Genomic DNA, 56,194 nt, shown 5'->3' on the forward strand with positions numbered 1-56,194 from the left:
CGCGGTCGAAGCGCGGGGAGGCTGCCTTGCCGACATCAGCGATGGTGGCCAGCGCCCGAGGCCCCAATATATCCTTGAGCAGGGCGGGTGTCTCGGTCATCGCAATCGGGCTTCCGGTGGTTCGCTGGCACATCCCGAATGCCGCCTCCTTTCCAACAAGGCCAGCCCGATCGCGTCAGCCGCGGCCCGCCGTCGATGTTCCGACGCCGTCACGTCGCCATCCCGACTTAGTTCCGTAACGGCCATGTCATGACGAGCGCCTAGCTGCGCAGCCACCGGCACAATCGGGTCGCTGAAAGAAACCAAAGGGATATTGATGAAGCTTCTGCTCGGCAGCGCGGTGATCGCGTTGCACGTCGCCTGCGCGCCTGTCGCCTGGGCCCAGTCCGCCGATGCCGCCGCACCCGCGGCCGACTCCGCGGGCGATACCGACCAGATCGTCGTCACCGGCACGCGTGACCGTGCACGCAGCCAGTTCGCGACGCTCGCGCCGGTCGACGTGCTGTCCAAGGCKGCGGTCGAATCGAGCGTGTCGGGCGACCTGAACGATACGCTCGCCCAGCTGCTTCCGTCCTTCAACGTCCAGCGCCTTCCCGCCGCCGACGGCCAGGCCTTTGTCCGCCCGGCGACGCTGCGCGGCCTTTCCGCCGACCAGACGCTCGTGCTGGTCAACGGCAAGCGGTATCACCGTTCGGCGCTGCTCGGCACGCGCGGCGCCCAGGCGCCCGACCTCGCCAGCATCCCGAGCGCCGGCATCGGCCGGATCGAGGTGCTGCGCGACGGCGCCTCGGCGCAATATGGATCGGACGCCATTGCGGGCGTGATCAACATCATCCTCGACGATGCACCGGGCATGGACGCTTACGGCCAGGTTTCGCGCTATTATGCCGGGGACGGAGAAGAATATCAGTGGGGCATGCATGCCGGGGTCAAGCTCGGCGATCGCGGCGCCATCGCCTTTACCGGCCAGTTCGATCGCCAGGAGCCGACCTCCCGCACGCGCCAGCGCCCCGATGCCATCACCTTCCAGGCAGCCAATCCGCAGCTCGCCGTGCCCAACCCGGTGCAGCGCTGGGGCCAGGCGCAGCAGGAGCGGATCAGCGGCGCGGTCAACGGCCATTACGACCTTGCCGATGCGGCGACCTTCTATGTCTTCGGCACCGTCCAGCAGGGCGAGGGGCTGACCGATTTCAACTGGCGCAACCCGGCCGGTACGGCCAGCGTCTATGGCGCGAGCTCGGCCTTTCCGGGTTTCTCGTTCAGCAAGCTCTATCCGACCGGCTTCACCCCGCGTCTCGGCACCGATTATAGCGATTACCAGTCGGTCGCCGGCCTGCGCGGCGACGTGAGCGACCGTTTCCACTACGATCTCAGCACCTCGCTCGGCCGCAGCCGTATCGAATACACGCTCAACGAGACGCTGAACGCCTCGCTCGGACCGAACAGCCCGACCGGCTTCTATCTCGGGCGCCTCCAGCAGCGCGAATTCAACGTCAACGCCGATTTCGTCTACCGCCTGCCGGTCGGGACCGAAGATCCGGTGAACATCGCCTTTGGCGGCGAGCGTCGGGTGGAAACCTATCAGGTCTCGCCGGGCGACCCCGCATCCTATGCCGTGGGTCCCGGCGCCGCGACCGGCCTTGCCCCCAATTCCAACGGCTTTCCCGGCTTCAGCCCGACCCAGTCGGGCAAGTGGAGCCAGCGCAGCTATGCCAGCTATCTCGATCTGGAATGGAAGCCGGTCGAGATGGTCACGCTGGGCGCCGCCGGCCGCTACGAGGATTTCTCGGAGTTCGGCGACACCTTCACCTACAAGCTCGCCGGCCGGATCGAGCCGGTGCACGGCATTGCCGCGCGACTCACCTATTCGACCGGCTTCCGCGCGCCGACCCCGGCACAGCTCAACACGCGCCAGGTGACGCAGGGCCTCGACACCAGGACGCTGCAGGTCTTCAACCAGGGTCGCCTTTCGCCTAATGATCCGATCGCCGTCGCGCTCGGGGCAAAGCCGCTGACGCCCGAAAAGTCGCGCACGGTCACCGCTGGCCTGACCGCGCAGACCGGCGGCCTCAGCGCCAGTGTCGATCTCTACCAGATCGACCTGGACGATCGGTTCGGCCAGTCGGCGACCTTCGCCGTGCCGGTCGCCTTTCCGAACCCGGACCGCTTCACTTCGGTCAGCTATTTCACCAATGATTTCGACACGCGCACCCGCGGCGTCGACGTCGTGCTCGGTTATGCGCGCCAGGTCGGGCCCGGCCGGGCGAACCTGACGCTCGCCTATAACTACAACCAGACCCGCGTACGCGGCGGCACCAGCGCGTCGATCTCCAACGAGACGCAGCGTCGCATCTTCCAGGAACGGCTGCCGCAGCACAATGCCACCGGTACGGCCAACTACACCATCGGTCCGGTCGGCCTGATGGTGCGCGGCCGCTATTATGGCGCCTGGACCGATGTGACGGGCAATGCGACGGGCGAGTTGTTCCAGCGTTTCGGTTCGATCGCGTTGTTCGACGCGGCGATCTCGTTCAAGATGACCTCCAACGTGTCGCTGCGCGTAGGGGCCGAGAACATCTTCAACACCTATCCCGACGAAGCCACCAACCAGGCCGTTCGCGGCCTGATCTATTCGCGCAACGCCCCGTATGACACCGACGGAGGGCAATATTATGCGCGGATCGGATTGCGTTTCTGATGCGGGGGATCGATCGCCGTTCCCTGCTCGCTGGCGGCCTTGCGCTGCCAGCGATCGTCGCCGCTGCCGCCGGCCACGCCACCATGGCTGACGGCAGCGACGACGCGGCATTCTGGCGATCGGTCGCCGCCGACTATGATCCGCCCAGGGACGTGATCCAGCTCGAGAACGGCAATTGGGGCATGATGGCCCGGCCGGTGCTCCAGGCCTATCAGGAGACGGTCGCGCGGGTGAACCGCGACACGAGCTATTATGCCCGTCGCGGCATGACGCGCGACCTGATGGCCGCACGGGATCAGGCCGCCGCCGCGATGGGGGTGAAGCCGCAGGAGCTGGTCTTCACCCGCAACGCGACCGAGGCGCTGGAGACGCTGATCCTCGGCTACAACCGGATCGAGCCGGGCGACGCGGTGCTGTATGCCGATCTCGACTATGACAGCATGCAGAATTGCATGGAGAGCCTCCGTGCCCGGCGGGGCGCCGAGGTGGTGCGCATCGCTCTGCCGGAACCGGCGACCCGCGAGGCGCTGATCCAGGCCTATGTGCAGGCAATGGAAGCGCATCCGCGGCTCAGGCTGATCCTGCTGACGCATCTGAGCCACCGGACCGGCCTCGTCCTGCCCGTCAGGGAGATTGCGGCGCTCGCCAAGGCCCGAGGCGTGGATGTGATCGTCGATGCGGCGCATAGCTGGGGTCAGCTCGATTTCCGGCTGGCCGATCTCGATTGCGATTTTGTCGGCATCAACGGTCATAAATGGCTCGGCGCGCCGCTCGGCGTCGCTTTCCTCCATGTCCGCGAGGCCGGGCTGGGCCGGATCGACCGCCATCCGGCGAACCCGGCGGAGGGGCGCGACGATCTGTTCAGTCGCATCCATCTCGGCACTTATGATTTCGCGGCGAGCCTTACCGTCCCGGCGGCGCTCGCCTTTCAGGAGAGGATCGGCACGAAGCGTCGCGCCGATCGCCTGCGCGCCCTGCGGGATCGCTGGGTCGCGCGTGCCCGCACCATTGCGGGCATCGAGATACTCACCCCGGACGATGCGACGCTGCACGGCGCGATCACCTCCTTCCGCGTGACGGGCGTGACCGATGTGGCAGGCAACGCCCGAATCGCGCAACGGCTGCTCGAACGGCATCGCATCTTCACCGTCCATCGCGACGGCGTTGCGAGCGGCGCCTGCGTGCGGGTCACGCCGGCGCTGTTCACCAGCATGGAGGATGTCGACCGCTTCGCGGCGGCGCTCCCCGATGTGATTGCGGGCACCAGGGGCGGCTGACCGATCGGATAGCCGGCCGCCCCCTGGCGGTTCACGACAGGAAGTCGCCGATTGCCGCCGCGATCTCGTCCGCATGGGTTTCCAGCGCGAAATGGCCCGTGTCGAAGAAGATCACCTTCGCTTCCGGAATATCGCGGCGATAGGCTTCCGCCCCCGGCGGCAGGAAGAAGGGATCGTGCCGGCCCCAGACCGCGAGCAGGGGCGGCTGATGGGTGCGGAAATAGTCCTGGAAGGCCGGGTAGAGCGCGACATTGCTCTTATAGTCGCCGAACAGGTCGAGTTGCACGTCGGCGCCGCCGGGCCGGCCGAGATAATGATCGTCGAGCGTATAACCGTCGGGCGAGACCGAGGACGCGTCGCGCACGCCGTGCGTATATTGCCAGTAAGTGGTCTCGGGCGTCAGCATCATGCGCAGCGCGTCCCGATTCTTGGCGGAGGCATCTTCCCAATAGGCGCGGATCGGGTTCCAGCCGTCGCTCAGTCCCTCGACATAGGCATTGCCGTTCTGGGAGATGATCCCGGTAATCCGCTCCGGATGGCGGATCGCCAGACGGAAACCGGTCGGGGCGCCATAATCGAAGACATAGACGGCGAACCGGTCGAACCCGACGATCTCGGTGAAGCGCTCGACCGTGTCGGCAATCGAATCGAAGCTGTTGGCCTTGGGATCGTCCGAGCGGCCGAAGCCGGGCAGATCGGGCGCGATGATGTGGAAGCGACCGGCGAGCAGCGGGATGAGATCGCGGAACATGTGGCTCGAGGTCGGGAAGCCGTGGAGCAGCAGGAGCTTGGGGGCGCCCGGCGTTCCGGCCTCGCGGTAGAAGACGCTGATCCCGTCGGTGTCGACGCTTTTATAGGCAATGCTGTTCATCGGGTTTCTCCGTTGGTCGTGTAACCATTCAAGCTGGACTGAGCAGGTTAGGTGTCACGTATTCCCGTTTAATGTAACCTGTCAATAGCGATTTAAACGGTTATGATTGACTACGTGACCGGGCTGGCCGAGGGCGCCTCGGGTAGACATAGGCCATCGCGGCGCAGATCAGCACGGACGCGCACCAGGGCAGGGCGATCGCGACGGCGAACATCAAGACGGTGACGAACGTCGGCCTGCCGCCTGCGCAACAGATCCTTCAAATGGAGTTGAAACCTCTCAGGTTGTTAATGGGGGGTTACATTTCACAAATGTAACTTGTCAACGCGGCGCTGTACGGTTACGCGCCACGTAGCGGATCATTAACGGACACCAGGCCATGCCCTCGAACAGCAACGCCATCTTCATCGCCGATGCGGCGGGGATCGATTTCCTCAACTCGGTGGCCACGCCCGCCGGTGAACCGGTCGACTGGATCGGCGATGGCGCGGGGCTGGTCGATTGGCTGCGAAAGGCGGGGCTTGTGCCGGGGGACCGGCTCGACAGCATCGCCGGCCGGGCGATGCCGGGCGAGCTCGACCGGGTCGCCGATCAGGCACGCGATCTGCGGGAATGGTTCAGGCATTTCGTGAAGATCCGCATGGGCCGCCCGCTGGATGCCGGCACGCTCGACGATCTCGCGCCCCTCAACCGGCTATTGGAGCGCGACGAAGCCTATGGCCGGATCGTGTCGAATGGAGATGGCGGTCTCAGCCTCGAAACCGACCGGCGCTGGCGCTCGCCCGAATCGCTGCTGATCCCTATCGGCAAGGCGCTGGCACGCGTCGTCGTCGGGGAGGATTTCGCCCAGGTAAAGGCGTGCGAGGGGCATGGCTGCACCCTGATGTTCGCCGATCATACGCGGCGGCACAGCCGGCGGTGGTGCAGCATGAGCGTGTGCGGCAACCGCGCCAAGGTCTCGGCTCATCGCAGCCGGCGCAAGGAAGCGGTTTCCTAGTGGTGAAAATCACATGCTCAGGACCCGCTCGGGTATGGCATGAATCGACCAACGCGGGCCATCTCTAGGTTGTGGCACGAACGTCTGCTTCTGACGAATCCGGCCGTTTGCGGGTCAAGAAGCGGAAGATTGCCGACGCGCATAATCTTGGTCATCTCTCTCGCGCGGCTAGTTTCCTGAAGCTACCGATGGACCGGTGATCAGCGCGAACTTACTTCCGGTTGATTGCGAACTTAGCAACTGCGCGATCGCGCTGTTGTCGGGTCGCGTCGATCGTGTCCCGCGTGCACTGGATCGCGGCGTTCACGCTCTGCAGATCGAGCGTCGACTCCGGGCGACACACCGTCGCCGCGGCTCTCGCAATCCTGTGATCGAGCCGCAGAATATCGCGTGTGCGGCCGAGATCAAGACCGTCGAGCTTGAGCGCGAGGCTGACGGGCTGCACCTGCGCGGCCAATGGTACGACGAGGCAATTCGCGGCGAGCGCCGCGATCATGAGGTTCCGTAACATGGCGATCTTCCGGTTATAGCGTGGCGCTGTCGTGGCGACGCGGCGGGTGATGACGCTTCTCAATATGTAGACGGATGATGCCCCTGCATCAGGTCTGCGCGGCCCAGTCGGCAAGGCCAGCGCGGGTCAGCAGGGCCTCCCTGAAAGCCTCGAACTCCATGCTCTTGTAGGCGGGGATAAAGGCGCGAGCATCCGCGCCGGCCGCATAACGGAACTTGGGCGCGACCGTTGTCGCAGCCTCGAACACGAGGTCGGCGACCTCCTGGGGGTCGGATTTGCTCCCGTCCATCGATGGCCGCATCGCGCCGCGATAGCGTTCAGCGTTAGCCCAATGCGGCGAGCCCTCGTTGAAGTCGGGCGCCGTCACGACATTGCTGTGAAAGCTCGTCGGGAAAACGCCTGGCTCCACCACCACTACGCGGATGCCGAACGGCGCCAACTCGAACCACAGCCCTTCGGACAGCGCCTCCACCGCGTGCTTGGTGGCGGCATAGGCGGCGCCATAGGGCACCGTCAGCCAGCCCACGATAGAAGAGAGGTTCACGATCGTGCCCTGCTTTCGCTCACGCATCTCTGGCGCGACAGCACGGATCATCCGGACAACCCCGAAGACGTTGGTGTCGAACTGCCGCTGCAGCACATCGTCCGAGAGAGAGTCGACCGGACACGAGACTTCGAAACCAGCGTTATTGACAAGAACATCGATAGGGCCGGCCTTTCGGGCCTCCGCAATCGCGCCGTTGATCAGGCTCTGGTCGGTGACGTCAAGCCGGACGGGGTGAACCGAAGGCAGTTCGAGCGCCAGGGCGTGGAGATCGCCGGCACGGCTTTCAGAACGGAAGCCCGCATGAACCGTGTGACCGGCCTCAGCAAACTTGCGGGCGGCGAGAAGGCCAAAGCCGCTATTGGCGCCGGTGATGAGAACGTTCGACATATCTTGACCCTCGTCATTAGGACAAGGTCTTTTTGACACTTTGTACTGTATGTGTCAAATTGTCATTTACACGTCCAGGTGACTAGCCGATGAACCCGCGCGTCGAACCTTGCCTTTGGGACGTAGGTATCGTCCGCTCGCATCAGGCCTTTGGCCGCGGCGATCAGGGTATCCGCAACGGCGTTCGCTTCTTCTGCTCGTCCATGGCGTTCAAAAGCCTTCACGACGAGGTCGTGAAAAGACTCATCGGCGGCGCGGATCGCTGGCCCGGTGAGACGGTGGCCTGCATCGACGAGTTCGACGCCGTGCGGGCTTCCGGCCATCAGATCGAGGGTGCGTCCGAACTTCACGTCGATGAGGCCGGTCAACGCCGAATCCAGCGCCTCGCTGTTTTCCAATACTTCGGCCGCTGCGTTCAAGTTGCGCGCGTGAAGCTCATCGACGACAGCCTGGAGGACGTCCTCCTTGCCCGGAAAATAGTGGTAGAGCGCAGTTCGCGAGACGCCCGCTCCAGCGGCGATGTCCGCCATGCTCGAACGCTCGTACCCATAGCGTAGAAAGGCCGCGCGCGCACCGTCCAGGATGCGGCTTCGGCGATCGACAATATCATCGCTGTCGTTGCGTGCTATCTTGCTCATACTGTTTCTATAATCCGAAACTCTGAAGTGCGCGACGTAAACGACAGAGCACAAGCGCGGATCGACAGTGGCCAGGAATGGTTGGGCTTTGGTCGATCAAAGGGCGTTTACAGCGTTACGCTGCCCTAGTCGGGAGGCGCTCTCTGTCTGCTCCTGAGGGAAGTGGTCGTTCGCCGAGATCGCTGTGAACGGCAGGAAAGTCCCCACCTTTGGTTATTTGGCGCAGCACGTAATCGGGTGCCAAGCGTCAGGCGAGAACCACTAGCCCTCGGCCAGCCCGTCATCCTTGTACTTGATCTCCAGGAACCGCCCGCGCGTCGCCAGCAGATTCAGGTCGCCCTCGGCGAGTTGCGCCGACATCTGGCCGATCTCCTGCTCGATCACCTTCAGCCCCTCGGCAAGCTGCGCATCGGGCGTCTTGCCGTTGCGCTCGACGCCGCGCAGTGGCTGCGGCACCTTGGCGTAATCGCGGATCAGCTCGGGCAGCTGCTCGCCGACCAGCTTGCGGATCTCGGCCGCAGCCGGTTCGCGCTCGTCAAGCGTGGCGAGCTGCGGTGCGAGCGTATCGAGCCGGACGCCGATGCCGTCGACCAGGGTCTGCGCTGGCGCGGGCAGGGCGGGGCGCTGGGTCTCCAGCCATTGCTCGGTCTTCTGCGGCAGCGCCTTCAGCGGCACCTCCGCCAGCTTTTCGGCCGCCACCGGCGCCTCCAGCGACACGAAGGCGATCAGCAGGGTCACCAGCACCAGGGCGGCAAAGACCAGCAGCGCCCCGCCCATGCCGATCGGCGTGAACCAGCCGAAAATGATCGTCGCGATGATGATCGCGAGATCGGCCGTCACGATCAGTCCGGCGCGCTTGGCCAGGCCAGTGCCGCGCCGCCGGCGCTTGCGCTGCAACAGCGCCTGTTCCCGCCGGGCGTCGAGGAACTGGGTGCTTCTCGCGATCTGGCGATCGACATCGGTCATTTACACGGATTCCAGCTTGAAGGTTTCGCCCCCGCTACCCGAATTCTGCGCAGCGCCTTCGGCCCGGGAGATATAGCCCTTCGATTTCTCGACCTCATTACCCAGCACGGTGACGGTGGTCTTCATCGAATCGAGCGCCTTCAGCTTGAAGGTGTCGATCGCGTCCATCGTGTCATAGATGTTCTGGAAGGCGCGCTGCAGCGTCTCGATCGGGATGGTCGAGCTTGCCGCCTGCTCATGAATCGTCGCGGTCTGGCTCTTCAGCAGCTTGCCGGTCGAATCGATGATATTGGCGGTGGTGGTGTTCAGCGCGGTGATCTGTTCGAGCACCAGCTTCTGGTTGGTCAGCGCCTGGGCCACCGTCACCGCAGTGCGCAGCGCGGAAACCGTCGTGGTGGAGGCGCGGTCGACGCCCTTCACCAGTTCGACATTGTTCTTCTTGACCAGGTCGAGCGCCAGATAGCCCTGCACCGTCACCGCCATCTGGGTCAGCAGGTCCTGGGTGCGCTGGCGGACATAGAAGAGCGCGGTCTCGCGGATCGCCTTCGCCTTGGCCGGATCGGTGTGATCCAGCTCGTTGGCCTTTTCCTCGAGCCGCGTGTCCATCGTCTGCGACAGGATGATCATCTGCTCCAGCCGGCCCATCGCGGTCCACAAATTGGAGCGTTCGACGTCGATCGCCGCATTGTCCATCAGCAGCTCGTCCTTGCCGCTGCCCAGGCTCTTCAGGATCGACGCGATATGGGTCTGCGAGCTTTTATAGCCGTCGAAATAATTGCGCATCGAATTGCCGAAAGGGATGATCCCGAACAGCTTCTTCGGCGCGAAGCCGCCCTGCCGGCCCGGATCGAGATCCTCGATCGTGCGGCGCAGCTCGGCCAGGTCGGCGCCGACGCCCGATTCCTGGTTCATCGCTTTCACTGGCCGGTCGAGGAATCGGTTCGACTGCCCGGCGGCGTCGCGGATCTCCTTCTGGCCCATCGCGCTGATCGCATCGACGCGCTTGCCGAATTCGGGGGAATTCACATCCTGCGCGACCAGGTCGTCGATGAACGTCTCGACCCGCTCCTGCAGCTGGGTGCGCTTCGCCTCGTCGACCGGCACCAGGCCGACGGCCTTTTCCGGTGCCACCGCGGGCACGGGGTCGGGCGGGGTCAGCACCAGATCGGTCGTCGCGGTTTCAGTCTGGGTCGCCATCACTCTCTCCACGCAATCTCCGCCCTAGATGACGGCGATTCGAACGCGCTTCAAGTGTATCACTCAACTATAACACTTGTCACGCATCGGCAGGATAGCGGAAAAATGTTGCACCGGCGATGGCGTGCCGGACATCAGGGGCAGGCGCGCCACCGGCGCAGTCCCCACGTCACGCGGTTTTCCGATGCCGAATTGGCCCCCGCCGGAGTCAGTAAGGCGGCGGAACCTTGTAGACCATCGTCACGCGTTCAAGCTGGCCGCCAGCGCCAAGCACGACCTCCACGTCCCAATAGGACTTGCCGGGGCCGTTTGGCGCGTAGGTGAGCCTGAACGGCCGCCATAGGGGATTATTGCTATCAACTCGCTCGATTCTCCAGACCTGGTTCAAGGGAAGTCCCAGAAATGCCTCCCGGGGAGAGATCTCTGTTTCCTTGAATGAGGCATATGATCCAGCGAGAAGCTCGAATGTCTGGAACTTCCCGGCTTTCAAGGCGCGTTGCGCTTCCTCTAGCTTGGCAAGGACAGCTGTCCCTTCTTCGCGGCTGAGCCCAATAAGGTGTCGCTCGCTTGGGGCGGGTAGGCTCTTCGTGGTTTGGGCGAATGCCGCAGTGCATTGCACGGCCAGCATGAAGGGGACGACCATCTGTCTTGCGCGCATGGTCACGCTATCGCCGACCCGTTTGACACCCGCAACTGGACTCATATCCAAAAGGGAGGCTTCAGGAGCGCGCTAACTCGCCTGGCTGTTGTCGGCAATGCGGTCGCGCTGCCAGACGGTGAAGCGTGCATTGCGCTTCGATCGCATCGCCCGCTTTATCGCCGCCCGGTCGAAGCCGCGCGTATCGCCGATCCGGCTGAGCAACTCGTCGCCGCGCGCCGCGCCGATCGGGAGGACGAACAGGATGCGGCCCTCGGCATCGACCAGCAGCCAGCACGGATCGGCCTGATGTGTATCCATCCGCCTGGTCTCGACCATGATCTTGGCGACCTTGCCCAGCATCCGCCATCCCGACCGGTCGTCGAGCGGCCGCGGGCGCACCGAGCCCCTGGCTCTTGCCCGCGCGTCCAGCAGCTGATGGAACAAGCCCTCTAGCGTCATCATGCCCCCGCACGCGATGAGGGAGACGATAAGAGAGTGGAAGTCGCCCGGAAAGCCGGAAACTGCGGCGATTGTCTCGAATTTGCGCGTTCCGGACACCATATCAGGCCATCTGCCTGTTTCTCCATGTTACATCCGCCCTTTCCGCGACGCAGCAATTGCGCTATCGGCCCCCGCAACCTTTTCCCTGCAAAATATCGAGTGACCTAATGAGCCTCCGCAACGTGGCGATCATCGCCCATGTCGATCACGGCAAAACCACCCTGGTCGACCAGCTCTTCCGCCAGTCCGGCACCTTCCGCGACAACCAGCGCATCGAAGAACGCGCGATGGATTCGAACGACCTCGAAAAGGAGCGCGGCATCACCATCCTGGCGAAGCCGACCTCGATCGAATGGATCGACGGCGCCGGCGTCGCCACCCGCATCAACATCGTCGACACCCCCGGCCACGCCGATTTCGGCGGCGAGGTGGAGCGCATCCTGTCGATGGTCGATGGCGTGATCCTGCTGGTCGATTCGGCCGAAGGCGCGATGCCGCAGACCAAGTTCGTCACCGGCAAGGCGCTGGCGCTGGGTCTGCGTCCGATCGTCGTGGTCAACAAGGTCGATCGCAGCGACGCGCGCATCCAGGAAGTGCTGGACGAAGTGTTCGACCTGTTCGTCTCGCTCGAGGCGACGGACGAGCAGCTCGATTTCCCGGTGCTCTACGCCTCGGGCCGCAACGGCTACGCCTCGACCGACGAGAATGCGCGCGAAGGCACGCTGACCCCGATGTTCGAGACGATCGTCAGCCATATCCCGGCGCCTAAGGTCGATGTCGATGCGCCCTTCACCTTCCTGGTGACGCTGCTCGATCGCGACAATTTCCTCGGCCGCATCCTCACCGGGCGCGTCAATTCCGGCACGGTGCGCCTCAATCAGCCGATCCATGCGATGAACAATGACGGCAAGATCGTCGAGGCCGGTCGCGCCTCGAAGATCATGACCTTCCGCGGGCTCGAGCGTGTCCCGGCCGACGAGGCCAAGGCGGGCGACATCATCTCGCTCGCCGGCCTGACGGTCGCGACCGTGTCCGATACCATCGCCGACATCACCGTCAGCGAGCCGCTGCACGCCCAGCCGATCGATCCGCCGACCCTGTCGATGCGGTTCGCGGTGAACGATTCGCCGATGGCGGGTCGTGAGGGCAGCAAAGTGACGTCGCGCATGATCCGCGATCGCCTGTTCCGCGAGGCCGAATCCAACGTTGCGGTCAAGGTGACCGAAGCAGCCGACCGCGACAGCTACGAAGTCGCTGGCCGCGGCGAGCTCCAGCTTGGCGTGCTGATCGAGACGATGCGCCGCGAGGGCTTCGAGCTCGGCATCAGCCGTCCGCGCGTGCTGTTCGGCGAGGATGAGGACGGCAAGAAGACCGAGCCGTACGAAACCGTCATCATCGACGTGGACGAGGAATATTCGGGCACGGTCGTCGAGAAGATGAACCTGCGCAAGGGTGAGATGACCGACATGCGTCCGTCGGGCGGCGGCAAGACCCGCATCACCTTCTCCGCGCCCTCGCGCGGCATGATCGGCTATCACGGCGAGTTCCTGTCGGACACGCGCGGCACCGGCATCATGAACCGGCTGTTCGAGAAATATGGTCCCCACAAGGGCCAGATCGAAGGCCGCAAGAACGGCGTGCTGATCTCGAACGGATCGGGCGAAGCCAATAGCTATGCGCTCGGCCCGCTCGAAGAGCGCGGCATCCTGTTCGTCGGCCACGGCGAGGCGCTGTACGAAGGCATGATCGTCGGCGAGAACGCCAAGACGGATGACCTCGAAGTCAATCCGATGAAGGCGAAGCAGCTCACCAACTTCCGCGCGTCGGGCGGCAAGGACGATGCGATCCGCCTGACCCCGCCGAAGAAGATGACGCTTGAACAGGCCATCGCCTACATCGACGACGACGAGATGGTCGAAGTGACGCCAAAGTCGATCCGCCTGCGCAAGCGCTACCTCGATCCGCACGAGCGGAAAAAAGCCTCGCGCGCCAAGCAGGCCGCCTGACCTTTCCTCTCCCCCGCTCCGGCGGGGGAGATTCGTTTAGGGCCTGACGAACCGCTCAGGCCGGCCGGTATTGCGTGCGGACCTGGTTGGCAGCGCTATGCAAAAAGTCTTCCGGCGCGGTCCCGAAGACGCCGAAGCCAAGGCCGTTGTCGGCCCAGGTCCAGCCGCGCACATCGCCCTGTTCGCGCCGGGTCATGCGGTCGGTCCCATCCACCTCCATCGTGCGGACATAGAGCGCCACCCGCCCGCCCGAGGCGTCCCGATAGAGATACAGGCCGGCCGGCCCGTGCTCGGTCGCGACCAGTCGCCCACCGATCAGGCGCAGGCCGGCGCGTTCGAGATCGGGCGCAGCGATGGGGCGCGAGAGGCGTTCCGAGAACCAGTCGTCCAGCGTGCGGCGCTGGTCCGCCGCAAGTTCGACCGGCCGGGCAGTGTCATTCGCATAGACGGTGTAGCTTGCAGCCGCCTCGCGGGCGAGCGCTGCGGTGCCGGTCGTGGGCGGCGCTGACCATCCGCGCAGTGCCCAGCCGCCCGCAGCGCCCAGCAGAAGCAGTCCTGCTCCGCCTGCGGCGAGCGCAGCCCGGCGCACCTCTGACCAGCGCGCACCCGTCCGCTCTCGCAGCCTCAGGTCGAGCTCCGGTGGCAGGGGTTCTTCAATCACGGGATCGAGCGCGGCACGAAGCGCATCACGCTGCGACCGGTAGGAAAAGAGCCGCGCAGCCTCGTCGGGCCGTTCCGCGAGCCATGCCTCGACGTCCGCCGCGCGTTCGGGCGAGAGCTGCCCGTCGACATGTGCCTGGAGGTCGGCTTCGGTTACCGGTGCGCTGTTCATGGTACGATCCTCAACGCCGGTCGCGGCACGCCGATTTCCCCTTCCTCCATGATCCGCCGCAACCTTTCGCGGGCGCGCGACAGGCGTGACATCACCGTCCCCTGCGGTATGTCCAGCACCGCCGCCGTTTCGGCGTAGGTCAGTTCCTCGACGCCGATCAGCAGAAGCACGCTGCGCTGGTCCTCGGGCAATCGCGCGATCTGCGAGAGAATGTCGCGATGCTCGATCCCCGCCTCCTGCCGGGCAGCTATGGCAAGCTGTGCCTCCGGCGCCGCCTCGATCGGGTCGATGCCGCGCCGCGCCCGCTGGCGCAGACGATCCATCGCGAGATTATGCAGGATGGTGAACAGCCAGGCCCGTACGCTCGCGCCAGGCTGGCGCTGATGCCAGCGGAGCAGCGCACGTTCGAGCACGTCCTGCACCAGGTCGTCGGCATCCTCCCGCGTGCGCAGCAGCGCGCGGGCATAGCGGCGCAGCGCCGGAATCAGCGGCTGGACCTGCGCGATCATCTCGGCGCTCGGCTGCATGGCACGGGGCATATCGGATAAGACGTTCGCGCGCGCCGCTTATTCCCGCCCGGATCCTTTGGGCGAAATTTTTTTCGACCCGGTGGAATAGACAGCGTAGCATCATCGTCCTGCCGTCATTGCCAACGACGATCGGACTCGCCCATGCCACCCAGAAATGCTCCTGTCGGGTCCATCGCGCTGATCGGCGCGATTGCAGTGCTGCTCGTGAGTGCCTTTGCCTGGGCGGCCGGCTGGATCGGCCCGTCGCGGATCAGCGGCGGCGACGTGACCAGGGCGCTTGACGACAATGGCGGCAGGCACCCCGGCTATCGCCGTGCGCATGCCAAGGGGCTGTGCTTCAGCGGCGCCTTCGAGGCGAACGGCGCCGGCACCGCGCTGTCGTCCGCCCGGACGTTCCAGAGCGGCAGCTATCCGGTGATCGGCCGCTTCTCGCTTGGGGGCGGCAACCCGCTAGCAACCGACGGGCGGAATGTGTTCCACTCCATGGCGTTGCTGTTGAAGGCACCGAACGGGGAGGAATGGCGCATGGCGATGGATCACACGCCGATCTTCCCGGTCGCCGATGTCACCTCCTTCGTCGGCCTCCAGCGCGCGACCACGCCCGACCCGAAGACCGGGAAGCCTGACCCGGCGCTTACCGGCCCGTTCCTGGCGCAGCACCCGGAGGTGAAGGCGTTCCAGGATTATATGGCCAAGGCGATCCTGCCGAACAGCTTCGCCAACGCCACCTATTACAGCATCAACGCATTCCGCTTCACCGATCCGGCGGGGGCGGTGCGGGCGGTCAGATGGCAGTTCGAGCCTGAGGCGCCACTGGCCGGGCTCGACAAGGCGCATCTCGATCAGTTGCCGCGCGACTATCTGTTCAGGGAAATGATTGCGCGGACGGCGAAGGGGCCGTCGCGCTGGCACCTGAAGCTGGTGGTGGCGAATCCGGGGGATCCGACCGACAAGGCGACGGTCGCCTGGGCCGGGCCGCATCGCACGATCGACGCCGGCGTCCTGGTGCTGACCGGCGTTCAGCCGGAAGAGACCGGCGCCTGCCGCGATCTCAATTTCGATCCGACCATCCTGCCGCCGGGCATAGGGATCTCGGACGACCCACTGCTCGCCGCGCGGTCCAAGGCCTATTCCTCCTCTTTCACCCGCCGCGCGACCGAAGGCGCGGGACCGAGCGCGGTCGGTGAGACCCTGGGCGGGGAGAAGGCACGATGAACCGTCTCGACTTCAATCCGGTCCTGCGTGTCGTCCATTGGCTGATGGCGGCGATGGTGCTGGCCATGTTGTTCATTGGCGTTGGCATGGTCTCCACCGCCGGCCCGCTCTACCCGGTGCTGCTGGCGCTGCACCGGCCGGTCGGCATCGCCATCCTGCTGCTGGTGCTGATCCGCCTGCCGCTACGCCTCGCAACTGGCGCCCCTGCGCTCCCCAGCGATATGTCGCCATTGGAGAAGGTCATCGCCAAGGGTTCCCATGTGCTGCTCTACGCCAGCATGGTCGCCATGCCGCTGATCGGCTGGGCCATGCTGTCGGCGGGTGGCTATCCGGTTCAGGTGACGAAAGCATTCACCTTGCCCGCCATCCTGCCGCACGACCTGCGCCTCTACGCCCTGCTGCGCGGCGCGCACACGATCGTCGCGATCCTTTTCTTCGCGCTCATCCTCGCGCACCTCTCGGCCGCCCTGATGCACGGCCTGATCCGGCGCGATGGCGTGCTGCGGAGCATGACGACCGGGCACGGAAGGGCAATGGCGGAGAAAGGCGACGCCATGCCGCAACCCGAAGAGAGAACGGATACGGAGGACGGCGCGCCGTAACGGGTCGTGGCGGTCGTTCAGCCGGCCGCCATTTCCAGCAGCAGCGCCCACTGCGCCTCGCTCACCGGCGATACCGACAGCCGCGACTGGCGCAGCATTTCCATGCCCGCCAGCTTCGGCTCCGCTTTCATCGCCGCAAGCGTGACCGGTTTTGCCAGCGCCTCGACCGGCTTCACGGCCACCGACACCCAGCGTGGCGCGTCGCCGTCCTGCTGCGCGGTGCGGGTGATCTCCATCACGCCGACCGCGGCCTTCTCTTTGCCGCTGTGGTAGAACAGCGCGCGGTCGCCCACTGCCATCGCTTTCAGGTGAAGCGCTGCGGCCGGGTTGCGCACGCCGGTCCACTCGGTCTCGCCCTCGCGGATCAGGTCGTCCCAGCTATAGCTTTCGGGCTCGGACTTCAGCAGCCAATAGGCCATCATCGTCTCCTCGGGTGGCCGGACTTTACCGCGCCCGGCGCGCGTTTCAACGTCCGTGCGCAAGGGGCGATCAGGCTGAACGCCCGTTAAACGCGGCATTCCGCACGGGTTAAGACCGACTCGGTTACTGGCTTGAAACAAGCTGGACCGGTTTCGCGTTATAGGGTCGATGCGGGCGCGGACTTGCTGGACGAGAGGAGGTTGAGATGAACAATCTTGTGAAGAAGGCCGGTCTCGGCGTGGCGCTTGTCGCGACGGCGCTGACCGCGGCGATGCCGGCCGATGCGCAGCGCTATCGCCGCCATTACCGGGGCGACGGTACCGGCACCGCAATCGTTGCGGGCATCGCCGGCCTCGCGATCGGCGCGGCCATCGCCTCGAACGGCCGCGACCGGGACCGCTATTATCGCGACCGCGGTTATGATCCCTATTATGACGACGGCTATTACCGGAGCCACGGCTATTATCCGAGCGACGGCTATTACGCCTATACCTACCGGCCGCGATACGAGCGCTGCTGGGTCGAGCGTCGGTACGACCGCTATTATGACCGGATGGTCCGGGTCCGCGTCTGCAACTGATCGCGGCAGCGGCATCGGGAACGGGACGGCGTGGGCACGATCCGCGCCGTTTTCGTATCCACGCTCTGGCATCGCGCGCGATTTTGCGTCATGAGCCCGCCGCATGACCGACACACCGCCAGACCGCCTGTCCTCCAACCCGCGCAGCCAGTTCTTCGATGAAGAGAAGCTGTCCCGCGGGATCGGCATCCGCTTCAAGGGCGCGGAACGCCGCGACGTCGAGGAATATTCGATCTCCGAAGGCTGGATCCGCGTCGCCCTCGGCAAGAAGGTCGATCGTCACGGTCAGCCGCTGACGCTGAAGCTCAGCGGCCCGGTCGAGGCCTGGTTCGAGAACCCGCCGGCCGGCGCGGCTGCTGAGGACGCGGCCGAACCGGAGGCGTAACCTCCGGCTGGTTCCAGTCGAACGCCGCCTGCGCCGCCGCGGTCAGCGCGGCCATGGCGGTGCGATAGGGGTTCGGCCCATGGCTGATCCGCGCCACGCCGACGCCGGCGACCTCGCGCGTGCCCGGCGCGCCCGGAAACGCCATGAAATTGATCGGCAGCGCCACTTCGCGGCAGATCCTGCCCAGCAGGGACAGGTCGACCAGCCCCGGCACGAAGAAGCTGCTGGCACCCGCACGGGCATAGACCTTGCCGCGCTCGATCGCCGCCGCGACCTTGTCGTCATCGTGAGTGTCCGGCGCATTGTGCAGGAAGATGTCGGTGCGCGCGTTGATGAAGAAGGGCGCGCCCGTGGCGGCGCGTATCGCCGCGATTCGCGCGGCCTGGAACTCGATCGGGTGGAGGCCGTCGCCGCCGACCACCTGATCCTCGAAATTGCACCCGATCGCGCCGGTCGCCGCCAGCCGCCGGGCATTGGCCGCGACGTCGTTCGGCTCGACCGCATAGCCTCCCTCGAAATCGATCGAGACCGGCAGGTCGACTGCGCCGGCGATGCGCGTCGCGCCGGCCAGCGCCATCTCCAGCGGCAGGCCCTCCCCATCGCCATAAGCTTGTGCGGCGGCGGCCGACCAGCTGCCGGTCGCGATCGCCTTTGCGCCGGCGCTCGCCACCGCCCGCGCGCTGCCCGCGTCCCAGGCATTGTACAGGATCACCGGATCGCCCGGCACGTGCAACGCTGCGAAGACCCTGAACCGTTCCTGCATCAACCGTCTCTACCCGCTTCTGTTTTGCCCAATCTGCGACCGGGCAGCCGCCCGGTCAATCGGCGCAGACGGCATGTCGCCGGGAAACCGGTCGGCGACAGTCCGGCCGAAAGTGGCGCGCGGATCGATGATGGTCGGCGTGTCGAGCGTCGAGCGAGCCGCCATATCACGGCGCCAGGCTCGTCGTTCGTCATCAGGTCGCGCGCCCATTGACGGCGCCCCTCGGGGCGCCGTCAGGGGTCAATGCACGAAGCGGGCGACGACGTCACGATAGGAGCGCGACACCTTCACCTGGGCGCCCGATCCCAGGACGAGGAAGCATTCGCCATTGGTATGCGGCTTCACTTCCTTGACCAGGTCGAGATTGACGATGGTGGAGCGGTGGACCCGCTGGAAACGGCGCGGATCGAGCCTCTTTTCCAGGTCCTTCATCGTCTCGCGCAGGATCAGCGTGTTGTCGCCGGTGTAGATGCACATATAATCGCCGGCGGCGTCGATCCGCTCGATCGTGTCGACATCGACGCGGAAAATCTGCCCGCGATCCTTGATGTTGATCAGCTTCTCGAAGCGGTTGGCGGAGACCTGGTCACCGCCATCGGTCATGCTTTCGACCGAGTCGGGCGCGACCTCGGCCAGCACTTCCTTCAGCCGGTCCACTTCCTCGATGCCGCGTTTCTCGGCCAGGCGCAGCCGCACCCGGTCGAGCGTATCGGCAAGGCGCGATTCCTCGACGGGCTTCATCAGATAATCGATCGCCTGCGCCTCGAACGCCTTGAGCGCATGGTCGGAATAGGCGGTGACGAACACGAACAGCGGCGGTTCGACCTCCATCAGGCCCTGCACCACCGAGAAGCCGTCGAAACCGGGCATCTGGATGTCGAGGAAGACAAGGTCGGGCTTGTGGGTCTTGATGGCGCGGATCGCCTCGCGCCCATTCTGGCATTTGTCGATGATCTCGACATCCTCGTGCGCCTGGAGGCGAAGTTCGAGCCCCTGGATCGCCAGCGGTTCGTCGTCCACCAATATCGTACGGATCGTCATGCTACCTCTCTAACCGGTTCCTCGAGCTGGAACGGAATTTCGATCTCGACTCCGAAACCGCCCCCGGGGATGGAGCGGGTCTCGAAGCGGTGGTCGGGCCCATAAGCCTGAGCAAGCCGCTCTCTTATATTGGCAAGCCCGACCCCGGTTGAAAGGCTTGGCCGTGCTTTCATTTCATTCAAGCCCGGTCCGGTGTCGGATACGGCGATCTGCACCCGATCCCCGGCGAGCCGCGCCGTGACGGCGATTTCGGCGCCTTCCTCCTTGGGCGTGACGGCATATTTGATGGCATTCTCGACCAGCGGCTGGAGCAGCAAAGAGGGTAAACGCGCCTTCGCCACCCGGGGATCCACCTCGAAACTCGGGCGCAGCCGGTCCTCGAAACGCATCTTCTCGATCTCGAGATAGAGTTTCAGCGTCTCGACCTCCTGTGCGATCGTCACATGCGCGGTCGGCTCATTGGCCAGGGTATAGCGCAGGAAGGACGACAGCCGGCTCAGCATCGCATTGGCGCGCTCGGTCTGCTTCAGCAGCACCAGGGTCGAGATCGAATTGAGCGTGTTGAACAGGAAATGCGGGTTGAGCTGATAGCGCAGCATCGCTAGCTGCGCCGAGCTTGCCTGGTTGCCCAGCGCCTGGAGCTGATCGATCTGCTCCTCGACGATCAGGTAGAAATTGATCCCGAAATACAGCGCGGACCAGCCCGCCAGCACGGTGAAGTTGAGGAACACGGTGCCCAGCACCAGGCTGACGTTCAGGCCGGGATTCGCCATCTTGATGAACGAGAAGGAGAAGGCGTCGAGCACCGCATAGAGCACCGTCGCCGCCCCAAGGGTCAGGATGGTCAGGATGACGCCGGCGATGCGCGGCCGCCCACGATAATAATGATAGAGCGTGGAGAGCAGCAGCGTGATGCAATAACCGACGATCGACTCGATCACGACGAGCAGCGTCGCGGCCATGTCGAAGCCGTTGGAGATGCTCGAGACGCTGCGCAGGATCAGATAGCCGGTCCAGCCCGCTGCCTGAAGCCGCCAGAAGGCACGGCTCTTGTCCTCGAAAAAGGGCCGCGAGAAAATCGCGGGCTTGGTGAACCACGGCATGGGCGGGGGTCTTAACCCGACTGGGACCGATGCGCAAAGTGGGTTAGGATGCAACCAGAGCGGTGGATAGGGATATCGCGGCGCACATTCTCCCTCTCCCCTTGTGGGAGAGGGAAGGGGCCCGCTGCCGAAGGCAGTGGGAAGGGTGAGGGGGACACTCGTTAGTGTTCCGATCCTCACTCCCCCTCATCCGGCCCTTCGGGCCACCTTCTCCCACAAGGGGAGAAGGGAAGGAGGTGCGACCGTGAGGCAAATTCTTCCGCTTTGGAGGAGAGAGACGCCATGACCGAGCACCAGGACCGCGCGCAATTCACCGCGATGGAAGAGGGTACGCAGCAGGACTGGAACATCATCGGCGGCCATTTCCGCGATTTCGCGCGGGAATTGCCGGCCCGCGTGCTCACCCATCTCAAGCTGCTGGACGGGGATTTCGGCGGCTTTCCGGTCGACCGGCTCGAACATTCGCGCCAGACCGCGACCCGCGCCCATCAGGACGGCCGGGACGAGGCCTATGTCGTGATGGCGCTGCTCCATGACATCGGCGATACGCTCGGCACCTTCAACCATCCGGAGATCGGGGCGGCGATGCTCAGGCCCTTCGTGTCGGAGGAGGTCCACTGGATCGCCAACACGCACGGCGTGTTCCAGGGCTATTATTTCTTCCACTACCTCGGAATGGACCGCGACCTGCGCGAAAATTACCGCGGCCATCCCCATTTCGAGGCCTGCGCCGAGTTCTGCGAGAAATACGACCAGTCGGCCTTCGACCCGAACTACGAAAGCGCCCCACTGAGCTTCTTCGAGCCGATGGTCGGCCGCGTGTTCGCCCGGCCGATCAACTCGGTCTATGCGGTGGCGACCGACGTCGGCTGATTGCCCACGTCATTGCGGGCGCCTGATTCCCGTCTCGGCAACGCAAAAGAAAACCGCCGCCCCCTTTCGGGGACGGCGGCCAAAGTTGCGATTTTCGTATGATCAGAAGGTAAACTTCGCGCCGATACGGATCGAGTAGAGCGACTGATTTGCGTAGATCTGGTCGGTCGGGGTCGTGAAGCTCGTACCGTTATTCACCGGCGAATAACGGTAGGTGGCGCACGCTTGGCCGACGTTGGTGACAACGGCACCGGCCCCGGTCAGGCACTGCACCTGCGCCACGGCGACGTTGTACGGGAAGACATATTCGCGCGTCTGGCCCCAGTTCTTGTTGATCAGGTTCGTGAAGTTCTCGATGTCGGCGAACAGCGTGACCCGCGAATTGCCCACGAAGGTGGGGATTTCCTGGGCGACGTGCAGATCGAGGCGCGTGAACCACTTCGAGTTGAAGCCGTTACGCGGTGCGATCTTCCCGGCATATTTGTCGAGGCCCGAGGTCTTCAGGAAGTTCTCGAATGGAGCCTGGAATCCAGGTGCGTAGGTGACCTTGGGATCGTTGGCCGTCGGCACGTAGATCAGGTAACGGTTGCCGCCGGTGCCGGTGGCGGAGCTGCGCCCGGTGGTCCCGAACACTGCCGAACGACCCGAACCGAAGTCCTGGAACGTATAGCTGTACGGATGGCCGATGCGCGACTCGCCGAACAGCGAGAAGGTGGTCTTGTAGTCACCGAAGAAGGCGTGGTCGTAGGTCACGCCATATTTGAAGAAGTACTTCACCTGATCGTTCGAGATGCCATAGGCGACGTTGTTGGGGTCGACGAACGCGCCGTTCGAATAGTTCGAACCCGCGGTCGACGAGGTTGCCGGCGCCTGATCCTTGACGTCCTGATAGGTGAAGCTGCCGTTGATGTTCAGGCCGAAATCCCAGGTCTTATCCAGTCGCGCGACGGCGATGTAGGAACGGCCCTTGGTGGTGTTGGTCAGCAGGATATCCGTGTTGGTGTCGGTGCTGGCCAGATTCTTGTCAGCGAAGTTGTAGTAGCGCTGGCGACCGTCCGGGGTGAGCGAGCCGGCCAGCGGCTGCGACCGGATGTCTGTGAAGAAGACCTGGTTGCGGACCTTCGAGTAGAGGAAGTCAGCACCGAACACCCAGTTGTCGCCGAGCGGGCCGAGGTTGGCGGTATATTCGCCCGACAGGGTGGCGCGCCACTGCGACGGGATCTTGAAGTTCGGGTCGAGCGCGTTGACCGTCGAGGCCGTCGAGGCGGTAGTGCCCTTGAGATAGTCGTTGACCGAACCCGGGATGCTCGTGCCGGTAACGTTATTCAGCCCGTCGCTGCACACGGCCGCCGACGGCAGGTTGGTGCAGCCGATGCCCGTGGTCGTCCGGTTCGACGAGAAGGAGTTGGTCAGCACGCCGGTATTGGAGAAGCTGTTCGACACATAGACGTCGGGCGTGCCGCCGCCGAAGATGCCGCCGCCGCCGCGGATGCTGATCCGCTCGGTCGGCTTCCAGTCGAAGCCGACACGCGGCTGGAACAGGCCGAAGCCCGAGATGTTGGTCGTGTTCGAGCCGATCGTCTTCACCTGGCCGTTCACGACAGCGCCACCGGCATAGCGGGCGGTGTAATAGGGGCTCAGTGCCGGATTGTCGTGCATGGCGTACAGGTCGTAGCGCGCGCCGTAGGACACGTTCAGGTTCGGCGTGACCTTCCAACTGTCCATGACGCCGAACACAAAGCTCTGATACCGATAATTTGCTGCCGCATCGTCAGGCACCAGCGACGGGACGGCATTGCCATAGCCGAACGAACTAGCCCTGCGCGCCTGGAAGTCGGCGATCGAGTCGAAATAGTAATTGCCGGCGCTGTTCTGCAGGAAGGAGTTGAAGATCTTCACGTCCTGCACTTCGGTGAAGACGCGAAGGTCATGGTCGTTCATGGTCAGGCGGGCCTGAACCAGGCCGCCCCAGGTTTCGGTCTTGAGCTGGTTGGTCTGGCGCGACGAATCCGGACCGAACGAGACGACGGCATCGGTGCCGCTCTGGCCCGCCACGCTCGATTCGCACCCTGTGGCTGAAACGGTGGGGTTCAAGGCGGACACCACCGTGTTGGTAGCGTTGGTACACACGCGCATCTGCGCGAAGCCGCGGCCCAGCAGCGGATCCTGGATGCGCGTATAGTTCTTGTAGAAGCCGCGAACTTCGGTCGAGAAGCTGTCCGACCAGTCGGAGTTCAACTGCACCACGCCGGTGTGCAGGCGGTTGCCCTGGATATAGGCGTTGGACGCGAGGCCCAGGCCTGGGCTGCCGGTCGCGATCGACGAGAAGGTGTTGTTGAGCAGATTGATCGCGTCGTTGGCATAGGTGTAGGTCAACGACAGACGCTGCTGGTCGGAAAGATTGGCGTCGATCTTGGCGACAAGACGGTCGTCCTTGTCGCCCAGGTCGCGCAGCACGCCGCCGGTGTCGTAATTATAGACGCTCTTCGCGATCGCCGACACCTGGTCCACTTGTGCCTGTTTCAGGTTCGGGATGAGCGTTCCGGCATTGTTGTCGAGCGGGCCTTCAGCGATCGGACGGCCGCCGCGCAGGCGCTCGCCGGCGACCATGAAGAACAGCTTGTCCTTGATGATCGGGCCGCTGAGTTCCGCGCCATAATTCTCGATCTTGAAGTTCGGGATGTTGACCTTCAGGCTCTTCGTCTGGCTGCCGACGAACTCGTCGCCCGAACGCGAATAGAAGCCGGTGCCGTGGAATTCGTTGGTGCCAGACTTCAGCACGATGTTGATCGCGCCGCCCTGGAAGTTGCCCTGGCGAACGTCATAGGGCGCAACCTGCGCCTGGAACTGGCCGATGGCGTCGAGCGGGATGGGCGAGCGACGGCTGGGCAGGCCATCGGTGTTGAGACCGAAATTGTCCGTGATCGACACGCCGTCGACAGAGAAGCGGTTGAAGCGTGCGTTCTGGCCAGCGAAGGAAATCGCGCGGCCGCCGGTGGGGGTGTCGTCCAGGCGGGCGAACGGGTCGCGGCGCGAAAGGTCACGAATGTCGCGGTTGACGGTGGCGATGTTCGCGATCTCGCGTGCGTTGAGGACCGTTGCCGGGCCCTGCGACACGGAGCGGGCGTTGGGCAGGCGCGACGCGGTCACGACGATGTCGCCGCCCGTCGTTTCGGCGGTCAGCTCGATCGGAAGATCATATGCCTGCGCGACGATCGTGTTGATGTCGGTGACTTCGGTTCCGTTGTAACCCTGCGCAGTCACCTTGACCGTGTAAGGGCCGCCCGCGCGGAGACCGTTCGCGTTGAAGCTGCCATTGGCATCCGTGGTCACGGTGGACTGGGTGCCCGACGGCACGTTCACGATGTTGACGCTGGCGCCGGCGACGGGCGCACCATCGGCCGTTACGGTACCGCGGATGGTCGAGGTCGTTTCCTGCGCGCTGGCGGCTGCAGGAATGACCAGGGCGGCAATGGCTACGCCCAGAAATAGATTGTTTCGCATGATTTTCCCCTTGGAGGCGACAGTCGCAAGAACGCGCGGCTTTTTTCGCCGTCGCGGGCCCCATGCGACTCGTAGGTTTCGGATAAATGACAGCGGGGATTGTTCAAGTGGGTGCGCAGCATTCGGTTATGCTGCGTTGCAAAAAAGCATCACTTTGCTGCGGCGACAATTTCCGCCCAGGCTGCCTCGTCGATCACGCTAATGCCCAGTTCTGCTGCCTTTTTCAGTTTCGAGCCTGCGCCCGGCCCGGCGATGACCATATCCGTCTTGGCGGAGACTGATCCCGATACACGGGCGCCCAACGCCTCGGCCTGGGCCTTGGCTTCGTCCCGGCTGATCGTTTCGAGCGACCCGGTGAACACCAGGGTCTTGCCGCTCACCGGCGACTCCCGGACATTGGAAACATAGGCTGCCGGGCTCACCTCGCTCAGCATGTCGGCCCAGGCATCGCGATTATGATCTTCGGCGAAGAAGTCGACCAATGCCTCGGCCACGGCGGGGCCGATGCCCTCAATGGCGGTCAGCTCCGCGCGCGCTTCCTCGTCGGTGGCGGCGCGGGTCGCTACGTCCGCGACATGCTCGACCGTGCCGAACGCCTTCACCAGGTCGCGCGCGGTAACGCTGCCGATATGGCGGATGCCGAGCCCGAACAGAAACCGGGCCGGGTCCGGGTGTCGTTTCGCCTCGATCGCCGCGAGCAGATTGTCGACCGACGTCTCGGCCCAGCGCTCGCGCCCGATCAGCCCGTCGCGGCGGTTCCGCAGGCGGAAGATGTCGGCGGGCGAATGGAGCAGCCCGTCGCGGAAGAAGGATTCGATGCTGGTCGCGCCAAGCCCTTCGATATCCAGCGCACCCCGGCTGGCGAAATGGCGCAGCCGCTCGACCCGCTGGGCCGGGCAGATCAGGCCGCCGGTGCAGCGTACATCGACTTCGCCTTCCTCGCGTACCGCATCGGACTGGCATTCGGGGCACACCGTTGGGAAAGGCCAGTTGCCGCGGCTTTCGTCGCGGGACAGATTCTCGACGATCTGCGGGATCACGTCGCCGGCGCGCTGAAGCACCACGCGGTCGCCCGGCCACACGTTCAGCCGCGCGATCTCATGCTCGTTGTGCAGCGTCGCGTTCGTGACGACCACGCCGCCGACCGTCACCGGGGTCAGGCGCGCCACCGGCGTCAGCTTGCCGGTGCGGCCGACCTGGATGTCGATCCGCTCCAGCGTGGTTTGCGCGCGCTCGGCGGGGAATTTATGCGCCAGCGCCCAGCGTGGTGCCTTGGCTACCGCACCCAGCCGCGCCTGCCAGTCGAGCCGGTCTACCTTGTAGACCACGCCGTCGATGTCGAAGGGCAGGTCGGCACGCTCGGCCTCGATCCTGCGATAGTGCGCCAGTGCTTCTGTGACGTTCTCGACCCGCACGAACATGTCGCTGACGGGCAGGCCCCAGGCGGCGATCGTCCGGATCACGTCATATTGCGTATCGCCCGGCACGGCGGAAACCTCGCCCCAGCCATGGGCGAGGAAGCGAAGCGGGCGGCTGGCGGTGACGGTCGCGTCCTTCTGCCGGAGCGATCCGGCGGCTGCGTTGCGCGGGTTGGCGAACTGGCGCGCCTTGCTGGCGTCGCCTGCCGCCTCCGCCTCGGCCAGCAGCCGGGCGTTGAGCGCGGTGAAATCCGCCTTGGCCATATAGACCTCGCCGCGAATCTCGAACACGTCGGGCGCCTCTCCGCGAAGGCGGTCTGGAATGTCGCCGATAGTCCGTACATTGGCCGTCACATCCTCGCCGACCTGCCCATCGCCCCGGGTCAGCGCCTGCACCAGCCCGCCACGCTCGTAGCGCAGCGAGCAGGACAGGCCGTCGATCTTGGGTTCGGCGGTCAGCGCGACGGGTACGTCCTCAGCCAGGCTGAGGAAGCGCCGCACGCGCGCGACGAATTCGGTCGCGTCCTCGTCGGCAAAACCATTGTCCAGGCTCATCATCGGCCGGGCATGCGCCACCTTGGCGAGATGGCTGGCGGGCGCGGCGCCGACCTGGGCATTGGGTGAATCGGTGCGGATCAGGCTCGGAAAGGCGGCTTCGATCGCGTTGTTGCGCCTGACGAGGGCGTCATAATCGGCGTCCGAAATCTCTGGCGCGTCGTCGGTATGGTAGAGCCTGTTGTGATGGGCGATCTCGCCCGCGAGCCGTTCCAGCTCGGCGGCTGCTTCCGCATCGGTTTCGGGAAGCGGGGCGGACAGGGGCGTGCTCATGGCCAAGCGCTAGCTGAGGGCGGGGCCGGGGATCAAGCGCGACCTGTGGACTCGATTCAACGATCCGCATCGACATGGCAGCCGAAAGCTGCGGGATTGCCGGTCGCGGTCCTGCACGCTTTTTCTCATGACTGGTTTATTGGCCGCATTCCGCTGCTTCATCAGCGGAAAACCGCGTCGATTTTCGTCGCTGTCGCCGGAATTTACCGCTGTTCGCGAAAACAGGGGAAACGCTTCCCAAGACGTTGAAAAGATAGGGCGATTCAGGCGCCGGAATCCAACGTAACAGGGGAAGAAAAAAATAATGGAGCAAAACAGCGCAAAAACGGCGGCGCTGTTGGAGACGAAGATCCGTTGCGACGACTAATCGTCTTCCATCATCTCCGCGACCATCTTGGCCTCTTCGTTGACGGAGCGCCGTTCGGCGGTCTTCTCGGCGCGGCTGGCCATCTCTTCCCAGGCTTTGGCTGCGCGCAGCCAGCGGGAGCGGACATTGTCCAGGGTTGAGGCATTCGCATCGGCTTCCGCCTGACGGGCGCGATCGCGATAGAACATGGCGGTGGTATTCGTATGACTTCTCCGCGGATATCGAGGGGCGGGAAGGGGCGCCGGCATCAGCCGGCGCCCGCCCGTCAATTACGCGCTGGCGAGGTTGACCGCGGACATCTTGCCGCGACGGTCCTGCTCGAGCTCGTACGATACGCGCTGCTCCTTATCGAGCGTGCGCATGCCAGCTGCTTCAACAGCGCTGATGTGCACAAAGGCGTCGTTCCCGCCGCCTTCCGGCGCGATGAAGCCATAGCCCTTGTCGGCGTTGAAGAATTTTACGGTGCCGATCGGCATAACTATTTCCTTGGGTAGCCCGGGGGGCGGCATCGCCGCGCACCGGTTTGGGGCCGAGAAGAGAGAGCGGAGCACCGTCCGGCCCCGGCCGGCGCATCCGAGGACGAGCGCGCTACTCCGTGAACACGGAAGCGGTGCGAATGAAGGTTGGCAAGAGAACCAGAAGAGCGATCCAACAGCTTGGCAAGCGGGAGCGCGAAGGTCTCTCAGTCACGCGATGCTTGTGGGCGGAATCGCGAGATGACGATCATGTAGCACAGCTTTGCGGAAAAGTCGCATCCTATTGAAGCGGCCATGTTTCGGCCCCTTTATCATGATGTTCTGCCTCCTCTCGATTGGGAAGGGCGGCCCATGATGGTGGCGTTGTTGGCGATGCTCCAGGCGGCGGCCGGGCCGGCTGCCGATCCGCCCGTCCCGCGCCGCAACCCGACGCGCTGCCCGGAAAAGACCGAGGACGAGGGCGACATCGTCGTCTGCGGCCGCGCCGAGCCGCAGGAGCAGTTTCGCCTCCGCCCGCTCACCCGCGACTATGATCCGGTTGGCGGCCCCGGCCTCGGCTTCAAGCTCGGTGCGGGGCAGGGCAATGTCTATGCGGAAGGGACTCAGAGCCCCGACGGCAAGCCCGACAAGCGCATCATGGTGACCGTGAAACTCCCGTTCTGAACGGGGTCATGCCGCTTCAAGCAGCCGTTCGGCCTGGGCCCGCGCCTCGTCGGTGATCGTCGCGCCGGAGAGCATCCGGGCGATCTCCTCCCGACGCTCATTGTCGTCGAGCAGCGCGACGCCGGTGCGGGTGACGAAGCCGTCATGGCTCTTCGCGATCAGCAGATGGCGTCGTCCCCGCGCCGCGACCTGCGGGCTGTGGGTAACCACCAGCAACTGGGTATTGGCCGCGAGCCGGGCGAGACGCTCGCCGATCGCGCTCGCCACCGCGCCGCCGACGCCGCGGTCGATCTCGTCGAAGATCATCGTCGCGGCACTTGCCTGCTCCGCCAGCGCGACCTTCAGCGCCAGGATGAAACGCGACAGCTCGCCGCCGCTGGCGATCTTGACCAGCGCTCCGAATGGCGCGCCGGGGTTGGTCGAGATCTCGAACTCGACCCGGTCCTTGCCCGACGCGCTCCAGTTCCCGTCGCCAAGCGGCGCGACCACCGTGCGGAAGCGGGCCGCATCGAGCTTGAGCGGTGCGAGTTCGCCCTTCACCGCGAGATCGAGCCGTGCCGCCGCCTCGGTTCGCGCGGCGGTGATGGCATCGGCTTCGGCTTCATAGGCGCGGGCGGCATGGGCCACGGCGCGTTCGAGCGCGGAGATACCGGCGCCCCCGCTCTCGATTCGCTCCAGCGTGCCGGCCAGGTCGGCTGCCAGCGCGGCGAGGTCGTCGGGCTGCACCCGGTGCTTGCGGGCGAGGGCACGGAGTTCGAACAGGCGGGTCTCGTCCGCCTCGAGCTGGGCCGGATCGAAGGCGAGCGCCTCGGCCGCCTCGTCCACCTTCTCCCGTGCCAGGTCGCCTTCGACCAGCGCTCGGTCGATCGCCGCCAGAGCCTCCCCGAGCGCGTCATGATCCTCGGACACGCGTTCGAGCACCCGCGCCGCCTGGCGCAACCGGGCGAGGCCGCCCTCCGATCCTTCGAGCAGGTCGGCGACCGCCTGCAGGTCGCCGGCGATCTTCTCGCCGCGTTGCATGCCGGCGCGGCGGGTGGCGAGGATCTCCTCCTCTCCGGGCTCGGGGTTGAATTTTGTCAGTTCGGCGACAGCGTGCTCGAGCCATTCCTGGTCGCGCGCGACGGTGTCGAGTTCGGCGCGGGCGACCGCCAGCGCATCCTCGGCCTCGCGCCAGGCACGGTGCGCGCGGGCGGCGGGACCGGCGTCGATCCGCCCGAACGCGTCGAGCAGCGCGCGGTGGCCGCGCGGGTTGAGCAGGCCGCGATCGTCATGCTGGCCGTGGATCTCGACGAGATGAACCGCCAGTTCGCGGAGGAGGCCGGCGGAGGCCGGCTGATCGTTGACGAAGGCGCGGCTGCCGCCGTCCGACTTGACGATGCGGCGGATGATGAGCGGTTCGCCCGGCTCGACATCGAGCCCGTTCTGCGCGAGCAGCGCGGCGATCGGGCCGTCTCCGTGCGGGGTATCGAAGCTTGCGCTCACCACCGCCTGGCTCGCGCCTTGGCGTACCAGCCCGCTTTCGCCGCGCGCGCCCAGGGCGAGCCCGAGCGCGTCGAGCAGGATCGACTTGCCCGCGCCGGTTTCGCCGGTCAGCACGCCGAGGCCATCGCCGAAATCGAGGTCGAGCGCCTCGATCAGCACAACGTCGCGGATGGAAAGGGATGTCAGCACAAAGGCAGTCCCTCGAGCGGCATCAGCGCCGCGTCAGGCGCCCGTCTTGGCCGGCGCATCGGCCGAGGCGGTCTTGGCCGGGTGATCCTGCATCAGCTTGTAGGCGCGCTGATACCAGTCGGTGCCGGGATAGTTGGCGCCCAGGACTGCGGCAGACTTCTTCGCTTCCTCGGGCACGCCGAGCGCCAGATAGGTCTCGGTCAGGCGCATCAGTGCCTCGGGCACGTGAGTCGTGGTCTGATATTCGTCGACGACGCGGCGGAAGCGGCCGGTCGCGGCGAGCCACTGGCCGCGAGTCTCGTAGAAACGACCGATTTCCATCTCCTTGCCGGCGAGATGGTCGCGCACGAGATCGATCTTCAGCCGCGCATCGGCAGCATATCTGGAATTGGGATAGCGCCGCGTCAGCTCGCCGAGCGAATCGAGCGCCTGCTGGGTGATCTTCTGGTCGCGGGTGACGTCGCTGATCTGCTCATAATAGCCGAGCGCGACGAGATAATAGGCATAGGGTGCGTCGCGGTTGCCCGGATGGACCGAGATGAAGCGCTGCGCCGACTGGATCGAGCTCGTATAGTCACGGTCCAGATAATAGGAAAAGGCGCTCATCAGCTGCGCGCGACGTGCCCAGATCGAATAGGGGTGCTGGCGCTCGACTTCGTCGAACAACGCCGCCGCAAGCTTGTATTGCTTGCGGTCGAGCCGGTTCTTGCCCGTCGAGTACAGCGTGCCGACATCGCGGGCGACATAGGGAATATCGCTCTTGGCGCCCTTGCCGGCACAGCCGGAAACGGTGAATGCCGAGGCGGCAACAAGCGCAAGCGCGATCGAGCGAGACAGGGGGATACGCATCGTAGCGATCCTTAGCCCAAGCGCTCGCACCCGAACAATCCTTTTCGCGCGTGCGGGATCGGATGGCGATACAGGCGCGTTGGCGCTATCAGGACTTTATTCCCAGGGGATTCGCATGACCGCAACCTTGCTCGCCACCAAGCGCGTTGAGAAACCTTGGGGGCGCCACAAGCTGTGGCCCGGTTTCCCCGACCCGGCGCCTGATGGCGAGCCGATCGGCGAAGTGTGGTTTCAGACGCCGCATGCGGGCGAGCCCGACCTGCTGATCAAATATCTCTTCACCAGCGAGAAGCTGTCGGTGCAGGTCCATCCCGATGATGCGGCTGCACGTGCGGCGGGCTATCCGCGCGGCAAGGACGAGGCATGGGTGGTGCTCGCCGTGGAACCCGATGCGACGATCGCGCTTGGCACCAGGGCGCCGATGACGAAGGACGAACTCCGCGCCGCGTCGCTCGACGGATCGATCGAGCAATTGCTCGACTGGAAACCGGTCAAGGCCGGCGACTTCATCTATTCTAAGGCCGGCACCGTCCACGCGATCGGCGCCGGCATCACGCTGATCGAGGTCCAGCAGAATGTCGACCTGACCTACCGCCTCTATGATTATGGCAGCGGACGGGAACTTCACCTCGACGCAGGTGTCGCGGTGTCCGATCCGGTGCCGTTCGTTCCCCTGCCGACGCCTGCTCCTGCACCGGATGACCGCACCATCCTGGCGGAGGGGCCGAAATTCGTGCTGGAACGATGGCCGGGCGGCCACCGCGTGGTGACGCTGCCCGAAGGCGCCACCGGCTGGTTCGTGCCGATCGCCGGGGAAGGCGCGGTCGACGGCGTCGCGTGGAAGGCGGGCGAATGCCTGACGCTCCAGGGCCGGTGCGAGATTTCGGCGTCGGTCGGCAGTGACCTGCTGCTCGCCTATCCCGGGGACAAGCGCCTCTGACGGCGATGCGTGCGTGGGAGGATTAACCTTCCCGCGCTACACAGGCCGCCGCCATGCTTCGTGTTCTCACTCTCTCCACCCTGTTCCCGGATGCGACCCGCCCCAATTTCGGGGTCTTCGTCGAGCGGCAGACGCTCGGCCTCGCGGCGCGGGACGATGTCGATCTGCGGCTGGTCGCGCCGGTCGGCCTGCCGCCCTGGCCGCTTCGGGCCCTGTCGCACTACGCGCCGCTTGCATCCTTGCCTGAGCGCGAGACGTGGAAGGGAATCGATACCCGCCGTCCGCGCTTCACCACACTTCCCGGCACGGGCGGCCGATACCACGTCGGCTCGCTGGTCCGGCGCCTGCTCCCGCTCCTGACCGAGATTCGCCGCGACTTCGCCTTCGACGTGATCGATGCGGAATTCTTCTTCCCCGACGGGCCGGCGGCGGTCGCGCTGGGCCGGCATTTCGGCGTGCCGGTATCGATCAAGGCGCGGGGCGCCGACATCCATTATTGGGGCCACTCGCCCCAAACCGCGAGCCAGGTGATCGCGGCGGGGCAGGGCGCCGACGGGTTGCTCGCCGTGTCCGAGGCGATGAAGGCGGATATGGCCGCGATCGGTATTCCGGCCGAGCGCATCCGGGTTCATCATACCGGCGTCGATCTCGGCCGTTTTGCGCCGCGCGACCGGATCGCGGCCAAGGGGGCCTACGGGGTGACCGGGGCGTTGGTCGTCTCGCTCGGCGCGCTGATCCCGCGCAAGGGGCATGACATCGCCATCGACGCGGTCGCCGCATTGCCAGGCGTCACGCTCCTGATCGCGGGCGAGGGGCCGGAGCGCGGCGCGTTGCAGACGAAGATCGACTCGCTTGGCCTGGCCGATCGGGTGAGGCTGCTCGGCGGCATTCCGCACGCGGACCTGCCGGAGCTGCTTGCCGCGGCGGACGTGATGGCGCTCGCCTCGGCGTCCGAGGGGTTGGCGAACGCCTGGGTCGAGGCACTTGCCTGCGGCACGCCGATCGTGATCACCACTGCCGGTGGCGCCGCCGAAGTGGTGACCGATCCGGCCTACGGCCGAATCACCACCCGCGACTCACGCGCCTTTGCGGAAGCGATCGGCGACCTGCTCGCGCATCCGCCAGATTCGGCCGCCGTGCGCCGGGGCGCCGAACGCTTCACCTGGGAAGCGAACAGCACCGCGTTATACGACCATCTCGCCGGGCTGGTCGCCTAGCGCTTCTTCGCCTTGTACGGCGTGCCGCGCCACGCCGCCGCCTGGCGGTCGGCGAGGTCGACCAGATTGCCCATCTCCACTGGCATGTCGATCAGGTGTAGGCCCCAGTCCTTGAGCATCACGCCGCCGACCATCACGTCGCCCACGATCGTGTCGGTGCGCGGATCGGCCGGGTTGGCGTTCACCGTGACGGCAAGATAGTCGAACCCGTCCTTCGACACGCATTCGGCCGAGATCAGGTCGGGCACCTTCACGAAGGCGGTGGTGACCGGCAGATTGTCGCTGGTCCATGGTCCCATCGTCGCGCTTCCGGTACCGGCGCCCTTGGTGCCGAGGATCGCATCGGTCACCGCCTTGCCACCACCGAGCGCCGCCGGGTTGGTGCAGGCGGCGACCATGCCGGCATCGGGCACCTTGCCGAATCGGCTGTTGGCCGGCGGCGGCGAATCGGCGCGGAAGGTTGTGTAGCTGATCACGCAATTGAACTGGTCGTCGTTGCGGCACAGCGGCATCCGCTTGAAGTCGCCACCGACATCCTTGCCCTGCGGCACCGCGACATTGGCGCCGATCAGCATCGCCGAGATGATGTTGCGGCGGATCGGGGATGTCTCGATCGTCTTGGCGATCAGCGTCTTCAGCACGTTCGAGCCCTGGCTGTGCCCGATCAGCACCACGCCGCGGCCCTTGTTGTCGCGCGCGAGATAGTCGTTCCAGGCCGCCGTCACATCATTGACCGGCATGTCACGGTCCATCGCGACTGGCTGGCCGGTGATGAAGGCACGCAACGCGGTCAGCGTGACCTGACGATAGAGCGGCGCGAACACCCGGCATTCCGACGCGAAGCGCGCCGCCTGCGATGCTGCCACCGCCAGCTCCTCGGGCCCGGGCGTCATGTCGCTGTTGGGCGTCGGATCGTTGGAAACGGTCGGGTAGACGTAGAAGCAGTCGAACTGCGGCGCGGGTGCGGCTTTGAACTTCTCGATCTTCCTTTTGCCGTTCGCCTGGATGACGGTGACGTCCTGGTTGACGGCACAGGCATCGGCGCGGCCGGGGCGGCAGAGCCACGCCGAATCCTGCGCATAATCGGGCGATGGCGCGGGGCTCGCCGCGGGTGTCGGACCGGCCGTAGGCGCGGTCTGGGCAGCGGCGGGAATTGAGAATAGCGGTACGGCGAGCAGCGTCAGTCCGACAAGCAGCTTCATGCGATATCTCCCCCGGGCTCCTTGAGCACGGGGTATGATAACCGCCCGCCCGGCGCCGGTCAAAGCGGGTAGAGCGCGCCCGCGATCCAGCGGCCTTCGCCGCGCAGCACTGCCCAGGCCCGCGCCGCCGCACGGCTGTCCATCGCCTCGATGCCGAGCCCGCGCGACTCGACCGCGCGGACGAACGACACGGGCGGTCGCACCAGCGCCGGCCCGGTCCCAAGCAGCAGGAATTCGGGAAACGGATCGAGCCCGAGCAGGGGGGCGATATCGTCGATGCCCAGCGCCTCTAGCGGCGGCGGCGTCCAGCCATCGGCGCGCACCGGCGTGATCAGCAGGGCATGGTAGACGCCGTCATCCACCTTGAACCCGCCGCTCGAGAAAGCGGAGATGATCGGCCCGTCGGTCTGCTGTCCCCTGTCCATGCGCATGCCGGACGCTCCTGGCTTCAGGGCATGTCCTTGTAGGCGACCCGTTCGGCCTTCGAGCCCGCGCCGTCTTCTGCCTTCGGCTCGGCGCGCAGGCCGAGCGAAATGAGCAGCGAGGACGAGACGTAGATCGACGAATAGGTGCCGACGAAGATGCCGAGGATCATCGCCGCGGTGAAGCCGCGCAGCACATGGCCGCCGAAGATCAGCATCGCGAACAGGGCGAGAAGGATGGTGACCGAGGTCATCACCGTGCGCGGCAGCGTCTCGTTGACCGAAAGATCGACGATCTGCGGCATGTCCATCTTGCGATAGCGGCGCATATTCTCGCGGATTCGGTCGTCGATGACGATCTTGTCGTTGATCGAATAGCCGATGATGGTGAGCACGGCGGCGACGATGTTCAGGTCGACCTCGAACTGGGTGAGCGCGAAGAAGCCGAGCGTCATCAGCAGATCGTGGACGATGGCGACGACGGTCGAGACGCCGAATTGCCATTCGAAGCGGAAGATCGCGAACAGGCCGATGCCGAGGATCGCCAGGACCACGGCAAGACCGCCCCTCCACAGAAGTTCGTCCGATACCTTCGCGTCGACGGTGTCCTGGCGCGAGAAGGTCGCGTCGGGGAAGTCCTTGACGATGGCGGCCTGGACCCGCTGCACGACCGCATTGGTCGCGCCGGGATCCGCGCTCTTCGGCAGCGGCATGCGGATGGAGATGGTCTTGTTGTTGCCGATCGGCTGAAGGCGGACCTCACCGACCTGTAGCCGCTCCAGTGTCAATCGCAGCTTGTCGAGATTCGGGTCCTGCTGGAACTTCTCCTCGATCATCAGACCTCCGACGAAATCGACGCCGAAGTTCAGCTTGTTGACGAAGACGAGGGCGATCGACGCGAGGGACAGGGCAATCGTCAGGCCGAACGCCCACGCGCGCAGCGAGACGAAGGGGAGGTTGGTGTTATCGGGGACGAGTTTGAGGAGACGCATGATGCTGCCCGATCAGATGTTGATGTCGCTGGGGCGTGTGCGGCGGACCCAGAGCACGACGAGCATGCGGGTGAAGGTGACGGCGGTGAACACCGAGGTGCAGATACCGATCAGCAGCACGACGGCGAAACCCTTCACGGGGCCCGATCCCAGGGCCAGCATGATGACGCCGGAAATGGCATGAGTCATGTTCGCCTCGAAAATCGTGCGGCTGGCTTCCTTGTAGCCAAGTTCGACCGACTGGATCACGCTTCGCCCACGCCGCCGCTCCTCGCGGATACGTTCGTTGATCAGCACGTTGGCGTCGACCGCCGTACCGATCGTCAGAACGAAGCCGGCGATGCCAGGCAAGGTCAGGGTGCTGCCGAACACTGCCATGACACCGAGGATCACGAACACGTTGATGACGACCGCGAGGTTCGCATAGGCGCCGAAGCGGCCATAGGTGATGAACATGAAGATCACCACGGCCGCGGCGGCGATTGCCGACGCGAGGATGCCGGCATGGATCGATTCCTTGCCGAGATCGGGGCCGACGGTACGTTCCTCGACGACCTTCAGGTCCATCGCCAGCTGGCCGGACTTCAGCGCGATCGCCAGCTCATTGGCCGACGCGGCGGTGAAATTGCCCTCGATATAACCGCTGCCGCCAAGGATCGGCGTGTTGATCCGCGGCGCGGAGATGACGACATTGTCGATGATCACCGCGAACCGCTGGCCGGTGAACTGCTGGGTGATGCGGGCGAATTTGCGCCCGCCTTCGCTATTGAAGGTGAAGTTGACGATCGGCGCGTTCGTCTGTTGCGCGAAGCCCTGGCTCGCCTCGGTCAGTTGCCCGCCGGTCAGGATCACCGGACGTTTCACGACGATGTAGCCGCCCCCTTCCGGATAGGGCAGCACCTGGCTGCCGATCGGTGCCGGAGTATCCTTGGTGACCTGGGTGTTGCCGAGCGAATCGTCGACCATCTTGAATTCGAGCTTGGCGGTCTTGCCGACCAGCTGCTTGAGCTGGTCCGGATTCTGCAGACCCGGCACCTGGACGAGAATCCGGTTGCTGCCCTGGCGGACGACCACCGGCTCCTTGGTGCCGAGCGCGTCGATGCGACGACGGATATTCTCGGTCGTGTCGTCCATCGCCTGGTTGACCGCCTGGGTGACGCCCGCCTTGGTCGGCGTGACCACGAAGCGACTCGCATCGACGACGCTGATATCCCAGACGCGCTGGCCGGTAAGCCCGGCGCCGCTGCCAGCGACCGTCAGCAGACGCTCGCGAACCTCATCGATCTTGGTGACGTCGCGGACCAGGAAGCTCAGCTGGCCGCCCTTCGAGGATATGTCGCCAATATCGATTCGCGGGCTCCGCTTGAGCGCGCCCGAAATCTGCTGGCTCATATTGTCCAGCCGAGTCTCGACGAATGCGTCGGTATCCGCCTCGTACAGGAGATGGATACCGCCAGCGAGATCGAGGCCAAGGCTGATCCGCGGCATCCAGCTCTGGGTATATTTCTCCGGGACGAAGCTCGGAATCGCCAGCGCCATCAGCGCGGCGAGCAGCACCAGGATCGAGGTGATCTTCCAGCGCGGGAAATCAAGCATCGGATTAATCGTTCGCAGGCTTGGAGCCGAACGGAGTAACCTCCGCCAGCATCGCCTTGACCACACGCACCTTGACGGTGGGGGCGATCTCTACCTCGACGAAGCGCTCGTCGACCTTGGTCACCTTGCCGACCAGGCCGCCTGCCGTCACGACCGAATCATTCTTCTTCACCGAGTCCAGCGTGGCCCGGTGCGCCTTCGCCTTCAGCTGCTGCGGGCGCAGCACCAGGAAATAGAATACCGGGATGAGCAGCAGGTACGGAATGAGCACCAGAAAGGAACCGCCACTCGAGGCGGCGCCGGTTGCTGCATAGGCTGGGGTTGCGAACATGGTATCCTGAATTCTTGGCCGAAATGGCTGGGGTATCGAAAGGGGCAAGGCCCGCTCTATAAGCGCCGCGCGCTATCACTTGTCCGGTGACCACGCAACAATCGGTTAGGCATCAAGCCCGGCCGGATCATCAGGGGGAAGTGCCATGACCGTCATCGTATTGGGACATATCCGCGTCGCCAGTGGCGAAGGCGTGAAGCTGCGCGATCTTCTTGTCGACCATATGGCCGCAAGCAATGCCGAGGATGGCTGCGACTATTACAACTTCGCCTATGATGTCGGCGACCCCGACCTCATCCGCATTTCCGAACGATGGGCCTCAGCCGAAGCGCTGGACGCCCATGGCGTCGCCGATCACCAGAAGGAGTTCGGCAGGAAGCTGGCCGCGTTCGACATCCTGGAAATCAGCGTGAAGGCGTGGGACGGCGCGTTCTGGAAGACCCTGATCGGCGAATGAAGCGCGGCGACTCGCCTCCTGACTGGCGATCGAACGACCCAATTACCAACAGGCCCAACCGCCATTCCCTGTTCCGGGCGATTATCAGGGAATTTAACAGGGAAATCTTTTCTTTTTACCGCGATGCGTGGTCTTCGGCGATTATTATGGCATAAATTCAATGATATAATAGTGAATTCCCTGTTATTCGGAACAGGGAATTTCCCGCGCGGAACAGGGAAAATGCTGCCCCGAACAGGGAAATGGGCATATCTAGACAACAGAAAGAGCATGGCCGGAATCCGGGGATCCCGTCCAACGCCATTCTGCGGCAGGGGCCGAACAGGTTGAATCGATCACCTGTTCTTGCCGTCGCGCGGCGGGCGATTTCAGCCAGCAGGCAACCCGCGCTTGCATCCCGCGCTTCACCCGCATATGTGCCCCACCCTCGGTCGGGGCGTAGCGCAGCCTGGTAGCGCATCACACTGGGGGTGTGGGGGTCGCAGGTTCGAATCCTGTCGCCCCGACCAAAGAATCAAACAGATACAATGGAATATAATGGGTCTGCTGGCGGCGTCAGCGGCACCCTTTTACGCTATCTGACGCATGTCTAATGGCGCCGCTGACGGCAGCTAGTCTCGCCGAATCCTGTCTCGGCAGGCGGCAGGCGGCAGCCGGCAGCCGGCAGCTGAGGCGTTAGGTGGCGCACAGAGTCTGAAGTGCGTGGATTCCTGCCAGCGAGTTTTTCGGTGCCGGCCGGCCGATCCCGGACATTCGCGCCGCCGGGCGATTCCGGCAGTAACGCGCCCTATGGTCGCCATTCAATGTGCCGATCGGCGTCCCTAAAAGCTGCCCTTCGTTCTGAAGCCCTCCAAGGCTTCGTTGAAGGTCCGATACTGGGACTTTGCGATCATTCCTGCCGCAGGGCCTGAGCGGCGGCTTCGGACAGAAATTGCCGTTCCGCGATTTTCCGACCACGGCTACACTGCGCTGTGCCGATGTCGTGAAGAACCCGATGGCGCCGGACCTAGCGACCCGGCAATAAGGCGCCGGACGCGCTGCTACGACGATCTACGTGCGCAACCTACGGCTCTTGCAGGGTTCGGGCCGGATCCGCCTGGGGCACCGCCAGCGGGATGGCCAATGCCGACGCGATCCGGGGACGGTCACTCGAGCGACACTTGCCGCAATGTGGATTGCGCCCAGCGCGCGAAGAGCTGCGGCCAGAGCTCGCTCGGCTGATCGGCCCGACCGATCCCGAAGGCGTGCTGTCCTTGCGCGAAGAAATGGCCCTCGCACACGATTTTGGCCGCCCGCAGTGCCGCATACATGGCCAGGCTGTTGTCGATCGACACCGTCGTATCGTCCGACGCATGAGCCAGGAAACACGGCGGCGTGACAGCCGAAACGCGGAGGTTGGGCGATCGATGCGCCACCTGCTCCGGCGACGGTGACGGACCGAGCAGTTCGGCGCGTGAGCGCGCATGGGCGAGCGGGCCGTCGGTCAGGATCACTGGATAGATCAGCCCGGCATAGGCCGGCCGCGCACTCTGCCGGTCGGCGCTATCGACGGGTTGATAGACCGGTTCGACATGATCGACCGCCAGCGTCGCGGCGAGATGCCCGCCCGCCGAAAAGCCGAGCACGCCGAGGCGTTCGGGCGCGATCCCGAACGCGGTCGCGCGCGCGCGGATCAGCCGCATCGCGCGCTGCGCATCCTGCAGCGGCACGTTCGCGCGGTCCTGCCAGCCCTCACCGGGCAAGCGGTAGCTGAGCACGAACACCGTGACGCCGAGCGCTGTGAACGCGCGCGCGACATCGACACCTTCGATCGCCGCCGACACGAACACATAGGCGCCGCCGGGGCACACCAGCAGCGCCTCCCCGGTGGGATTCGCCGGGCGGAATACGTTGAGCGTCGGCATCGCCGTGCGCCGCAGGAAGGCGGCGGGCCACGCCCCGCCCGCCCAGCCCGATGGCGTCGCCGGCACCTCGAACCCGTCGATCCGACCCGGCGGCACGTCCGGCCACAAGGGGATCACGTCCGCAGGCGGCCAGGCGTGCGACCATGCTGCGGGGTCGGGCGACGCGCTTCCCGCGAGGGCTCGCGCCTGCGGCACCGTGGCAGCGAACAGCGATGCGAGCGCACCCACGCCAAATTTGCGCCGATCGGGACCGGCCGGCGCCGGGCGCCGCGTGTCCGGTGTGTTTCCTCGGATCATGTCGGTCAGGGTCGCTCGGCTTCGGCCAGTGCGCGCAGGAACAGCGCGTCCATCGGCACGTAGCCGGCACGGGTCGGATGCACCCCATCGCTCGTTAGTTCGGGACGCAACCCGCCCTCGGCATCGGTCAGCGCGGCATGATAATCGACGAAGACGAGTCCGTCGGCCCGCGCATAATCGCGCAGCCAAGCGTTCCAGGCGCGGATACGCGCCGCCGGCCGCACGTCCGGCCGTTGCGGAAAAGCGCGGGCGGGCAGGATGCTCGCGAGGATGACCTTGATGCCGTGTGCGCGCGCAAGATCGACCATCGTGCGGATCGTGTCGCGATATTGCGTGTCGCTGGTCGCGCCGGTGTTGCCGGCGATATCGTTGGTGCCGGCCATGATATGCACGACCCGCGGCCGCAGCGCGATCACGTCCTGATAAAAACGCAACAGCATCTGCGGCGCGGTCTGGCCGCCGATGCCGCGATCGACGATGCCCGCCGCGAACAGCTTCGGGTCGCGCGCCTTCCAATTCTCGGTGATCGAATCGCCGAGTAGAACGACGCGCGGGCGCGGTTCGCGCAGCGCGGCGCGGTTCTCGTCGCGATATCGGCAGAGATAGGCCCAGTCGTTCGCCTGGAGGACCTGAACATAGGCGTGATAGACCGCGAGGTCCGCGGCCGAAGGCGGCGGTGGCGTGTCCGCCGCGTTCCGGTACGCGACCAGCGCGGCCGGCACCGGTGGGCAGACAAAGCCATCGCCCTGCGGTGCCGCGCGCGCGGCGGTCGCGATGAGCAAGAGCAGCGGCGCCGCCTGCCAGCCACGCCGACGGGCGGTTTCATCGTCTCGACATCGCATCGCCATTCTTCCCCCCGCCTGATCGCGTGCGCCCGCTCTACCGCCCGCGGATGACCGCAACGTTACACATGTACGAAATATTACGTGACCGTTTTCCTGGGCAAGACGTGTCGGGCGTACTAGAATGCGAAACGTATAAGCGTTCGGGGCTGGTCCACCGGCCCCGGCGCCCCCTCGAACGACGACGGACCCGTGATGCCGAAGCGCGCCGATACCGATCTACCCTCCGTTCTCCATGCCGCGATGACGCTGGTCGCGGCGAACGGTCTCGGCGGGCTGAGCCTGCGGCCGCTCGCCGAGCAACTCGGCGCGACCGTCTCGGCCTTGTCCCACCGCTTTGGTCTCAAGGACACGCTGGTCGCGAGCTTGATTGCCGCTGCGCGCGCGGAGGACGGTGCGTTTCTCGATCGCTGGCTCGCCCGCATCCGCGCGCTCGACGTGCGCGATGGTGCGTTGCTCGGCGATCTGGTCGATGCTGTCGTTGGCGACATGGTCGGCGTCGCCGCACTGCGTACGCGCTTCTACTGCGAGCTGATTCAGGGCGCACCGTCGCATCCCGAGATCGCCGGCGCGCTCTCCGCCTGGCAGGTCCAGCGGTTGACGTTCTGGCGCGCGGTGGCGGCACCGCTCGGGCGGCCCGAGCTTGGCGACGTCCTCCACGCCTTCAGCACCGACGAGATCGCGCATGGTCTCGCGATCGGCGAGTTCGCCAGCTATCGCTGGCTGCGCCGGCTCAATCTCCAGCGCCTGTGCGGCGCATTGGTGCGGACACCCGACTCGCCCGATCTCTCGCAGTTCGCGGTGTTCCACGCCGCGCTTGGGGACGCGCTGGACGCGACTGGCCGCTACCGCACGCCGGCGATGAGCGACTGGCAGATCAAGGCCGCGCGCCACATCTCGGCGCTGATCGTCGAGGAGGGGGCAGACGCGGTAACGCACCGCGCCGTCGCCGCGCGCGCGGGCTATGCCAATTCCACGCTCGCCTATCACTTCCCCCGGCAGGAGGATTTGCTGAAAGCGGGGATCAACGACATCATCGTCCGCGTGCAGGGGACCGTCGACGCGCAACGGATGAGCGAACCCGAGTATGAACTGAACAGCATCGAGATCGCGCGCGCCACCTTCGCCATCGCGCTGGTGGCGGCGCGCGTCCCGAGCCTCAAACCGTTCGCGGCGGACATGCGCCGTCGCCGCGGCGAGAATTACCTCGTGCGCCTCAATCGGTTGGTCGATGGCGGGGCGCCGTTCGATCTGCTGTCCGCGCAGGCGATGGCCATGACCGGCATTGGCCAGTTGCTGCTGGATGGCGTGCGCGACCCTGCGGCCGACACCTCAGCATTTGCGCTGATCGACCGCCTTCAGGCCACCGCCCGCCGCGACTGAAATTCGTACAAATGTACCTTGCGATGGTTTTACGAGGCAGAAACGGCGAAGTTTATCGTACAACTGTCACGCAAGCGTCATTGGCCGCTGATAGCCGCTGCTGCGTCAGCCAACGAAACGGGGATTCGGACCAATGATATCTGTACGTCGCCTCCATCATTTGCTTCTGCTCGGTACTGCCGCCACCGGCATGCCGTTCGCACAAGCGTATGCTCAGCAAGCCGCACCCGCGTCCGCGCCGGAAACGCAGGCCGCGCCGGACGAGGGGCTTGCCACCATCGTCGTCACCGCGCAGCGCCGCAGGGAAAGCCTGCAGGACGTGCCGGTCTCGATCACGTCGGTCAGCGGCGAGGCGCTGGAAAATTCCAGTTTCCGCTCGGTGACCGACCTGCAATATGTCGTGCCCGGCGTTCAGTTCGATGCGACCAACGGCGCGGCCTTCCAGATCCGTGGCGTCGGCAGCACCTCGTTCGATTATTCCAACGAAAAGTCGGTCAGCCTCGTAGTCGATGACGTGGTGATGGACGCGCAACGCGACACCGGCCTTACCGGGCTGTCCGACATCCAGCAGATTGACGTGCTGATGGGGCCGCAAGGCACGCTGTTCGGCAAGAACGCCACGTCGGGCGTGATCTCGGTGACCACCGTAAAACCCGTGCTCGGCCAACTCTCAGCTAAGGGCAGCGCGAGCTACGGCGAGCGCGAGGATCGTAACGCCACGGTGACGCTGAACGTGCCGATCGGTGATACGCTGGCGCTGCGCGTCTCCGGTTTCGATCAGGGGCAGGAGGGCTATGGCCGCTACACCACGCTCAATCAGCCGCTCAATTCGTTCAAGGAATATGGCTATCGTGCCAAGCTGCTGTTCCAGCCGAGCGACCGTATCGAACTGACCTATTTCAACGATTACGAGCATCACTGGGACAATTTCATCCGCACCTCGGTCTCGGGTGCGCTTCCGGCGGTGACGGCTCTGCAGATCGCCAATGGCGTGACGCCGGGGCCGGAGAATGACGACGACGCCGATTCCAAGATGGGCCGGACGCAGACCGCGACCTGGGGCCATTCGCTGCGCGCGCAGATCAAGATCGGGCGCGACACGCTCACCTCGATCACCGCCTATCGTGAGACGAAGTATACCGGCGATGCCCCGGCCAACCTTGTGCCCGCCGACAAATTCGCCTTCCTCCCGTATAATCAGGGCACCATCCACGCGCGCAAGATCAGTCAGGAACTGCGCTGGGCCTCGCCGACAGGCGGCTTCGTCGAATATCTCGGCGGGCTGTTCTATAACCGGCTGCGCAACGATTCGACCCAGTTGCAATGGGCGACGCTGGGTACGCCGCTGGTCTCGTCGGCCGGTGTGCCGCTCACCAAGTTTTACGTGCTGACCGGCGCGATCGGCGATCCCGGCAACGCCGCGCGGTTCAAGGCGACAAACACCAGCGAGGCCGCGTTCGGACAGCTCAAGTTCAACGTCACGCCGCGCGCCAGCCTCGCGTTCAGCGGGCGCTACACGCATGACGACAACAGCCAGGCCTACACGTTCTTCTGGATCGATCCGCTGCCGCTGACCGGCGTGAACGCGACGTTCACCCCCACCAGCGCGGCGCCGGTGCAGCCGTTTGGGGAAATCAAAAGCGACAATTTCTCGTACCGCATCGCCGGCCAGTACAAGCTCGATCGGCACGTCATGCTCTATGCGAGCTGGTCGACGGGCTACAAGCCGAGCGGTCCGGGGTTCGTCGGCAACAATTACTCGCCCTATAAGGACGAGACGGTGAAGAGCATCGAGGCCGGCATCAAGACCGAGTTGTTCGACCGCCGCGTGCGCCTCAACTTCGATCTGTTCAGCTCGAAATTCACCAATTTCCAGACCTCCCTCGTCACCTTCGTGCCGGGCAATCCGCTGGCGGTGGTGGCGATCGGCAATGCCGGCGGCCTGAAGAGCCGGGGCGCCGAGGCGACCTTCGCGTGGCGCGCGACCGACGCGCTGACGCTAAGTGGCGGTCTGACCTATACCGATGCGCGCTTCACCGATTACGCCTATAACGCGACCACCAATTACGCTGGCACTCGGCTGACCAACGCGCCCGAATGGCAGGGCAACGTCAGCGCGACCTACGAACGCGAGATCGGCGGCAATCTGCGCGTCCGCGCCAATCTCGATTACGCCTATCGCAGCAAGGTCTGGACGGTGATCGGCCAGCCGGCCTATTCAGAAATACCTGGCTACGGCGTCGCCAACGGCCGCGTCAGCCTGTCGCCAGCGAACCGCGATTTCGAGTTCGGCGTCTATGGTCGCAACCTGTTCGACACCTATTATTCGGCGGCGTTCCAGCAATATAGCACGCTGAGCCTCGTGCATTATATCGCCCGCGACGCGCATCGCACCGTCGGCGTCTTTGCCAAATTCGGTTTCTGAGTCTCTGCCAGCCCCGGCCGATCGCCGGGGCTGGCAGGCCTTCGCCTCGCTCAAGGAGCATCTATGCCCCGACCGCACGTTTCGCTCGCGGCGTTCGCCGCGGCGCTTATTGCCGCCAGCCCAGCCCCCAAAACGGAGGCGCCCGATCTCAATCCCGATCTCAAGATCAACGAGATCCAGGTGCTCGGCACCCACAACAGCTATGCCATGCCCGTCGATACGCGGCTGTTGGCGATCGTCGATCCGATTCTCGGCCGCGTGACCACCGATCTGCCGAACAAGCTGCCGCCGGCGCAGCGCGCGCTGTTCCGTGAGGAACATCCCAACGACGTCTCTATCAGCGATGGGCTGAGCTATCTGCACCCCGACCTTACCACGCAGTTGAACGAGGGGATGCGCAGCCTCGAAATCGACGTCAATCCAGACCCCGAGGGCGGCACGTTCGCCGACCCTGCCGGCTACCGTTTGCTGCGCGCACACGGTGCGACCGGGCTGTTGCCATTCGACGCGCGCGCGCTGGCGCCGCCGGGCTACAAGGTGCTCCACATCCCCGACATCGACTTTCGCAGTCATTGCCAGCCGCTGAAGCAATGCCTCGCGCAGGTGCGCGACTGGTCGGATGCGCACCCCGGGCATGTGCCGTTGTTCCTGGTGCTGGAGGCGAAATCGTCCGATCTGCCGTTGCTGCCCGGCCCGACCCACACGGTGCCGTTTACCCCGGCGCTGTTCGATGCGCTCGACGCGGAGATCGTCGCGGTGGTTGGTCGCCGCCGGCTCATCACCCCCGACGACGTGCGCGGATCGCATCCGACACTGAACGCGGCGATCCGCGCGGGGGGCTGGCCCAGCCTGAAGGTCGCGCGCGGCAAGATCATGATCCTGATGATCACCGCCAACGGCGAGGAATCGACGCGCGGCTATGTGGCCGGGCATCCCTCGCTAAAAGGGCGGATGGCGTTCCTGCGCGCCGAACCCGGAGAGGATCATGCCGCGTTCCTGATGTTCGACAATGCGCTGGTCCGGCAGGCGCAGATTCGCGACTATGTCCGGCAGGGCTATATCGTCCGCACCCGCTCGGACATCGAGGCCTATGAGGCCAAGACCAACGACATGCGTCGCGCCGATGCCGCCTTCGCCAGCGGCGCGCAGATCGTCTCGACCGACTTCGAGCATCCCGGCAACGCCTTCGGAACGCCCTATGTCGTGCGGCTGCCGGGCGGCGGCGTGGCGCGCCGCAATCCGCTGCTTGAGATGCCGAAGCGGTAACCCGGCGCGATCGTCAGCAGGAAGACCAGACCGCCCACGGCGATGATCGCGGCCAGCGCCGCCATCGTCGTGGGCGTGCCCGCCTTGAACCCGTCGAGCAGAAACGCGAGCCCCACGCCCGACAGCGCTCCGGCCAGCTTGATCGTCGCAGTGAGCAGCGCGAAGCTGATCATGTCGGTCCGCACCCCGGTGCGAAGCGCGTGATCGCGGATCGCCGTGCCCATCTCGCGCCAGAACAGCGCCATCATGCCGCCGAAGCCCACACCGTGCGCAAGACAGGCGGCAAGCGCGAGCAGGCCAGCGTGCGGGGCGGCCAGAAATACCAGCCCCGCCAGCACGGCGAGCGCGGTGAACGCCAGCGCCGGCCGCATCACCCCGCGGTCCGGGCGCGGCAACCCCAGCGGCCCGATCACACTGCCGAGCACTAGCGCGAACAGCAGCGCCGCGCCGGCGGACTCGTCAGGGGCACGCCCATCGACGAATGGCACCAGCCGCATCGCCATCGCTTCGGGGCCGGCCAGCGCGGCGCCGGCGACGAGCAGCGTCGCGAGCCCCGCGGGCATCGAGCGCGGTCGTCCAACCGCTGTGGCTGCCGCCGGCAAAGCGCCTCGCCACCGCAGTATCCAGCCGGCGCTCGCCGCGATCAGCGTTGCGATTACCCCGGCCACGACGATCTCGCGGCCGCCGGCCGGAGCGGCGGTACCGACCAGCAGGAACGCCAGCCCCGCCACCGCAAGTCGCGCCACCCCGCTCAGCGTCTGCCGCATCACCGCATAATGGTGCGCCTCCTCGGCATCTCCGGGCAACAACGATACCAGCGCGTTCTGCGCGACATCGTAAAACGCGAAGAGGGTGCGGAACAGTGCCAGCGCGAGGGCAAGGCCCACGAACGCCACGTCGCCCCCGTGCGCCGGACGGAACACCACGAGCAGCGCCGCCGCCGCCGCCAGCCCGGCGACGCACTGGAGCGCCAGAATCCGGCTGAGATCGCCTTCCGCACGGCGCATCACCCAGGCCGCGGCGACGTCGGCCAGCGCGCCCAGCACCGCCGAGAGGAAGATGAGCAGCCCGGTATCGCCGGCGGAAAGCCCCAGCCGCACATTCGCATAATAAGCTAGAAGAAGATCGGTGAAGCTCCACGCGAAGCTCTTAGAGAAATGGCCGGCCCCATATGCCGATCGCAGCGCGATTCGTCCGGTCTGGGGATCGGGCCGGGCGCGTTCGTGCATTGCCATTGCGCCAACGACATAAGCCGACTTTAAGAAGATTGTACGACACTCATACAGCCGGTGTGACAAGCGCGAATTCGATCACCTGCCTCTTGCGACGGGCGACACTTTGTGCCCGCGTTCCGGCGCGCGCATGTCCGGATTTATGGCGCGAAGTCGCCTTCTCCCACGGGACTAGCAGCAGCGTTCGTCTCAAACGGACATCCAAGCATGGACTGACAAACGACCAGGTGTCGTCGGGAGCTGCGCCGCCATCGGACGGCAACCGCGGCTTCCGTGGATCGATCGCCGAAAGCCGCGAGTCCGCAACCGTTGAGATTTTCGGACGCCGCGCGGCGTCGGAAAGTCTCAACGATTGCAGACCGGCCGAATTCGCTGCTCCCGCCGCGCTACAGCCCGCCTGCTCGCCATAATAGCATAGTCCATCCCAACCCCGTGGCGCGTCGATCCCATCGCAGAACTCGTCGCCTGGCTTGGCGCCGCCAGCGTCGTTACGTGCCTGCGCGAATCTTCATCCCCATATATTTCGCTGCTGTGGTCACCTCCGCATTATGTCGCGCAACATAAGGTCGCGTGGAGAGTTTGACGGGTCGAATCAGGAGTAGGAGAGGGCGTGTCGGGATCGGCGATTGAATGGCTAGAGCGGGGCGGGGAAACGGGGCGTCTCATTGCCGCGAGGGACTGGTCGTCCACGTCGCTCGGCCCCATCGACAGCTGGCCGCAGAGCCTGCGGACCGCCCTCGGTATTATCCTGCTGTCGCCCATCCCGATCGTGATGCTGTGGGGCGAGGACGGCATCATGCTCTACAATGACGGCTATTCGGTCTTTGCCGGCGGGCGTCATCCCGAACTGCTCGGGTCGAAGGTCCGCGAAGGATGGCCCGAGGTTGCCGACTTCAACGACAATGTGATGAAGGTCGGGCTCGCCGGCGGCACGCTCGCCTATAAGGACATGGAACTCACCCTGTTCCGCCATGGCAGCCCCGAGCAGGTCTGGATGAACCTGGACTATTCGCCGGTGCTGGATGAATCGGGCACCCCGGCGGGCGTCATCGCGGTCGTGATCGAAACCACAGAGCGGGTGCGCGCAGACCGGCGTCTCGCGACGGAACGGGAGCGCCTGCTCCAGGCCTTCGAGCAGGCGCCCGGCTTCATCATCTCGATGCGTGGCCCCGACCATGTCGTCGAATTCGTCAACGCGGCCCATCGCCGCGCCTTCACGAGCGAGGACTGGCTCGACAAGCCGATCCGTCGTGCGTTTCCCGATCTGGAAGGACAGGGCTTCTTCGAGTTGCTCGACCGGGTCTATGAAACCGGCGAGCGTGTCGATGCGGTCGCGGTGCCGGCGCGGTTCAGGCAGGCCGATGGGCGCGAGGAGGAGCGATTCCTTACCTTCGTCTATGATGCCATGCGCGATGATCATGGCGAGATCGTCGGGGTGCTCTGCGAAGGCGCCGACGTTACCGCGGCGCATCTCGCCGAACGCGATATGCAGGAGGAGCGCACGGCGCTCGCGATGCTCAACCGGCTTGCGGCAGAGACGGCCGCCGAGAAGGACCGCGACAGGATCGCCCAGTCGGTCGTCGATACGGGTCTGGAACTGACCGGCGCGGGATTTGGCGCTTTCTTCCACAATGTGGTCGATGACTCGGGCGAGAGCTACAGGCTCTTTGCCCTCTCGGGCGCGGCCCTGTCGGCGTTCGAACGCTTTCCGATGCCACGCAACACGGCTATCTTTGCGCCTACCTTCGGCGGCGAGGGTGTCGTTCGGTCGGATGACATCAGGCAGGACCCGCGATACGGCCACAATGCCCCCCACCAGGGCATGCCGGAGGGCCATCTTGCGGTCGCCAGCTACCTCGCCGTTCCCGTCTTCGCGCGCGACAGGGGCGTGCTTGGCGGCCTGCTTTTCGGCCATCCCGAGCCCGCTCGATTCACGGCGAAGCATGAGGCCCAGATCCTTGCGCTCGCCTCCCACGCGGCGGTCGCGATCGAGAACGCCGATCTCATCCGGCGAGTCCAGGAGGCGAACGAGACGCTCGAACAGCGCGTGCATGATCGCACCGTGGAGCTGACCGAGGCGCACGAGGCGCTGCGGCAGGCGCAGAAGATGGAGGCGGTCGGCCAGCTGACCGGCGGCATCGCCCATGACTTCAACAACCTGCTCGCGGGGATCAGCGGCAGCCTGGAAGTCATCGAACGGCGCCTGTCGCAGGGACGGACCGAGGGGATCGGGCGTTTCATCAGTGGCGCCCAGACATCGGCCCAACGTGCCGCGGCGCTGACCCAGCGCCTGCTCGCCTTTTCCCGCCGGCAGACGCTCGATCCGAAGCCGGTCGACGTCAATCGTCTGGTGTCCGGAATGGAGGATCTGATCCGCCGGACGGTCGGCCCCGCCATCGCGGTCGAAGTGGTCGGAGCGGCCGGGCTTTGGGCGACGAAGGTGGACGCAACGCAGCTCGAAAACGCCCTGCTGAACCTCGCGATCAATGCGCGCGACGCCATGCCCGAAGGCGGGCGTCTGACGATCGAGACAGCCAATAAATGGCTAGACGCGCATGCCGGCCGGGAACGCGACCTGGAACCCGGTCAATATATCTCGATCTGCGTTTCCGACAGCGGTGTGGGTATCCCGAAGGCGGTCATCGACCGGATCTTCGACCCGTTCTTCACCACCAAGCCGATCGGCCAGGGCACCGGCCTGGGTCTTTCGATGGTCCATGGCTTCGTGCGCCAGTCGGGCGGCCAGGTGCGCGTCTATACCGAGCAGGGGCAGGGCACGACGATGTGCCTTTACCTCCCGCGCTATTCCGGCGAGATGCCGGATGATGCCGGGCATGTAGATGGCGCAATCGCGCATATCGGGGCGGGCGAACGCGTGCTCGTCATCGACGACGAGGCGACCGTCCGCATGCTGATCGTCGATATCCTCGAAGAATCGGGCTATGTCCCGCTGGAAGCGGAAGATGGCCCGTCCGGTCTCCGGATTCTCGATTCGGGCATCAGGATCGACCTGCTGATCACCGATGTCGGATTGCCCGGCGGGATGAACGGCCGGCAGGTCGCCGATGCGGCCAGGCTCGCCCGACCCGATCTCAAGATCCTGTTCGTGACCGGCTTTGCCGAGAATGCCGCCATCGGCAACGGCCATCTCGATCCGGGCATGCAGGTGATCACCAAGCCATTCGCCGTGGCCGACATGACGAACAAGATCGTGCAGATGATCGAGGGGTGAGGTGTCGCCCGCTGGCGATAGCGGGACGTGTGCCCGCCATCGCCGCAGGAACGGGCAGTGTCAGGCCTTGAGGCCCTTTGCCATGTTGAGATGCGCGGTCACGGTCGGGACCAGCCCGGTCGCGAACGTCTTCAGTTGCGGCACGTCTCCGCTCGCCAAATAGGCCTTGAGCGCGTCGAGCGTCTTCTGGTGGCCATCGACCTGCGCCGCCTTGTACGCCGCGTCGAAATCGGCGCCGGTCTTGGTCTTCAGCGCGTCGAGCGTCGACTGCTGCTCCGCGGTCAGCGTGGGATCCGGCGTGATGGCCGGGCTGACGCCGGCGGCGGCCGTCTTCAGCTTCTCGGTCGAACCGGTATGCGCCTCGATCATCTTGCCGGCGAACGCCTTGATCGCCGCCGATGTGGAGGCCGTCTGGGCAAGCTGCGACGTGGCAATCTCGAACGCGTCGCTGCTCGCGGCCGCGTTGGCGAAAGCCTGGCCGGGACTGAGCGGTACGGCCGCCGGAATGGCGGTGTTGGTCGTGTCGGTCTCGCTGCTGACGACCGTCGTATTGTCGATGCTGGTCGTCTCGGTCTTCGAACCGCAGCCGGCGAGGGAAAGCGCTGCCGCCGAGGCGATGATGAGGGTCCCGTATCGCATGATGTCCGTCTCCTGTTGTCGGCGCGTTGGCGCTCGCGCTGACAACTGCCGGTGCGAGGCAACGTTCCGATCGATGCATGACGGGCCGACTCGCTTCCGCGAGATTCCACCCGTCACGGACCTTTGTCACGGACCTTTTGCCGCCCCGCGCCGTTTCCATCTTCGCACCGCCCTGGAGGCGGAAGAAATCTAGGAGACAGGGCGATGGGCATTTTCGGCAGCATCATGGACAAGATCTTCCATCACGGCAGCGCCGCACAGCCCGCGCCGGGCGCGCCTGCGTCGCCGACACCGGCCGCGCCCCCGCCACCTGCCGCGTCACCCGCCGCTGCTGCGCCTGCCGCGGCGCCGGCCAGTGTCGATGTCGGTGCGGTGCTGTCCGAAATGGCTTCGATGAAGAATGGCGGGGGCAATTATCAGACCTCGATCGTCGACCTGCTCAAGCTGCTCGATCTCGATTCAAGCCTCGACGCCCGCAAGGAGCTTGCAACCGAGCTCGGCGTGCGCGCCGGCGCCGATGGCAGCGCGGAACAGAATATCGCCCTGCACAAGGCGGTCATGGCCAAGCTCGCGGAGAATGGCGGCGTGGTGCCGGATTCGCTCAGGAATTAAGCTGCCGGTTCCGGTATGGCGTGCGTCTGGTCCGGCGCACGCCCGATCGGCCATATGTGATGGGATGAGCGCATCTCGGGATGGCAAGTCTCGCGTTGATCCGCGCCGTTGAAGGGCATGCAAAAGGCCGGGACCGGCCTCGCAAATAGCTTTTCCTATATGATATATTTGATATAGGCTCGCCTCGACTCTGCTCCATAAACGGCAACAAGCCGGTAGGGCAGGGAGAAAGATAACCCGGCGGCGCGCGCCGGTCTTTTGGAGGGAGATGACTGATGCGTGTTCTGAAGACGATGCTCACCGCCGGCTTGATGGGAGGCGCAGCATTGCTAGCGCACCAGGCCATGGCCCAGGCCGCCCCCGCTGGTCCGCAGGGTGGTCCGCCACCGGGTGCTCGTCCTGCGCCGCCGCCGCCAATCTATGGCTGGGTACCCAAGAAGACCCCGTTCCAGGCTTATGTCGCGCCGAACAAGCCGCACTGGAAGCTGGCTGACGTGCTTGCGCTGCACAAGGGACAGGCCACCTGGTCCCAGCCGATCGTGCGCAACAAGGATCTGATGGCCGACTGGCATCAGCTCGCCTCGGGCGGCAAGACGACGCCGGTGATGTCGGCCGACAACCGCGTGGCCATGATCGTATGGAGCGGCCAGGTGCGCGTCAGCATCAAGGGGCAGGAGCCGTTCGTCGCCTCGAAGGGCTTCGAGATCAACGTCCCGTTGCGCTTGCCTTATTCGCTCGAGACGGTCGGTAACGAGCCCGCCTTGTGGCTCGAGGTTCACCAGACGGGTGACATTCCGATCTATCCAGTCGAGACGACGCCCAACAAACCCGCCGACGTCAAGGGCATCACCTATACCAAGTCGATCCTGTCGGGCGGCGACGGTGTCTATGATGGCGCCAACAAGCCCTATCTCGACTACTATAAGGATGTCATCGGCGGAGGCGCGCGCGCCGGCGCATTCATCGCCAGCGATCACATGTTCGTGAACAACATCCGCGGCAAGGGCATGCCCACCCCGCCGCCGAGCAACCTCGGCCATTTCCATACCGATTACAGCGAGTTCTGGTTCATCATGGAGGGTAATGTCGATTACCAGATCGAGGGTGTGCCGTTGCTGACCGCCTCGGCGGGCGATGTGGTGACGGCCGAGGTCGGGCGCTGGCACCGCGCGAGCTTCGGTGCCCCGGTCGGCGAGATGGCGACTCGCGTCGCGATCAATCCGTTTCCGCGCGGCCTGCACAACTACACGCCGGAATCGATGGGCCGCCAATAAGCGGGCGCCCTTGCGGCACTGAAAAACCCCGCCGGTGCGAGCCGGCGGGGTTTTGTTTTCCAGGTGTCGTTTGCTGGATGGGGTCGGTGTTGGATGGGGTCGGCGCTTATTGCGCCAGGTCGGCCAGCTTGGTCGTGTCGACCGAGGCGACCGCCTGTTTCAGCGTGTCGACCGTCGGGGCCGCACCGTCGGCGGAGACCATGAAGCGGCTGGCGACCATCGTGCCATAGCTGCCGCTCTTCGACTCCGTATTCCATTTCTCCGTCACCATCGCGCCGCCGACCATCTCGGTCTTTTCGTAACCGGTCGCGGTCTGCTTGCTCGACTGCATGTTCAACGCGCCGCCGAGCGACGCCAGGGCGCCGGCCGCGGCCATGTCGGTGACCGAGAGGTTGAAGCTCTGATCGCCCGAGGTGTAGCGCCCCTCGGCATGGCTGCCGCCGATGCCGCCGACACCACCGCTCTGGGTCTCGACATCACCGCGCGTAAAGCCGCCGATCGAGGCCGGTAGCATCGCCTGGAGGGCGGTCGCGGGGATCGGCTTCGCGGTGCCGTTCTCCATCTTCTCGGTCGCGGCCTTCATCTTGGCCACGGCATCATTGGCCTTGTCGAGATCGACGCTGCCTACGCCCGGCACGTTGAGCGATCCGGTGACCGCACCGGTGGCGGCCGCAGTGCTGAAGGCCGACCGCGCGAACGAGGTGCCGACCTGTGCCGCCACCGCCCCGCAAATGACGAACACGACGACCGACACGACCATCGTCACCAGGTTATAGGCAGTCGCCTTGGCCTGCGGCACCTTCATCAGGATCGGCAGGCCGACCCAGAGCAGGTACAGGCCGTACAGCCCGAGTATGGCAAGCCAGCCAAGCGACGGAATGATCTGGAAGATGCCACACAGCCAGCCGGCGGTTCCGGTGAAGGCGGCGACCTTGAAGGCGGAGACCGCGTTCTTGGTACCGTCGAAGCTCGGCGCCAGCGCGTTGATGATCAGCGACAGGACATAGACCCCGATCAGCGCGATGACATAGCCGACGACAGCGGTGCCCAAAGCGGCGCCGATCGGCGGACGATAGGTGATGCCGAACAAGCTGTAGCCGAAAACGAGCGAGCCGATCAGCCCGGCGACCGGTCCGATCGCCGCCAGCGGCACGACCCACCCCGTATAGATGCCCTTGATCGTCATCGGTTCCGCGTCGATGCGCGGCCATTCCTGCGCGGGTGCGGTCAGCAGTCGCTTGACCCGTTCCACCATGTTCTTGGGCTGGTCGCCCGGAATTTGCGTGGCCATTGCCTGCTCCCTGTTGCTCTTACCCTCCCGCGCGAGACTAGTGCCGGGCGCCCCGAAAGGCTAGGATCAAGACGACATGCGCGACCAGTCTGGCCCAATTCGGCCATAGGCGCGGTTGGCGATCGCGTGGCAGCGCCTCGATGAGAGGGAGAATTATCGGAGCGGTTTGCCCGAGTCCTTCCAGCGGTCGAGGATCTGGGATTCACCGGTCGTGTCGGGCGCGGCGACTGCGGGTTTCAGCATACCACTCTGCGCATAGGCCGGCTGGATCAGCGCCGGGGCAGTGCGCGGGGCCGGTGCTGGAATGCTGGTCGTGGCCGATGCCAAGGTCAGGTCGGGTGTGGCCGGGCGCGCATGCGGGCCGGGCAGGGGCTCGTTTCCGGTATAGCGCTGGCTGAACGCGGCGGGCGTGCCCCACCATCCCTGCCAGCGATGGAAGAAATGCGCGCCGATGGCCGCGGTCATCACCAGGCTCCGGTTCCAGGACGGGGTGACGGCATAGGTGTGATAATGGGTGGCGAGGCCGACGGGAGCGAACACATGGCCGTTGAGCGCCGCCGCTGCGACCTTCATCGCGCGGACCCAGTAGGTGCGGGACGGCACCCGCGCCATCGACCCGTCACAGGCATAGCTGAACTGGCAGCCGGTGGTCCGCTCCGACCCCTGATAGACGACGCCGCATATCGTCGCGGGAAAGGCGGGGTGGCGCACCCGGTTGAGGATCACCTGCGCAACCGCCTGCTGGCCGTCATCGGGTTCGGTCGCCGCTTCGTAATAGATTGCGGCGGTCAGGCATTCCAGCGCGCGGCCCCGATCGGTCGGGCTCGCCTTGCTCATCGAGAAGGGCTCGGCCGGGCGGATCGAGGCGTCAGTGGTGGTCAGCGCGGCCGCTTCGACCGGAACGGGCAGGTCGGGCAGCGCGGTCGTGCCGGTTGCGCCGGCACCGGGCGCGGCGCTTTCCTCGGCGGCATAGAAATAGGCGGCGCCGGGGAAATGATCCTCGGCTTCATAGCCGGCCGGCCTGGGCGATGCGACGCCGGTCGCCCTGGCCTGCTGCTCGACGATCGCGCGGATCGCGGCATGGGCCGACACACCGGCGCAGATCAGCGCGACGATCCCGACGATGCCGAGCTTGCCCAGCCGCCGCATCCGTAACCAGTCGGTGATCGTGCTCCAAACCATGGCTGCGCCATAGCGGATCGGGCCGCGCCGTGCTGCCCCCGATTTAGGGGTGTGTCGTCGCGAAACACTTGATGGTTAACGTAATTTTTGACGTCAGCTTGT

51 protein-coding genes and 1 tRNA gene (1 of these 52 only partly in view) are annotated in these 56,194 nt (G+C 65.3%); 20 read left to right on the top strand and 32 right to left on the bottom strand.

Annotated elements, in window-relative coordinates:
• Window positions 1-100, bottom strand: partial view of a DNA alkylation repair protein gene (locus tag AC1DT7_RS09925; protein WP_478035781.1) — the 5' portion only. 998 nt of this gene lie to the left of the window's left edge; 100 of the gene's 1,098 nt are visible here — the first part of the coding sequence; the start codon lies at window positions 98-100; its stop codon lies off the left edge, out of view.
• Window positions 101-316: 216 nt separating this feature from the next.
• Here AC1DT7_RS09925 and AC1DT7_RS09930 point away from each other — a divergent pair, with 216 nt between their 5' ends.
• Together AC1DT7_RS09930 and AC1DT7_RS09935 are read left to right on the top strand one after the other, a co-directional pair.
• Complete coding sequence (locus tag AC1DT7_RS09930; RefSeq protein WP_478035782.1) at window positions 317-2,698, top strand: TonB-dependent receptor plug domain-containing protein; 2,382 nt, start codon at window positions 317-319, stop codon at window positions 2,696-2,698.
• Window positions 2,698-3,975 (top strand): aminotransferase class V-fold PLP-dependent enzyme, encoded by a 1,278-nt coding sequence (locus AC1DT7_RS09935; RefSeq protein WP_478035783.1) that lies wholly within the window; start codon window positions 2,698-2,700, stop codon window positions 3,973-3,975. The genes AC1DT7_RS09930 and AC1DT7_RS09935 overlap by 1 nt, the downstream gene beginning before the upstream one ends.
• 31 nt (window positions 3,976-4,006) lie before the next feature.
• Here AC1DT7_RS09935 and AC1DT7_RS09940 read toward each other — a convergent pair whose 3' ends face one another.
• Window positions 4,007-4,846 (bottom strand): alpha/beta fold hydrolase, encoded by an 840-nt coding sequence (locus tag AC1DT7_RS09940; RefSeq protein WP_478035784.1) that lies wholly within the window; start codon window positions 4,844-4,846, stop codon window positions 4,007-4,009.
• A 379-nt stretch (window positions 4,847-5,225) separates the two neighbouring features.
• Here AC1DT7_RS09940 and AC1DT7_RS09945 point away from each other — a divergent pair, with 379 nt between their 5' ends.
• The gene (locus AC1DT7_RS09945) at window positions 5,226-5,843 is read left to right on the top strand and encodes a CGNR zinc finger domain-containing protein (RefSeq protein ID WP_478035785.1); all 618 of its coding nucleotides are present in this window, start codon (window positions 5,226-5,228) and stop codon (window positions 5,841-5,843) included.
• A gap of 211 nt (window positions 5,844-6,054) precedes the next feature.
• On the opposite strand, the gene AC1DT7_RS09950 is transcribed toward AC1DT7_RS09945, so the two are convergent.
• The 7 genes from AC1DT7_RS09950 to AC1DT7_RS09980 form a co-directional block, all read right to left on the bottom strand.
• The gene (locus AC1DT7_RS09950; RefSeq protein ID WP_478035786.1) at window positions 6,055-6,339 is read right to left on the bottom strand and encodes a UrcA family protein; all 285 of its coding nucleotides are present in this window, start codon (window positions 6,337-6,339) and stop codon (window positions 6,055-6,057) included.
• A gap of 103 nt (window positions 6,340-6,442) precedes the next feature.
• Window positions 6,443-7,288 (bottom strand): SDR family oxidoreductase, encoded by an 846-nt coding sequence (locus AC1DT7_RS09955; protein ID WP_478035787.1) that lies wholly within the window; start codon window positions 7,286-7,288, stop codon window positions 6,443-6,445.
• 62 nt (window positions 7,289-7,350) lie between these two features.
• Window positions 7,351-7,926 (bottom strand): TetR/AcrR family transcriptional regulator, encoded by a 576-nt coding sequence (locus AC1DT7_RS09960; protein ID WP_478035788.1) that lies wholly within the window; start codon window positions 7,924-7,926, stop codon window positions 7,351-7,353.
• Window positions 7,927-8,187: 261 nt separating this feature from the next.
• On the bottom strand, window positions 8,188-8,892 hold the full coding sequence (locus AC1DT7_RS09965; protein WP_478035789.1) for a hypothetical protein: 705 nt from the start codon (window positions 8,890-8,892) through the stop codon (window positions 8,188-8,190).
• Window positions 8,893-10,089 carry a toxic anion resistance protein gene (locus AC1DT7_RS09970; protein ID WP_478035790.1) on the bottom strand — a complete coding sequence of 399 codons (1,197 nt, stop codon included), beginning with the start codon at window positions 10,087-10,089 and terminating at the stop codon, window positions 8,893-8,895.
• Between the two features lie 208 nt (window positions 10,090-10,297).
• Complete coding sequence (locus tag AC1DT7_RS09975) at window positions 10,298-10,732, bottom strand: hypothetical protein (RefSeq protein ID WP_478035791.1); 435 nt, start codon at window positions 10,730-10,732, stop codon at window positions 10,298-10,300.
• A gap of 87 nt (window positions 10,733-10,819) precedes the next feature.
• Window positions 10,820-11,191, bottom strand: a complete 372-nt coding sequence (locus AC1DT7_RS09980) for a hypothetical protein (RefSeq protein WP_478035792.1) — start codon at window positions 11,189-11,191, stop codon at window positions 10,820-10,822.
• 206 nt (window positions 11,192-11,397) lie between these two features.
• On the opposite strand from AC1DT7_RS09980, the gene typA reads away from it, so the two are divergent.
• Window positions 11,398-13,236, top strand: coding sequence for a translational GTPase TypA (typA, locus tag AC1DT7_RS09985; protein WP_478035793.1), 1,839 nt, complete (start codon window positions 11,398-11,400; stop codon window positions 13,234-13,236).
• 55 nt (window positions 13,237-13,291) lie between these two features.
• Here typA and AC1DT7_RS09990 read toward each other — a convergent pair whose 3' ends face one another.
• Entirely contained in the window at window positions 13,292-14,068 is a 777-nt protein-coding gene (locus tag AC1DT7_RS09990; RefSeq protein WP_478035794.1) for an anti-sigma factor family protein, read from the bottom strand.
• The gene (locus AC1DT7_RS09995; protein ID WP_478035795.1) at window positions 14,065-14,595 is read right to left on the bottom strand and encodes an RNA polymerase sigma factor; all 531 of its coding nucleotides are present in this window, start codon (window positions 14,593-14,595) and stop codon (window positions 14,065-14,067) included. The genes AC1DT7_RS09990 and AC1DT7_RS09995 overlap by 4 nt, the downstream gene beginning before the upstream one ends.
• A gap of 144 nt (window positions 14,596-14,739) precedes the next feature.
• Between AC1DT7_RS09995 and AC1DT7_RS10000 the strand changes: the two genes are divergently transcribed.
• Window positions 14,740-15,813, top strand: coding sequence for a catalase family peroxidase (locus AC1DT7_RS10000; protein ID WP_478035796.1), 1,074 nt, complete (start codon window positions 14,740-14,742; stop codon window positions 15,811-15,813).
• Window positions 15,810-16,415: a cytochrome b gene (locus AC1DT7_RS10005; RefSeq protein ID WP_478035797.1), complete on the top strand. Its 606-nt coding sequence runs from the start codon at window positions 15,810-15,812 to the stop codon at window positions 16,413-16,415. Before AC1DT7_RS10000 ends, AC1DT7_RS10005 begins: the two co-directional genes overlap by 4 nt.
• A gap of 17 nt (window positions 16,416-16,432) precedes the next feature.
• On the opposite strand, the gene AC1DT7_RS10010 is transcribed toward AC1DT7_RS10005, so the two are convergent.
• Window positions 16,433-16,834, bottom strand: coding sequence for an EVE domain-containing protein (locus AC1DT7_RS10010; RefSeq protein WP_478035798.1), 402 nt, complete (start codon window positions 16,832-16,834; stop codon window positions 16,433-16,435).
• A 206-nt stretch (window positions 16,835-17,040) separates the two neighbouring features.
• On the opposite strand from AC1DT7_RS10010, the gene AC1DT7_RS10015 reads away from it, so the two are divergent.
• On the top strand, window positions 17,041-17,415 hold the full coding sequence (locus tag AC1DT7_RS10015) for a hypothetical protein (RefSeq protein ID WP_478035799.1): 375 nt from the start codon (window positions 17,041-17,043) through the stop codon (window positions 17,413-17,415).
• Between the two features lie 103 nt (window positions 17,416-17,518).
• Entirely contained in the window at window positions 17,519-17,800 is a 282-nt protein-coding gene (locus AC1DT7_RS10020; RefSeq protein ID WP_478035800.1) for a DUF3297 family protein, read from the top strand.
• Here the strand turns inward: AC1DT7_RS10020 and AC1DT7_RS10025 are convergent.
• The 3 genes from AC1DT7_RS10025 to AC1DT7_RS10035 form a co-directional block, all read right to left on the bottom strand.
• Entirely contained in the window at window positions 17,721-18,563 is an 843-nt protein-coding gene (locus tag AC1DT7_RS10025) for an isocitrate lyase/PEP mutase family protein (RefSeq protein ID WP_478035801.1), read from the bottom strand. The two genes, AC1DT7_RS10020 and AC1DT7_RS10025, sit on opposite strands and share 80 nt — an antisense overlap.
• 240 nt (window positions 18,564-18,803) lie before the next feature.
• Window positions 18,804-19,604, bottom strand: coding sequence for a LytR/AlgR family response regulator transcription factor (locus tag AC1DT7_RS10030; protein WP_478035802.1), 801 nt, complete (start codon window positions 19,602-19,604; stop codon window positions 18,804-18,806).
• The gene (locus AC1DT7_RS10035; protein WP_478035803.1) at window positions 19,601-20,707 is read right to left on the bottom strand and encodes a sensor histidine kinase; all 1,107 of its coding nucleotides are present in this window, start codon (window positions 20,705-20,707) and stop codon (window positions 19,601-19,603) included. Before AC1DT7_RS10035 ends, AC1DT7_RS10030 begins: the two co-directional genes overlap by 4 nt.
• Window positions 20,708-20,989: 282 nt before the next feature.
• Here AC1DT7_RS10035 and AC1DT7_RS10040 point away from each other — a divergent pair, with 282 nt between their 5' ends.
• The gene (locus tag AC1DT7_RS10040; protein WP_478035804.1) at window positions 20,990-21,580 is read left to right on the top strand and encodes an HD domain-containing protein; all 591 of its coding nucleotides are present in this window, start codon (window positions 20,990-20,992) and stop codon (window positions 21,578-21,580) included.
• 102 nt (window positions 21,581-21,682) lie between these two features.
• Here the strand turns inward: AC1DT7_RS10040 and AC1DT7_RS10045 are convergent, their stop codons facing one another.
• The 4 genes from AC1DT7_RS10045 to AC1DT7_RS10060 all read right to left on the bottom strand — a co-directional run bounded on the left by AC1DT7_RS10045 (window position 21,683) and on the right by AC1DT7_RS10060 (window position 28,173).
• Window positions 21,683-25,084: a TonB-dependent receptor gene (locus AC1DT7_RS10045; RefSeq protein ID WP_478035805.1), complete on the bottom strand. Its 3,402-nt coding sequence runs from the start codon at window positions 25,082-25,084 to the stop codon at window positions 21,683-21,685.
• A 149-nt stretch (window positions 25,085-25,233) separates the two neighbouring features.
• Window positions 25,234-27,330: an NAD-dependent DNA ligase LigA gene (ligA, locus tag AC1DT7_RS10050; RefSeq protein ID WP_478035806.1), complete on the bottom strand. Its 2,097-nt coding sequence runs from the start codon at window positions 27,328-27,330 to the stop codon at window positions 25,234-25,236.
• Between the two features lie 363 nt (window positions 27,331-27,693).
• Window positions 27,694-27,945: a hypothetical protein gene (locus AC1DT7_RS10055; protein WP_478035807.1), complete on the bottom strand. Its 252-nt coding sequence runs from the start codon at window positions 27,943-27,945 to the stop codon at window positions 27,694-27,696.
• Between the two features lie 21 nt (window positions 27,946-27,966).
• The gene (locus AC1DT7_RS10060) at window positions 27,967-28,173 is read right to left on the bottom strand and encodes a cold-shock protein (RefSeq protein WP_034159288.1); all 207 of its coding nucleotides are present in this window, start codon (window positions 28,171-28,173) and stop codon (window positions 27,967-27,969) included.
• 354 nt (window positions 28,174-28,527) lie between these two features.
• Between AC1DT7_RS10060 and AC1DT7_RS10065 the strand changes: the two genes are divergently transcribed.
• Entirely contained in the window at window positions 28,528-28,836 is a 309-nt protein-coding gene (locus AC1DT7_RS10065) for a hypothetical protein (RefSeq protein WP_478035808.1), read from the top strand.
• A gap of 6 nt (window positions 28,837-28,842) precedes the next feature.
• Here the strand turns inward: AC1DT7_RS10065 and recN are convergent, their stop codons facing one another.
• Together recN and AC1DT7_RS10075 are read right to left on the bottom strand one after the other, a co-directional pair.
• Window positions 28,843-30,507 (bottom strand): DNA repair protein RecN, encoded by a 1,665-nt coding sequence (gene recN, locus AC1DT7_RS10070; protein ID WP_478035809.1) that lies wholly within the window; start codon window positions 30,505-30,507, stop codon window positions 28,843-28,845.
• Between the two features lie 33 nt (window positions 30,508-30,540).
• Window positions 30,541-31,356: an outer membrane protein assembly factor BamD gene (locus tag AC1DT7_RS10075; RefSeq protein ID WP_478035810.1), complete on the bottom strand. Its 816-nt coding sequence runs from the start codon at window positions 31,354-31,356 to the stop codon at window positions 30,541-30,543.
• A gap of 115 nt (window positions 31,357-31,471) precedes the next feature.
• Here AC1DT7_RS10075 and AC1DT7_RS10080 point away from each other — a divergent pair, with 115 nt between their 5' ends.
• Window positions 31,472-32,296, top strand: coding sequence for a class I mannose-6-phosphate isomerase (locus AC1DT7_RS10080; RefSeq protein ID WP_478035811.1), 825 nt, complete (start codon window positions 31,472-31,474; stop codon window positions 32,294-32,296).
• 53 nt (window positions 32,297-32,349) lie between these two features.
• Window positions 32,350-33,513, top strand: coding sequence for a glycosyltransferase (locus AC1DT7_RS10085; protein ID WP_478035812.1), 1,164 nt, complete (start codon window positions 32,350-32,352; stop codon window positions 33,511-33,513).
• Here the strand turns inward: AC1DT7_RS10085 and AC1DT7_RS10090 are convergent.
• Genes AC1DT7_RS10090 through yajC form a run of 5 tightly spaced genes read right to left on the bottom strand, consistent with a single transcriptional unit; the run spans window position 33,510 to window position 38,056 of the window.
• The gene (locus AC1DT7_RS10090; protein WP_478035813.1) at window positions 33,510-34,715 is read right to left on the bottom strand and encodes a DUF3089 domain-containing protein; all 1,206 of its coding nucleotides are present in this window, start codon (window positions 34,713-34,715) and stop codon (window positions 33,510-33,512) included. The genes AC1DT7_RS10085 and AC1DT7_RS10090 overlap by 4 nt on opposite strands.
• 59 nt (window positions 34,716-34,774) lie before the next feature.
• Window positions 34,775-35,146, bottom strand: coding sequence for an MTH938/NDUFAF3 family protein (locus AC1DT7_RS10095; protein ID WP_478035814.1), 372 nt, complete (start codon window positions 35,144-35,146; stop codon window positions 34,775-34,777).
• A 17-nt stretch (window positions 35,147-35,163) separates the two neighbouring features.
• Window positions 35,164-36,129, bottom strand: coding sequence for a protein translocase subunit SecF (gene secF / locus AC1DT7_RS10100; protein ID WP_478035815.1), 966 nt, complete (start codon window positions 36,127-36,129; stop codon window positions 35,164-35,166).
• Window positions 36,130-36,141: 12 nt separating this feature from the next.
• Window positions 36,142-37,725: a protein translocase subunit SecD gene (gene secD, locus AC1DT7_RS10105; RefSeq protein WP_478035816.1), complete on the bottom strand. Its 1,584-nt coding sequence runs from the start codon at window positions 37,723-37,725 to the stop codon at window positions 36,142-36,144.
• A gap of 4 nt (window positions 37,726-37,729) precedes the next feature.
• The gene (gene yajC, locus AC1DT7_RS10110) at window positions 37,730-38,056 is read right to left on the bottom strand and encodes a preprotein translocase subunit YajC (RefSeq protein WP_478035817.1); all 327 of its coding nucleotides are present in this window, start codon (window positions 38,054-38,056) and stop codon (window positions 37,730-37,732) included.
• Window positions 38,057-38,201: 145 nt separating this feature from the next.
• Here yajC and AC1DT7_RS10115 point away from each other — a divergent pair, with 145 nt between their 5' ends.
• Window positions 38,202-38,513: a putative quinol monooxygenase gene (locus AC1DT7_RS10115; protein WP_478035818.1), complete on the top strand. Its 312-nt coding sequence runs from the start codon at window positions 38,202-38,204 to the stop codon at window positions 38,511-38,513.
• A gap of 432 nt (window positions 38,514-38,945) precedes the next feature.
• Window positions 38,946-39,022, top strand: a tRNA-Pro gene (locus AC1DT7_RS10120).
• Window positions 39,023-39,658: 636 nt separating this feature from the next.
• On the opposite strand, the gene AC1DT7_RS10125 is transcribed toward AC1DT7_RS10120, so the two are convergent.
• Both AC1DT7_RS10125 and AC1DT7_RS10130 read right to left on the bottom strand, forming a co-directional pair.
• A complete protein-coding gene (locus AC1DT7_RS10125; RefSeq protein ID WP_478035819.1) occupies window positions 39,659-40,714 on the bottom strand; it encodes an alpha/beta hydrolase in 1,056 nt (351 codons plus the stop codon).
• Window positions 40,715-40,719: 5 nt separating this feature from the next.
• The gene (locus tag AC1DT7_RS10130; protein ID WP_478035820.1) at window positions 40,720-41,562 is read right to left on the bottom strand and encodes a GDSL-type esterase/lipase family protein; all 843 of its coding nucleotides are present in this window, start codon (window positions 41,560-41,562) and stop codon (window positions 40,720-40,722) included.
• 189 nt (window positions 41,563-41,751) lie between these two features.
• Here AC1DT7_RS10130 and AC1DT7_RS10135 point away from each other — a divergent pair, with 189 nt between their 5' ends.
• The 3 genes from AC1DT7_RS10135 to AC1DT7_RS10145 all read left to right on the top strand — a co-directional run bounded on the left by AC1DT7_RS10135 (window position 41,752) and on the right by AC1DT7_RS10145 (window position 46,630).
• On the top strand, window positions 41,752-42,939 hold the full coding sequence (locus AC1DT7_RS10135; protein ID WP_478035821.1) for a TetR family transcriptional regulator: 1,188 nt from the start codon (window positions 41,752-41,754) through the stop codon (window positions 42,937-42,939).
• A 133-nt stretch (window positions 42,940-43,072) separates the two neighbouring features.
• The gene (locus AC1DT7_RS10140) at window positions 43,073-45,364 is read left to right on the top strand and encodes a TonB-dependent receptor (protein WP_478035822.1); all 2,292 of its coding nucleotides are present in this window, start codon (window positions 43,073-43,075) and stop codon (window positions 45,362-45,364) included.
• Window positions 45,365-45,427: 63 nt separating this feature from the next.
• Window positions 45,428-46,630, top strand: a complete 1,203-nt coding sequence (locus AC1DT7_RS10145) for a Ca2+-dependent phosphoinositide-specific phospholipase C (protein WP_478035823.1) — start codon at window positions 45,428-45,430, stop codon at window positions 46,628-46,630.
• On the opposite strand, the gene AC1DT7_RS10150 is transcribed toward AC1DT7_RS10145, so the two are convergent.
• Window positions 46,561-47,859, bottom strand: coding sequence for an MFS transporter (locus AC1DT7_RS10150; protein ID WP_478035824.1), 1,299 nt, complete (start codon window positions 47,857-47,859; stop codon window positions 46,561-46,563). The genes AC1DT7_RS10145 and AC1DT7_RS10150 overlap by 70 nt on opposite strands.
• A 775-nt stretch (window positions 47,860-48,634) precedes the next feature.
• Between AC1DT7_RS10150 and AC1DT7_RS10155 the strand changes: the two genes are divergently transcribed.
• Window positions 48,635-51,094, top strand: a complete 2,460-nt coding sequence (locus tag AC1DT7_RS10155; protein ID WP_478035879.1) for an ATP-binding protein — start codon at window positions 48,635-48,637, stop codon at window positions 51,092-51,094.
• Between the two features lie 60 nt (window positions 51,095-51,154).
• Here AC1DT7_RS10155 and AC1DT7_RS10160 read toward each other — a convergent pair whose 3' ends face one another.
• Window positions 51,155-51,733: a DUF4142 domain-containing protein gene (locus AC1DT7_RS10160; protein ID WP_478035825.1), complete on the bottom strand. Its 579-nt coding sequence runs from the start codon at window positions 51,731-51,733 to the stop codon at window positions 51,155-51,157.
• A gap of 204 nt (window positions 51,734-51,937) precedes the next feature.
• On the opposite strand from AC1DT7_RS10160, the gene AC1DT7_RS10165 reads away from it, so the two are divergent.
• Together AC1DT7_RS10165 and AC1DT7_RS10170 are read left to right on the top strand one after the other, a co-directional pair.
• Complete coding sequence (locus tag AC1DT7_RS10165) at window positions 51,938-52,345, top strand: DUF3597 family protein (RefSeq protein WP_478035826.1); 408 nt, start codon at window positions 51,938-51,940, stop codon at window positions 52,343-52,345.
• Between the two features lie 275 nt (window positions 52,346-52,620).
• Window positions 52,621-53,619: a cupin domain-containing protein gene (locus AC1DT7_RS10170; protein ID WP_478035827.1), complete on the top strand. Its 999-nt coding sequence runs from the start codon at window positions 52,621-52,623 to the stop codon at window positions 53,617-53,619.
• 106 nt (window positions 53,620-53,725) lie between these two features.
• On the opposite strand, the gene AC1DT7_RS10175 is transcribed toward AC1DT7_RS10170, so the two are convergent.
• Window positions 53,726-54,910 carry a Yip1 family protein gene (locus AC1DT7_RS10175; RefSeq protein WP_478035828.1) on the bottom strand — a complete coding sequence of 395 codons (1,185 nt, stop codon included), beginning with the start codon at window positions 54,908-54,910 and terminating at the stop codon, window positions 53,726-53,728.
• A 153-nt stretch (window positions 54,911-55,063) separates the two neighbouring features.
• Window positions 55,064-56,092: a cell wall hydrolase gene (locus tag AC1DT7_RS10180; protein WP_478035829.1), complete on the bottom strand. Its 1,029-nt coding sequence runs from the start codon at window positions 56,090-56,092 to the stop codon at window positions 55,064-55,066.
• Window positions 56,093-56,194: the final 102 nt, after the last annotated feature.

The organism is Sphingomonas sp. P3_C6, assembly GCF_056402595.1.

Coding starts and splice junctions, on each gene's coding strand:
- AC1DT7_RS10125 (WP_478035819.1), bottom strand. CDS start 40,714: ATGATCCGAGGAAACACACCGGACACGCGGCGCCCGGCGCCGGCCGGT.
- AC1DT7_RS09945 (WP_478035785.1), top strand. CDS start 5,226: ATGCCCTCGAACAGCAACGCCATCTTCATCGCCGATGCGGCGGGGATC.
- AC1DT7_RS10080 (WP_478035811.1), top strand. CDS start 31,472: ATGACCGCAACCTTGCTCGCCACCAAGCGCGTTGAGAAACCTTGGGGG.
- AC1DT7_RS10095 (WP_478035814.1), bottom strand. CDS start 35,146: ATGCGCATGGACAGGGGACAGCAGACCGACGGGCCGATCATCTCCGCT.
- AC1DT7_RS10150 (WP_478035824.1), bottom strand. CDS start 47,859: ATGCACGAACGCGCCCGGCCCGATCCCCAGACCGGACGAATCGCGCTG.
- ligA (WP_478035806.1), bottom strand. CDS start 27,330: ATGAGCACGCCCCTGTCCGCCCCGCTTCCCGAAACCGATGCGGAAGCA.
- AC1DT7_RS09970 (WP_478035790.1), bottom strand. CDS start 10,089: ATGGCGACCCAGACTGAAACCGCGACGACCGATCTGGTGCTGACCCCG.
- AC1DT7_RS09940 (WP_478035784.1), bottom strand. CDS start 4,846: ATGAACAGCATTGCCTATAAAAGCGTCGACACCGACGGGATCAGCGTC.
- AC1DT7_RS10085 (WP_478035812.1), top strand. CDS start 32,350: ATGCTTCGTGTTCTCACTCTCTCCACCCTGTTCCCGGATGCGACCCGC.
- AC1DT7_RS10090 (WP_478035813.1), bottom strand. CDS start 34,715: ATGAAGCTGCTTGTCGGACTGACGCTGCTCGCCGTACCGCTATTCTCA.
- AC1DT7_RS10180 (WP_478035829.1), bottom strand. CDS start 56,092: ATGGTTTGGAGCACGATCACCGACTGGTTACGGATGCGGCGGCTGGGC.
- AC1DT7_RS10135 (WP_478035821.1), top strand. CDS start 41,752: ATGCCGAAGCGCGCCGATACCGATCTACCCTCCGTTCTCCATGCCGCG.
- AC1DT7_RS10145 (WP_478035823.1), top strand. CDS start 45,428: ATGCCCCGACCGCACGTTTCGCTCGCGGCGTTCGCCGCGGCGCTTATT.
- AC1DT7_RS10005 (WP_478035797.1), top strand. CDS start 15,810: ATGAACCGTCTCGACTTCAATCCGGTCCTGCGTGTCGTCCATTGGCTG.
- AC1DT7_RS10115 (WP_478035818.1), top strand. CDS start 38,202: ATGACCGTCATCGTATTGGGACATATCCGCGTCGCCAGTGGCGAAGGC.
- AC1DT7_RS10010 (WP_478035798.1), bottom strand. CDS start 16,834: ATGGCCTATTGGCTGCTGAAGTCCGAGCCCGAAAGCTATAGCTGGGAC.
- AC1DT7_RS10175 (WP_478035828.1), bottom strand. CDS start 54,910: ATGGCCACGCAAATTCCGGGCGACCAGCCCAAGAACATGGTGGAACGG.
- AC1DT7_RS10065 (WP_478035808.1), top strand. CDS start 28,528: ATGGTGGCGTTGTTGGCGATGCTCCAGGCGGCGGCCGGGCCGGCTGCC.
- AC1DT7_RS10140 (WP_478035822.1), top strand. CDS start 43,073: ATGATATCTGTACGTCGCCTCCATCATTTGCTTCTGCTCGGTACTGCC.
- AC1DT7_RS09975 (WP_478035791.1), bottom strand. CDS start 10,732: ATGGTCGTCCCCTTCATGCTGGCCGTGCAATGCACTGCGGCATTCGCC.
- AC1DT7_RS10035 (WP_478035803.1), bottom strand. CDS start 20,707: ATGCCGTGGTTCACCAAGCCCGCGATTTTCTCGCGGCCCTTTTTCGAG.
- AC1DT7_RS10025 (WP_478035801.1), bottom strand. CDS start 18,563: ATGCAGGAACGGTTCAGGGTCTTCGCAGCGTTGCACGTGCCGGGCGAT.
- AC1DT7_RS10165 (WP_478035826.1), top strand. CDS start 51,938: ATGGGCATTTTCGGCAGCATCATGGACAAGATCTTCCATCACGGCAGC.
- AC1DT7_RS10040 (WP_478035804.1), top strand. CDS start 20,990: ATGACCGAGCACCAGGACCGCGCGCAATTCACCGCGATGGAAGAGGGT.
- yajC (WP_478035817.1), bottom strand. CDS start 38,056: ATGTTCGCAACCCCAGCCTATGCAGCAACCGGCGCCGCCTCGAGTGGC.
- AC1DT7_RS10015 (WP_478035799.1), top strand. CDS start 17,041: ATGAACAATCTTGTGAAGAAGGCCGGTCTCGGCGTGGCGCTTGTCGCG.
- AC1DT7_RS09965 (WP_478035789.1), bottom strand. CDS start 8,892: ATGACCGATGTCGATCGCCAGATCGCGAGAAGCACCCAGTTCCTCGAC.
- AC1DT7_RS09935 (WP_478035783.1), top strand. CDS start 2,698: ATGCGGGGGATCGATCGCCGTTCCCTGCTCGCTGGCGGCCTTGCGCTG.
- secF (WP_478035815.1), bottom strand. CDS start 36,129: ATGCGTCTCCTCAAACTCGTCCCCGATAACACCAACCTCCCCTTCGTC.
- AC1DT7_RS10060 (WP_034159288.1), bottom strand. CDS start 28,173: ATGCCGATCGGCACCGTAAAATTCTTCAACGCCGACAAGGGCTATGGC.
- AC1DT7_RS09955 (WP_478035787.1), bottom strand. CDS start 7,288: ATGTCGAACGTTCTCATCACCGGCGCCAATAGCGGCTTTGGCCTTCTC.
- AC1DT7_RS09990 (WP_478035794.1), bottom strand. CDS start 14,068: ATGAACAGCGCACCGGTAACCGAAGCCGACCTCCAGGCACATGTCGAC.
- AC1DT7_RS10030 (WP_478035802.1), bottom strand. CDS start 19,604: ATGACGATCCGTACGATATTGGTGGACGACGAACCGCTGGCGATCCAG.
- AC1DT7_RS10160 (WP_478035825.1), bottom strand. CDS start 51,733: ATGCGATACGGGACCCTCATCATCGCCTCGGCGGCAGCGCTTTCCCTC.
- typA (WP_478035793.1), top strand. CDS start 11,398: ATGAGCCTCCGCAACGTGGCGATCATCGCCCATGTCGATCACGGCAAA.
- AC1DT7_RS09960 (WP_478035788.1), bottom strand. CDS start 7,926: ATGAGCAAGATAGCACGCAACGACAGCGATGATATTGTCGATCGCCGA.
- AC1DT7_RS09950 (WP_478035786.1), bottom strand. CDS start 6,339: ATGATCGCGGCGCTCGCCGCGAATTGCCTCGTCGTACCATTGGCCGCG.
- AC1DT7_RS10020 (WP_478035800.1), top strand. CDS start 17,519: ATGACCGACACACCGCCAGACCGCCTGTCCTCCAACCCGCGCAGCCAG.
- AC1DT7_RS10130 (WP_478035820.1), bottom strand. CDS start 41,562: ATGGCGATGCGATGTCGAGACGATGAAACCGCCCGTCGGCGTGGCTGG.
- AC1DT7_RS09980 (WP_478035792.1), bottom strand. CDS start 11,191: ATGATGACGCTAGAGGGCTTGTTCCATCAGCTGCTGGACGCGCGGGCA.
- AC1DT7_RS10000 (WP_478035796.1), top strand. CDS start 14,740: ATGCCACCCAGAAATGCTCCTGTCGGGTCCATCGCGCTGATCGGCGCG.
- AC1DT7_RS10155 (WP_478035879.1), top strand. CDS start 48,635: ATGCTGTGGGGCGAGGACGGCATCATGCTCTACAATGACGGCTATTCG.
- AC1DT7_RS10045 (WP_478035805.1), bottom strand. CDS start 25,084: ATGCGAAACAATCTATTTCTGGGCGTAGCCATTGCCGCCCTGGTCATT.
- AC1DT7_RS09995 (WP_478035795.1), bottom strand. CDS start 14,595: ATGCAGCCGAGCGCCGAGATGATCGCGCAGGTCCAGCCGCTGATTCCG.
- AC1DT7_RS10170 (WP_478035827.1), top strand. CDS start 52,621: ATGCGTGTTCTGAAGACGATGCTCACCGCCGGCTTGATGGGAGGCGCA.
- secD (WP_478035816.1), bottom strand. CDS start 37,725: ATGCTTGATTTCCCGCGCTGGAAGATCACCTCGATCCTGGTGCTGCTC.
- AC1DT7_RS10055 (WP_478035807.1), bottom strand. CDS start 27,945: ATGCCGGCGCCCCTTCCCGCCCCTCGATATCCGCGGAGAAGTCATACG.
- AC1DT7_RS10075 (WP_478035810.1), bottom strand. CDS start 31,356: ATGCGTATCCCCCTGTCTCGCTCGATCGCGCTTGCGCTTGTTGCCGCC.